The sequence below is a fragment of the Perlucidibaca piscinae DSM 21586 genome, assembly GCF_000420045.1.
Classification (GTDB): Bacteria; Pseudomonadota; Gammaproteobacteria; order Pseudomonadales; family Moraxellaceae; genus Perlucidibaca; species Perlucidibaca piscinae.
In genome coordinates, this window is record NZ_ATUE01000006.1 from 1 (window position 1) to 53,408 (window position 53,408).

At 64.9% G+C, this 53,408-nt stretch carries 63 protein-coding genes and 2 tRNA genes (1 of these 65 running past the window's edge); 26 read left to right on the forward strand and 39 right to left on the reverse strand.

The window, feature by feature from the left end:
• The 4 genes from F595_RS0103880 to F595_RS0103895 form a co-directional block, all read right to left on the reverse strand.
• Positions 1-234, reverse strand: a 234-nt coding sequence (locus tag F595_RS0103880) for a helix-turn-helix domain-containing protein (protein ID WP_022955561.1), incomplete at its 3' end; no start/stop codon positions are given.
• A gap of 270 nt (positions 235-504) precedes the next feature.
• Positions 505-1,767 (reverse strand): GAF domain-containing sensor histidine kinase, encoded by a 1,263-nt coding sequence (locus tag F595_RS0103885; RefSeq protein WP_022955562.1) that lies wholly within the window; start codon positions 1,765-1,767, stop codon positions 505-507.
• A gap of 114 nt (positions 1,768-1,881) precedes the next feature.
• Positions 1,882-2,106 carry a hypothetical protein gene (locus tag F595_RS0103890; protein WP_022955563.1) on the reverse strand — a complete coding sequence of 75 codons (225 nt, stop codon included), beginning with the start codon at positions 2,104-2,106 and terminating at the stop codon, positions 1,882-1,884.
• Between the two features lie 81 nt (positions 2,107-2,187).
• Positions 2,188-3,222, reverse strand: a complete 1,035-nt coding sequence (locus tag F595_RS0103895) for an NAD(P)/FAD-dependent oxidoreductase (protein WP_022955564.1) — start codon at positions 3,220-3,222, stop codon at positions 2,188-2,190.
• 117 nt (positions 3,223-3,339) lie between these two features.
• Here F595_RS0103895 and F595_RS0103900 point away from each other — a divergent pair, with 117 nt between their 5' ends.
• The gene (locus tag F595_RS0103900; RefSeq protein ID WP_022955565.1) at positions 3,340-4,329 is read left to right on the forward strand and encodes an alpha/beta fold hydrolase; all 990 of its coding nucleotides are present in this window, start codon (positions 3,340-3,342) and stop codon (positions 4,327-4,329) included.
• Positions 4,326-5,459, forward strand: a complete 1,134-nt coding sequence (locus F595_RS0103905; RefSeq protein ID WP_022955566.1) for a GNAT family N-acetyltransferase — start codon at positions 4,326-4,328, stop codon at positions 5,457-5,459. The genes F595_RS0103900 and F595_RS0103905 overlap by 4 nt, the downstream gene beginning before the upstream one ends.
• 26 nt (positions 5,460-5,485) lie before the next feature.
• Here F595_RS0103905 and F595_RS12635 read toward each other — a convergent pair whose 3' ends face one another.
• From F595_RS12635 to F595_RS0104035, 26 genes are all read right to left on the reverse strand, one after another.
• Positions 5,486-6,187, reverse strand: a complete 702-nt coding sequence (locus F595_RS12635; RefSeq protein ID WP_022955567.1) for a 4'-phosphopantetheinyl transferase family protein — start codon at positions 6,185-6,187, stop codon at positions 5,486-5,488.
• Between the two features lie 2 nt (positions 6,188-6,189).
• On the reverse strand, positions 6,190-6,630 hold the full coding sequence (locus F595_RS0103915; RefSeq protein WP_022955568.1) for a hypothetical protein: 441 nt from the start codon (positions 6,628-6,630) through the stop codon (positions 6,190-6,192).
• Between the two features lie 28 nt (positions 6,631-6,658).
• Entirely contained in the window at positions 6,659-7,069 is a 411-nt protein-coding gene (locus F595_RS14110) for a hypothetical protein (RefSeq protein WP_022955569.1), read from the reverse strand.
• A 33-nt stretch (positions 7,070-7,102) separates the two neighbouring features.
• Entirely contained in the window at positions 7,103-8,338 is a 1,236-nt protein-coding gene (locus tag F595_RS0103925) for a beta-ketoacyl-ACP synthase (protein ID WP_022955570.1), read from the reverse strand.
• The gene (locus F595_RS0103930) at positions 8,335-9,066 is read right to left on the reverse strand and encodes a 3-ketoacyl-ACP reductase FabG2 (protein WP_022955571.1); all 732 of its coding nucleotides are present in this window, start codon (positions 9,064-9,066) and stop codon (positions 8,335-8,337) included. Before F595_RS0103930 ends, F595_RS0103925 begins: the two co-directional genes overlap by 4 nt.
• Positions 9,067-9,076: 10 nt before the next feature.
• Entirely contained in the window at positions 9,077-9,526 is a 450-nt protein-coding gene (locus F595_RS0103935) for an ApeP family dehydratase (protein WP_022955572.1), read from the reverse strand.
• Entirely contained in the window at positions 9,523-10,707 is a 1,185-nt protein-coding gene (locus F595_RS0103940; RefSeq protein WP_022955573.1) for a beta-ketoacyl-ACP synthase, read from the reverse strand. The genes F595_RS0103935 and F595_RS0103940 overlap by 4 nt, the downstream gene beginning before the upstream one ends.
• Position 10,708: 1 nt before the next feature.
• On the reverse strand, positions 10,709-11,293 hold the full coding sequence (locus F595_RS0103945) for a DUF3261 domain-containing protein (RefSeq protein WP_022955574.1): 585 nt from the start codon (positions 11,291-11,293) through the stop codon (positions 10,709-10,711).
• Positions 11,278-12,516 carry an NAD(P)/FAD-dependent oxidoreductase gene (locus F595_RS0103950; RefSeq protein ID WP_407635947.1) on the reverse strand — a complete coding sequence of 413 codons (1,239 nt, stop codon included), beginning with the start codon at positions 12,514-12,516 and terminating at the stop codon, positions 11,278-11,280. Before F595_RS0103950 ends, F595_RS0103945 begins: the two co-directional genes overlap by 16 nt.
• Positions 12,517-12,529: 13 nt before the next feature.
• Positions 12,530-12,799, reverse strand: a complete 270-nt coding sequence (locus F595_RS0103955) for a hypothetical protein (protein ID WP_022955576.1) — start codon at positions 12,797-12,799, stop codon at positions 12,530-12,532.
• Positions 12,793-15,108, reverse strand: a complete 2,316-nt coding sequence (locus F595_RS0103960) for an MMPL family transporter (protein ID WP_022955577.1) — start codon at positions 15,106-15,108, stop codon at positions 12,793-12,795. The genes F595_RS0103955 and F595_RS0103960 overlap by 7 nt, the downstream gene beginning before the upstream one ends.
• Positions 15,101-15,709, reverse strand: a complete 609-nt coding sequence (locus F595_RS0103965) for a LolA family protein (protein WP_022955578.1) — start codon at positions 15,707-15,709, stop codon at positions 15,101-15,103. The genes F595_RS0103960 and F595_RS0103965 overlap by 8 nt, the downstream gene beginning before the upstream one ends.
• A gap of 8 nt (positions 15,710-15,717) precedes the next feature.
• Positions 15,718-16,134 (reverse strand): acyl-CoA thioesterase, encoded by a 417-nt coding sequence (locus tag F595_RS0103970; protein WP_022955579.1) that lies wholly within the window; start codon positions 16,132-16,134, stop codon positions 15,718-15,720.
• Positions 16,124-17,662, reverse strand: coding sequence for an HAL/PAL/TAL family ammonia-lyase (locus tag F595_RS0103975; RefSeq protein ID WP_022955580.1), 1,539 nt, complete (start codon positions 17,660-17,662; stop codon positions 16,124-16,126). Before F595_RS0103975 ends, F595_RS0103970 begins: the two co-directional genes overlap by 11 nt.
• Positions 17,652-18,599, reverse strand: coding sequence for an acyltransferase (locus F595_RS0103980; protein WP_022955581.1), 948 nt, complete (start codon positions 18,597-18,599; stop codon positions 17,652-17,654). The genes F595_RS0103975 and F595_RS0103980 overlap by 11 nt, the downstream gene beginning before the upstream one ends.
• 1 nt (position 18,600) lies before the next feature.
• Complete coding sequence (locus tag F595_RS0103985) at positions 18,601-19,353, reverse strand: glycosyltransferase family 2 protein (RefSeq protein WP_022955582.1); 753 nt, start codon at positions 19,351-19,353, stop codon at positions 18,601-18,603.
• Complete coding sequence (locus tag F595_RS0103990; protein WP_026913203.1) at positions 19,353-21,047, reverse strand: AMP-binding protein; 1,695 nt, start codon at positions 21,045-21,047, stop codon at positions 19,353-19,355. Before F595_RS0103990 ends, F595_RS0103985 begins: the two co-directional genes overlap by 1 nt.
• A complete protein-coding gene (locus F595_RS0103995) occupies positions 21,040-21,582 on the reverse strand; it encodes a COG4648 family protein (RefSeq protein WP_022955584.1) in 543 nt (180 codons plus the stop codon). Before F595_RS0103995 ends, F595_RS0103990 begins: the two co-directional genes overlap by 8 nt.
• 2 nt (positions 21,583-21,584) lie before the next feature.
• Positions 21,585-21,842 carry an acyl carrier protein gene (locus tag F595_RS0104000; protein ID WP_022955585.1) on the reverse strand — a complete coding sequence of 86 codons (258 nt, stop codon included), beginning with the start codon at positions 21,840-21,842 and terminating at the stop codon, positions 21,585-21,587.
• Positions 21,843-21,856: 14 nt separating this feature from the next.
• On the reverse strand, positions 21,857-22,117 hold the full coding sequence (locus F595_RS0104005) for a phosphopantetheine-binding protein (RefSeq protein ID WP_022955586.1): 261 nt from the start codon (positions 22,115-22,117) through the stop codon (positions 21,857-21,859).
• Positions 22,104-22,928, reverse strand: a complete 825-nt coding sequence (locus F595_RS0104010) for a lysophospholipid acyltransferase family protein (RefSeq protein WP_022955587.1) — start codon at positions 22,926-22,928, stop codon at positions 22,104-22,106. The genes F595_RS0104005 and F595_RS0104010 overlap by 14 nt, the downstream gene beginning before the upstream one ends.
• Complete coding sequence (locus tag F595_RS0104015) at positions 22,879-23,628, reverse strand: beta-ketoacyl synthase chain length factor (RefSeq protein WP_022955588.1); 750 nt, start codon at positions 23,626-23,628, stop codon at positions 22,879-22,881. The genes F595_RS0104010 and F595_RS0104015 overlap by 50 nt, the downstream gene beginning before the upstream one ends.
• 117 nt (positions 23,629-23,745) lie before the next feature.
• A complete protein-coding gene (locus F595_RS12645) occupies positions 23,746-24,189 on the reverse strand; it encodes an Sbal_3080 family lipoprotein (protein ID WP_040568159.1) in 444 nt (147 codons plus the stop codon).
• Positions 24,190-24,291: 102 nt separating this feature from the next.
• Complete coding sequence (locus F595_RS0104025) at positions 24,292-24,774, reverse strand: FKBP-type peptidyl-prolyl cis-trans isomerase (RefSeq protein WP_022955590.1); 483 nt, start codon at positions 24,772-24,774, stop codon at positions 24,292-24,294.
• 90 nt (positions 24,775-24,864) lie between these two features.
• The gene (locus F595_RS12650) at positions 24,865-26,781 is read right to left on the reverse strand and encodes an Lnb N-terminal periplasmic domain-containing protein (protein ID WP_022955591.1); all 1,917 of its coding nucleotides are present in this window, start codon (positions 26,779-26,781) and stop codon (positions 24,865-24,867) included.
• 77 nt (positions 26,782-26,858) lie between these two features.
• A complete protein-coding gene (locus tag F595_RS0104035) occupies positions 26,859-27,341 on the reverse strand; it encodes a DUF3015 family protein (protein ID WP_022955592.1) in 483 nt (160 codons plus the stop codon).
• Positions 27,342-27,528: 187 nt separating this feature from the next.
• Between F595_RS0104035 and htpG the strand changes: the two genes are divergently transcribed.
• From htpG to F595_RS0104055, 4 genes are all read left to right on the forward strand, one after another.
• Positions 27,529-29,430 carry a molecular chaperone HtpG gene (htpG, locus tag F595_RS0104040; RefSeq protein WP_022955593.1) on the forward strand — a complete coding sequence of 634 codons (1,902 nt, stop codon included), beginning with the start codon at positions 27,529-27,531 and terminating at the stop codon, positions 29,428-29,430.
• 183 nt (positions 29,431-29,613) lie between these two features.
• Positions 29,614-30,642 (forward strand): NAD(P)H-dependent glycerol-3-phosphate dehydrogenase, encoded by a 1,029-nt coding sequence (locus F595_RS0104045; protein WP_022955595.1) that lies wholly within the window; start codon positions 29,614-29,616, stop codon positions 30,640-30,642.
• Positions 30,643-30,644: 2 nt separating this feature from the next.
• A complete protein-coding gene (gene sixA, locus F595_RS12655; protein ID WP_022955596.1) occupies positions 30,645-31,166 on the forward strand; it encodes a phosphohistidine phosphatase SixA in 522 nt (173 codons plus the stop codon).
• A 45-nt stretch (positions 31,167-31,211) separates the two neighbouring features.
• Complete coding sequence (locus tag F595_RS0104055) at positions 31,212-31,508, forward strand: hypothetical protein (protein WP_022955597.1); 297 nt, start codon at positions 31,212-31,214, stop codon at positions 31,506-31,508.
• A gap of 122 nt (positions 31,509-31,630) precedes the next feature.
• Here the strand turns inward: F595_RS0104055 and F595_RS0104060 are convergent, their stop codons facing one another.
• Positions 31,631-32,407: a hypothetical protein gene (locus F595_RS0104060; protein WP_022955598.1), complete on the reverse strand. Its 777-nt coding sequence runs from the start codon at positions 32,405-32,407 to the stop codon at positions 31,631-31,633.
• A 152-nt stretch (positions 32,408-32,559) separates the two neighbouring features.
• Here F595_RS0104060 and F595_RS0104065 point away from each other — a divergent pair, with 152 nt between their 5' ends.
• The 5 genes from F595_RS0104065 to F595_RS0104085 all read left to right on the forward strand — a co-directional run bounded on the left by F595_RS0104065 (position 32,560) and on the right by F595_RS0104085 (position 35,783).
• Entirely contained in the window at positions 32,560-33,789 is a 1,230-nt protein-coding gene (locus tag F595_RS0104065; RefSeq protein WP_022955599.1) for a DUF445 domain-containing protein, read from the forward strand.
• Positions 33,790-33,820: 31 nt separating this feature from the next.
• Entirely contained in the window at positions 33,821-34,228 is a 408-nt protein-coding gene (locus F595_RS0104070) for a phasin family protein (protein ID WP_022955600.1), read from the forward strand.
• Between the two features lie 70 nt (positions 34,229-34,298).
• Positions 34,299-34,374, forward strand: a tRNA-Gly gene (locus F595_RS0104075).
• 221 nt (positions 34,375-34,595) lie between these two features.
• Complete coding sequence (locus tag F595_RS0104080) at positions 34,596-35,315, forward strand: tellurite resistance TerB family protein (protein ID WP_022955601.1); 720 nt, start codon at positions 34,596-34,598, stop codon at positions 35,313-35,315.
• A 54-nt stretch (positions 35,316-35,369) separates the two neighbouring features.
• Positions 35,370-35,783, forward strand: a complete 414-nt coding sequence (locus F595_RS0104085) for a DUF4149 domain-containing protein (protein WP_022955602.1) — start codon at positions 35,370-35,372, stop codon at positions 35,781-35,783.
• Positions 35,784-35,960: 177 nt separating this feature from the next.
• Here the strand turns inward: F595_RS0104085 and F595_RS0104090 are convergent, their stop codons facing one another.
• Together F595_RS0104090 and F595_RS12660 are read right to left on the reverse strand one after the other, a co-directional pair.
• A complete protein-coding gene (locus F595_RS0104090) occupies positions 35,961-36,983 on the reverse strand; it encodes a TerC family protein (protein WP_022955603.1) in 1,023 nt (340 codons plus the stop codon).
• 114 nt (positions 36,984-37,097) lie between these two features.
• Positions 37,098-37,955, reverse strand: coding sequence for an alpha/beta hydrolase (locus F595_RS12660; protein WP_022955604.1), 858 nt, complete (start codon positions 37,953-37,955; stop codon positions 37,098-37,100).
• A 169-nt stretch (positions 37,956-38,124) separates the two neighbouring features.
• Here F595_RS12660 and F595_RS0104100 point away from each other — a divergent pair, with 169 nt between their 5' ends.
• The 3 genes from F595_RS0104100 (at position 38,125) to F595_RS0104115 (ending at position 41,300) form a co-directional block, all read left to right on the forward strand.
• Positions 38,125-38,964, forward strand: coding sequence for an alpha/beta fold hydrolase (locus tag F595_RS0104100; protein ID WP_040568122.1), 840 nt, complete (start codon positions 38,125-38,127; stop codon positions 38,962-38,964).
• A 15-nt stretch (positions 38,965-38,979) separates the two neighbouring features.
• Positions 38,980-40,140: a zinc-binding dehydrogenase gene (locus F595_RS0104105; RefSeq protein ID WP_022956247.1), complete on the forward strand. Its 1,161-nt coding sequence runs from the start codon at positions 38,980-38,982 to the stop codon at positions 40,138-40,140.
• 392 nt (positions 40,141-40,532) lie between these two features.
• The gene (locus F595_RS0104115; RefSeq protein WP_022955605.1) at positions 40,533-41,300 is read left to right on the forward strand and encodes an alpha/beta hydrolase; all 768 of its coding nucleotides are present in this window, start codon (positions 40,533-40,535) and stop codon (positions 41,298-41,300) included.
• A gap of 78 nt (positions 41,301-41,378) precedes the next feature.
• On the opposite strand, the gene F595_RS0104120 is transcribed toward F595_RS0104115, so the two are convergent.
• Together F595_RS0104120 and F595_RS0104125 are read right to left on the reverse strand one after the other, a co-directional pair.
• Positions 41,379-42,659: an alkane 1-monooxygenase gene (locus F595_RS0104120; RefSeq protein WP_022955606.1), complete on the reverse strand. Its 1,281-nt coding sequence runs from the start codon at positions 42,657-42,659 to the stop codon at positions 41,379-41,381.
• Between the two features lie 21 nt (positions 42,660-42,680).
• Positions 42,681-43,331, reverse strand: coding sequence for a TetR/AcrR family transcriptional regulator (locus F595_RS0104125; RefSeq protein ID WP_022955607.1), 651 nt, complete (start codon positions 43,329-43,331; stop codon positions 42,681-42,683).
• Positions 43,332-43,439: 108 nt separating this feature from the next.
• Here F595_RS0104125 and F595_RS0104130 point away from each other — a divergent pair, with 108 nt between their 5' ends.
• From F595_RS0104130 to F595_RS0104155, 7 genes are all read left to right on the forward strand, one after another.
• Positions 43,440-44,489 carry an AraC family transcriptional regulator gene (locus tag F595_RS0104130; RefSeq protein WP_026913212.1) on the forward strand — a complete coding sequence of 350 codons (1,050 nt, stop codon included), beginning with the start codon at positions 43,440-43,442 and terminating at the stop codon, positions 44,487-44,489.
• A 96-nt stretch (positions 44,490-44,585) separates the two neighbouring features.
• Entirely contained in the window at positions 44,586-45,461 is an 876-nt protein-coding gene (gene dapA / locus F595_RS0104135) for a 4-hydroxy-tetrahydrodipicolinate synthase (protein WP_022955609.1), read from the forward strand.
• Positions 45,461-46,033, forward strand: a complete 573-nt coding sequence (bamC, locus tag F595_RS0104140) for an outer membrane protein assembly factor BamC (RefSeq protein WP_022955610.1) — start codon at positions 45,461-45,463, stop codon at positions 46,031-46,033. The genes dapA and bamC overlap by 1 nt, the downstream gene beginning before the upstream one ends.
• A 24-nt stretch (positions 46,034-46,057) precedes the next feature.
• Entirely contained in the window at positions 46,058-46,771 is a 714-nt protein-coding gene (gene purC / locus F595_RS0104145; protein ID WP_022955611.1) for a phosphoribosylaminoimidazolesuccinocarboxamide synthase, read from the forward strand.
• 90 nt (positions 46,772-46,861) lie between these two features.
• Positions 46,862-46,952 (forward strand) — tRNA-Ser (locus F595_RS0104150).
• 79 nt (positions 46,953-47,031) lie between these two features.
• Positions 47,032-47,388 (forward strand): DUF2789 domain-containing protein, encoded by a 357-nt coding sequence (locus F595_RS12665; RefSeq protein ID WP_322782713.1) that lies wholly within the window; start codon positions 47,032-47,034, stop codon positions 47,386-47,388.
• Positions 47,389-47,404: 16 nt separating this feature from the next.
• A complete protein-coding gene (locus F595_RS0104155) occupies positions 47,405-48,457 on the forward strand; it encodes a DUF6670 family protein (protein ID WP_040568169.1) in 1,053 nt (350 codons plus the stop codon).
• A gap of 43 nt (positions 48,458-48,500) precedes the next feature.
• Here F595_RS0104155 and vapC read toward each other — a convergent pair whose 3' ends face one another.
• Entirely contained in the window at positions 48,501-48,902 is a 402-nt protein-coding gene (gene vapC, locus F595_RS0104160) for a type II toxin-antitoxin system tRNA(fMet)-specific endonuclease VapC (protein ID WP_022955614.1), read from the reverse strand.
• A complete protein-coding gene (gene vapB, locus F595_RS0104165; protein WP_022955615.1) occupies positions 48,902-49,141 on the reverse strand; it encodes a type II toxin-antitoxin system VapB family antitoxin in 240 nt (79 codons plus the stop codon). The genes vapC and vapB overlap by 1 nt, the downstream gene beginning before the upstream one ends.
• 241 nt (positions 49,142-49,382) lie before the next feature.
• Here vapB and moaB point away from each other — a divergent pair, with 241 nt between their 5' ends.
• From moaB to F595_RS0104185, 4 genes are read left to right on the forward strand one after another with little or no spacing between them, the layout of a single operon-like run.
• Positions 49,383-49,925 (forward strand): molybdenum cofactor biosynthesis protein B, encoded by a 543-nt coding sequence (gene moaB, locus F595_RS0104170; RefSeq protein ID WP_022955616.1) that lies wholly within the window; start codon positions 49,383-49,385, stop codon positions 49,923-49,925.
• Positions 49,926-49,930: 5 nt separating this feature from the next.
• Positions 49,931-50,434 (forward strand): cyclic pyranopterin monophosphate synthase MoaC, encoded by a 504-nt coding sequence (gene moaC, locus F595_RS0104175; protein ID WP_022955617.1) that lies wholly within the window; start codon positions 49,931-49,933, stop codon positions 50,432-50,434.
• Between the two features lie 2 nt (positions 50,435-50,436).
• A complete protein-coding gene (locus F595_RS0104180) occupies positions 50,437-50,691 on the forward strand; it encodes a MoaD/ThiS family protein (RefSeq protein ID WP_026913214.1) in 255 nt (84 codons plus the stop codon).
• A gap of 4 nt (positions 50,692-50,695) precedes the next feature.
• Positions 50,696-51,169, forward strand: coding sequence for a molybdenum cofactor biosynthesis protein MoaE (locus tag F595_RS0104185; RefSeq protein ID WP_040568127.1), 474 nt, complete (start codon positions 50,696-50,698; stop codon positions 51,167-51,169).
• 18 nt (positions 51,170-51,187) lie between these two features.
• On the opposite strand, the gene moeA is transcribed toward F595_RS0104185, so the two are convergent.
• Entirely contained in the window at positions 51,188-52,414 is a 1,227-nt protein-coding gene (gene moeA, locus F595_RS0104190; RefSeq protein ID WP_026913216.1) for a molybdopterin molybdotransferase MoeA, read from the reverse strand.
• A gap of 38 nt (positions 52,415-52,452) precedes the next feature.
• Between moeA and mobA the strand changes: the two genes are divergently transcribed.
• Positions 52,453-53,061 (forward strand): molybdenum cofactor guanylyltransferase MobA, encoded by a 609-nt coding sequence (mobA, locus tag F595_RS0104195; RefSeq protein ID WP_022955619.1) that lies wholly within the window; start codon positions 52,453-52,455, stop codon positions 53,059-53,061.
• A 27-nt stretch (positions 53,062-53,088) separates the two neighbouring features.
• On the opposite strand, the gene moaA is transcribed toward mobA, so the two are convergent.
• Positions 53,089-53,408 carry the end of a GTP 3',8-cyclase MoaA gene (gene moaA / locus F595_RS0104200; protein WP_022955620.1) on the reverse strand. Its footprint extends 667 nt past the window's final position, so only the last 320 of its 987 coding nucleotides appear in the window; its start codon lies beyond the right edge, outside the window; it ends in the stop codon at positions 53,089-53,091.

The following is a 53,408-nucleotide window of genomic DNA, read 5'->3' on the forward strand; positions in this document are numbered from 1 at the left end:
CATCGGCAAAGGGTCTAACATGGCGGGCATCCGATAGGGTCTGGCGGTCAATCCACCCTGCCAGTCCTGTCGCCCATGCTTGCGCAACCAGACCAGAACCGTCGACCGCCCCTGGATACCGTAGCGCACCTGCGCCTGCTTGTAACTCAGTTCGCCTTTTTCAACCTGCTCGACAACGGCGAGTTTAAAAGCCAGCGAGTAATCCCCCTGCGTCCGCTTCACCTCAGCATTCATCGCACTCTCCTGAAAACAGCATGGAAAGTGTCAACCTTATTCAGGACGAGACACGGCGAATGAAGAAGCCCGCGCAAGCGGGCTTTTTCATGGGTGCAAGGGAAGGGCTGGTGGGAGGGTGCGCTGGAAAACCGTGCGAGGCATGGATGCCGAGCCCGAGCCCCCAGGGATGGGTTCACGACGGGTTTTCCGGCACACCCTCCCACCAGCCCTTCCCACCCCATGACGTCGTCTGTCCGGGGAGCGCGTGGCTTGCTCAGAGAATTGGCGTCAGTGCAGCGTGTCAGCCGGCAGCGTCAGACGGAACACCGAGCCTTCGCCGAGCAGGCTTTCGGCGCTGATGTCGCCGCCGTGGGCGCGCATGACCTGGCGGCAGAAGGCCAGGCCGAGGCCGGTTGACGTGCCCATGACGCGGCGCAGCTTGAGGTCGCTGAACTTGTCGAAGATGTGCGCGATCTGGTCGGCGGGTATGCCCAGGCCATTGTCGTGCACGCTCAGCTCCAGCTGGCCGTCTGCCCGTGTTGCGGCCTGCAGTGACACGCTGCCGCCATCCGGCGTGTGCTGGATGGCATTCGACAGCAGATTGATCAGCACCCGGCGTATCTTGTCGGCATCCAGGGAGACGCGGATATCCGCATCCGCAGCCTGACAGGACAGGCTGACGCCCGCCTTGGCCGCCAGTTGCGAGACCTGCTCGATGGCGTCCTGCATGAGCGGTTCCAGCGCGACGGGCATGCAGTTCAGCTGGAGCTGGCCCGCTTCGCACTTGCTGACGTCGAGAATCTCGTTGATCAGCTGCAGCAGGGAGTTGCCACCGCGCTGGGCAATTTCCAGGACCTGTTTCTGAGGGGCCTCCAGCGGTCCGACCTCGCTTACCAGACTGAGGCCGGCAAGCAATGAGCTGAGCGGATTGCGCAGATCATGCACCAGCATCTGCAGCATGTCGTCGCGTTGCAGCTCGGTGGTGCGCAGCTGGTTGTACTGGTCCAGCAGACGGCCGGAGAGCATGCGCAGCTCGATCTCCGACATCACGGTCGCTGCAAGATCGCCAAGGATGCGTATGTCCGACTCGTTCCAGCGTCTGGGTGCGCCGGACATGACGCAGAGCGTGCCCAGGGTCTGGCGATCCGCGGAGACCAGCGGGATGGCCAGGTAGGCGAGGGCGCCGGCTGTGACCAGGTCATAGTCGCAGATGCGCTCGTCAAGACGGGTATCGTTGATCACCAGCGGGTCGACGGTGTCGACGATGTACTTGCAGAAGGTCTGTTCGACCGGCTTGCGGCGCAAGCTGGCCAGCGGCTCGCTGAGGCCGACATGGCTCTTGATGAACAGGCTCTCGCCATCGACCAGCGTGATGGCCGACAGCGGTGCATCCAGCAGGGTGCTGGCGAGACGGGTGATTCGGTCGAAGGCGGCTTCCGGGGGCGTGCCGAGCATGCCGGTGGCATGCAGCGCGGCCAGCCGCTCGGGGGCCTTGAGTCGCGTGCAGCCGGAGGTGGGGCACGCCGGATTGGTGATTGCCAGTTCGTTCATCGCCACACCACAGGGCCGGTTCAGTCTTGCCGGATTGCTGCTCAATGCGGACAGTCTAATGGCCTGCAGTACAGGAATACGCTGATTTTTCTGAGTGCTTTTGTTGTGCGGATGTCACGCGCAGGCTGTTGTCATGATGCCCATGACCAGGTTCTGCAGAGCATGTCGTGGCGGGTGATCATGGCGGGAGCCTTCTCCCGCCATGTCGATGCGGTGCTTGTGACCGCGGATCTGCTGTTGCCGGTACTTGCGATCGGTATGCGGACCGGTTCCGGTTGATGGTGCGTGCTTGGCGACCAGATTGTTCTCGCGCCTGGCCGGGCGCATCTTCTTGACCATGACTCCCTCCTGATTCGGGACGGAAATAGTGCGACAACGATCGGGTGCTGACGACCGCTTTCCGGCTCAAGGTGTAACCAATCATTCCGTGCCGTGATCATGCGCCATGAGCATGGCCTCCGCCACCGCCCGGGCACTGGCCAGGGCATCGCCGGCGGTCGCGCCCAGGCAGCTGTCGCCGGCCACCCAGAGCCCGTGCTGGCCCGCCAGGAAGGGCCGACCCAGGGCCTGCCCGGTGACCGCGTAGCGCCAGCGGTGCAGGTGCGTGAACAGGCTGGCGGTCGAGCAGCCGAGGTGGCTGGCGGCCAGCATGAGCAGCTGCTCACGCACCGCGTCGGCATCGTGCTCGAGGTGTGCCGCTGACCAGTCAGCCGTGGCATGAATGGCATAACGCGGACTGCCGCCGGCACCCGGACGACGGTGCTCATGCACCACCAGGGCCAGGCCGCTGGCCGATGCCGGACGCTCGATGAATCCGGTGCCGGCTGTCGGTGCGGCGTCAGGTGGCGAGGCCGGCACCCAGAGCAGTGACCAGCAGGGCACCTGGGTCACTCCCTGCCAGTCATCCAGCAGGTCGGCCTGTTCAGCGGCAGTGCCGGCATCGGCCTGCAGGAGCGCGCGTCCCTGCACCGGTGGCGTGGTCAGCAGCACGCCATGGAACGGACCGATGGCCGCCTCCTGCTCGCGGCACAACAGCCACCAGCCGCTGACATCGCGCCACAGGCGCGTGACGGTGTGTTCGCAGCGCAGGTCCAGCGTACCTGACCAGGCGGCCGCCAGTGCATTCAGGCTGGGCAGCATGCTGAATCCATCCTGGTCGCCGGCCGCCAGCGCAGGCAGGGCGTGCAGTGGCTCCCACGCCAGATCCTTCGCGAGGCCCGCCGACCGGGTCGCACCCAGCACCTCGGCCAGCCAGTCCGGCGACGCGCTGCCGGTACTCAGCACCGGCGCGCCATGCGCCATCAGTCCCCAGTCGCTGCGACGCACGGCGAGGCGTCCCCCCGGACGGCGCGCCTTGTCGAACACGGTGACACGCGCTCCGGCGGCCTGCAGCTGACGGGCGGCATGAAGACCGCAGATGCCGGCACCGATCACGGCCCAGTGACGATTGCTCATGGTGTCGCACTGCCTCTTGCCTGAAAGCGTGGCAAGCTAGCGCTTTGCATCAACGCTGGCGATGCGACAAATGGTGCGGTGTCTGACGCAGGCGGATCGGAACAGGAAATGCGCGAGATGAGTCTGTGGATGTGGCTGGGCGCGGGGGTCACCGCGCTGGCGCTGGTGTTGCTGGCGTGGACCCTGGCGGGGCAGTGGCTGATTGCGCGCGCGCACCCGCCGGCGGGCCAGTTCATCACCGTTGATGGCGTGCGTCTGCACTACGTGGTGGCCGGCGAGGGACCTCCCGTGTTGCTGGTGCATGGCGCCAGCTCCAACCTGCAGGAGTTCACCAGCAGCCTGCTGCCCGAGCTCGCGCGTCGGCATCGCGTCATCGCCTTTGATCGTCCCGGCTTCGGCCACAGCCAGCGGCCATCAGGCCCTGGCTGGCTGGACCCGCGCCAGCAGGCCGAGCTGCTGCTCAAGGCTGGTGAGCAGCTGGGCATGCGCCAGCCCTTGCTGGTGGGGCACTCCTGGGGCGGCGCCGTGGTCATGGCGGCACTGGTGCACTTGCCCGAGCGCATCCGTGGTGGCGTGCTGCTGGGCGGCGTGGCCGGACACTGGGCCGGCCCGCTGAGCTGGACCTACAGCGTCGGCGACCTGCCGGTGCTGGGGCGTCTGTTCGCCTGGTTGCTGGTGTATCCGCTGGGGCAGTTCCTGGTCGAGCAGGGCAGTCAGGAGGTGCTGGCTCCGGATCCGCTGCCCAGCGGTCATGTCGAGCGCACCGCCGTCAAGCTGGCGCTGCGACCGTCGCAGTTTCTCGTCAACGTGCAGGACACGCTGCGTCTGAACGAGTTCATGCAGCTGCTCAGCCGCGACTATGACCGAATTCGCCAGCCGCTGCTGATCATCCATGGCGAGCGTGACGTGCTGGTTCCGTTCTGGAACCACGGCCGTCGCGTGCTGCCGGTGGTCCCGCACAGCGAGCTGGTGCTGCTGCCGGCCACCGGCCATGCCCCGCACCACACCCGCACCGATGAGGTGGCGGCGGCCATCGACCGCTTCAGCATGGCGCATGCGCCGCAGTCGGGCGACGACGACCTGCGCCAGGCCAGTCTGCGACCATGACGCTGCGTGTGCTGGGCTCGCTGGCGGATATCCCCGCCGAACGCTGGGATGCCTGGGTGCCGGACGACAACCCCTTCCTGCGGCACGGGTTCCTGAGCGCGCTCGAGGACAGCGGCAGTGTCGGTGCCGCGCGCGGCTGGCAGCCGGCACATGCGCTCTGGCAGGACGCTCGGGGTGAGCCGGTGGCGGCCATGCCGGGCTGGCTAAAGACCCATTCACGTGGCGAGTACGTGTTTGACCAGGGTTGGGCCGAGGCCGCCTGGCGCGCCGGCATCGATTACTACCCCAAGTGGCTGTCGGCGATTCCCTTCACGCCCATCACCGGGCCGCGCCTGCTGGGCGATGCCTCGGTCGCGGCGGACCTGCTGCAGGCGCTGACGGACTGTCCGGAGCTTGCCGGCGTGTCGGGCTGGCACATCAACTTCACGCCGCCGGATGACGACGCCCTGTTTGGCTATGATCCGGACTGGCTGCCGCGTCAGGATTGCCAGTATCACTGGCAAAACCCCGGCTACGCCAGCTTTGCGGACTTTCTTGCGGCGCTGCGTTCGGACCGGCGCAAGAAGATTCGTCAGGAGCGCCAGCGCCTGGCCGGCGAGGGCCTGGCGTTCGAGTGGCTGGGAGGCAGTGCAGTCAGCGACGTCTTGCTTGGTGATCTTTACGCCTGCTATGCCATGACCTACCGGGTGCGCGGCCAGCGTCCCTACCTCACGCCGACGTTCTTTCGCCTGCTCTGCGAGCGACTGGGCGATGTCGTGCAGTGGTTGTGCGTGCGCCGTGACGGGCAGGTGATCGCGATGGCCATGTTCCTGCGTGGCAGCCAGACGCTGTACGGGCGCTACTGGGGGGCACTGGAGGATGTGCCGCTACTGCATTTCGAGACCTGTCTGTACCGGGGCATCGAGTACGCCATCGCTCACGGCTTCACACGCTTCGACGCCGGTGCCCAGGGCGAACACAAGCTGGTGCGCGGGTTCTCGCCGGTACTCACGCGCTCCTGGCATCGCCTGCGGCATCCCGGCCTGCAGCGTGCGGTGGGCGACTTCCTGCAGCGCGAGCGGGCGGCGGTGGCGGACTATCGGGAGAGGGCGGAGGTGGCGTGTCCGTATCGGCGCGATGCGTCCGGTTGAGCTGAGCAGCTTCGCTCTGGCTGCCACTACCTCGGGCTGTTGGCGCCGGTGTCTATGATGCGGTGAAAGCGGATGTGGCTGCCGTTCAGTCCATCGTCCGTCAGCACTGGCGCAATGGTTGACGGCATGTCATCACATGCCAGCGCCAGCGCCACTTCGGCCTCCCTGAAGAGCCAGCTGCCAGCCTGTCCGGACGTGTCATTCGCGGTCACCGGCGTGGTCTTGAGCGTGGTCAGAAGACTGGGGCTCAGAGCGGCTGCATGCTGCTTGATCCAGGCCTCCTTGAGCGTCCAGATCTCAAGAAAGCGGAGTATGGCGTCTTCCTCCGTGAGGGTGTCGAGCTCCGCTGCCTCATCGCGATGGCAGGCGAGCTCCGCCAGATCGGCAATGATCCGTCCCGGTGTGTGTTGCTCGACGTCTATTCCGACGGGCCTGTCGGCAATCGCGCAGGCTACCCACGGACCGCTGTGAGCAACCGACAGGCAGATCCCCGGCGCGTTCAGAAGCCGGGGAGGGCCGTCAGGCTGGCGACGAATTTCCCAATGTGACGGGAGGCCACCGAGTGTTTTCGAGAGCAGATCGCGCAGGAGGTGGCGTCCGGCGAGGAATTGCAGGCGACGTTGTTCACGCGAGATGGCGCAGGCTTCCGCCCGGTCGCCAGGGACCGGGCAGCGCGCGATTTCGGCAAACTGTGCGGCCGTGAATCGCGACAACGTCAGCGTGAGCACACTCAGCGATTGATGACGGCGTAATCGCCCTTGAGCGTGGTGCCAACAACAAAGGCGCCGGCATGGCACTCATAGGTTGTGCTGCTGCGTGTTTCATTGCGCTTGTAGAAGCTGGTCATGTTGACGACCGCGTTGGCGCCGCGCTGCTTGGCCGAGTTCTGGAAGGCGATCAGTGCCGACAGGGCTGCCCAGCGACAGCCTTCTTCATCCGACTTGTTGAAGCCGTTGGTCTTCTTGTTCGAAATGTCGCTGCCCAGGGTGCGAGCGACTTTCGGCGTCTTCTGACCGGCCAGATAGAACTTCACGCTGCCGTCCAGCTTGCCGGTCGACTCGCCAAAGGCGATCACATCTGCCAAGGGAAGGTTGTGCGTGGTATCGCGAGCCTGTGCCAGCGGGCTGGCGGTCATGGCGAAAAGGGTCGTGAGCAGCAGAATCTTGCGCATGTGATTTTCTCGTTGGTGTGTTCAGGGGTCACGGGTTCTGAAGATAAAGCTGGCGGTAGATGTCCGCTTCCAGGCGACGCTGCCAGGCCAGCGCCTTGCGGTGGATGGAATCGTCATCCTGATCCAGATTGCGGCTGCCTGTGATGCGTGAGCTGAACTGCTTGTCATCGTATTGGATGGTCAGCTGCAGATAGTGCTGCCTGACACGAAGCCCCAGGATCTGCTTGCCCGGTTCGCGTGACTCCACGGCCCACATGCCGCCTGCCCAGGCAGAGCGGCGATTGGCATCGCGGATGGCCTGATCGATTGACGCCTCCACCTGTGCGGTGGACAGCCCGGCGCGAATCGCCATGGGCGGCGGATTTTCCAGGCGTGCCGAGGTGCAGCCCGCGAGTGCCAATGGCAGCAGAAACATGCACAGCAACAGTGATCGGATCATGCCATTCCTCCTTGAACGGTCCTGTCTGCCTATTCAGTCCGGCCAGCGCCGGAAGATCAGCGAGGTGTTGATGCCACCGAAGGCGAAGTTGTTGCTCATCACCACGTCGGTGTCCATGCTTCGTCCACTTCCGGTCAGATAGTCCAGATCTCCGCAGCGCGGGTCAAGGCTGGTCAGATTAAGCGTGGGTGCAAACCAGCCGGAACGCATCATCTCCACCGTCATCCAGGCTTCGAGCGCGCCGCAGGCACCCAGGGTGTGTCCCATGTAGCTCTTCAGCGAGCTGATGGCGATGCGCGCGCCGAAAATCTGGTGCGTGGCCTGGCTTTCGGCGACGTCGCCATGGTCGGTCGCGGTGCCATGCGCATTCACGTAGCGGATGTCGGCTGCCGCCAGATTGGCATCCTCGAGTGCAAGTTGCATGGCGATGGCCATGGTGTCGGCATTGGGCTGCGTGATGTGGCGACCATCGCTGTTGGTGCCGTAGCCTATGACTTCCGCCAGGATGTGCGCGCCTCGCGCGCGGGCATGCTCGAGTTCTTCCAGCACCAGGGTGCAGGCACCTTCGCCCAGCACCAGACCGTCACGCTCGCGGTCGAACGGACGCGGTGTCAGTTCCGGTGCCCGGTTGTGCCGGGTGCTGGTGGCGAACAGCGTGTCGAACACGGCCGCTTCGGTGACATCAAGCTCTTCGGCACCACCGGCCAGCATGACCACCTGCTTGCCGGCACGGATCATCTCGTAGGCGTAGCCTATGCCCTGGCTGCCCGAGGTGCAGGCGCTGGACGTGGTCACGATGCGTCCGGTCAGTCCGAAGAACACCCCGATGTTCACTGCCGCCGTGTGCGACATCATCTTGATGTAGGTGGTTGCCGTGATGCCTTCGGTGGTCTTGCTGTGCAGCATCCTGCCGAAGTCGCCAATGGCTTCGGGGGAGCCGGCCGACGAACCGTAGGAGATGCCGGTGCGGCCGCTGGTCAGGATGGGGTCGTTGAGCAGGCCGGCATTTTCCAGTGCCAGTTCGCTGGCACGGGTTGCCATCAGGGACACGCGTCCCATGCTGCGCGTGGATTTGCGGTTGTAGCGATCGGCTGGCAGGGTGAACTCGGCGGCGGGGGCGCCGACCCGGGTCAGCAGACCCGCGTAGTCTTCCCAGCCCGGCATGATGCGGACGGCATTGCGACCGCTGCGCAGGTGCGCCTCGACGGTCGGCCAGTCGTGGCCCAGCGGGCTGAGTGCTCCAACTCCGGTAATGACGACGCGTTTCATCCCACCATGCCTCCATTGACCGAGATCACCTGCCGCGTGATGTAGGCAGCATCTTCGTGCATCAGGAAGCTGACGGCAGCGGCCACTTCCTCGGGTTTGCCCATGCGTCGGGCCGGGATGATCTTCATGGCTTCTTCCAGCACGCGTTCGTCGACCATTTCGGTGTCGATGAGGCCGGGTGCGATGCAGTTGACAGTGATTTCGCGGCTGGCCAGTTCGACGGCCAGCGCCTTGGTGGCCCCGATGATGCCAGCCTTGGCGGCGCTGTAGTTGACCTGGCCACGGTTGCCCATGAGGCCGGAGACTGATGCCAGGGTGACGATGCGGCCGGGTTTTCGGCGCCGCACCAGCGGCATGGTCAGCGGGTTGAGAACATTGTAGAAGCTGTCCAGATTGGTGTGGATGACGGCATCCCAGTCTTCACCCGGCATGGCGGGAAAGGCGTTGTCTCGGGCGATGCCGGCATTGCAGACCACCCCGTAATAGCAGCCATGTGCCTCGACATCGGCGAGCAGGGCCTCTGCGGCGGCGGCACGGTCGGCGACATCAAACTGGAGTACACGGACGGCTCGACCCATGGCCCGTATCTGTTCGGCCACGGCGTCGGCTTCATCACGCCGGCTGCGGCAGTGCAGGACGATGTCGTGGCCGTCACGCGCCAGACGCAGGGCAATGGCGCGGCCTATGCCGCGACTGGAGCCGGTGATGAATATGGTGTGAGTCGTCATGCGGAATGGCTCATGGCGTGAGTGGAGTGGTGGGGGGCTCGAACACCGTCAGGGCAGCCTCGGCCAGGGGGGTGCCCTGGCAGCTGATCTGGCAGTCAAACTGGCCCAGCCCGTTGCCGGACTGGAAGCTGCAGCTGATCTCTATGCGCAGCACATCCCCGATGCGAAACCAGGGTTGACGGCTGTCATAGCGCCGGCTGCCGAGCAGGAAGCCGACCTTGGGCGGCAGTCCCTGTTGTCTGGCCTGCCAGCCGGCCCAGGCGGCAATCGCCTGAGCCATGTATTCGATGCCGACCCAGGCCGGCATGCCGTCAGCCTGGATGAAGCGGCTGTCGGCACGGATGGCGACTTCGGCAAGCAGACTGTTGTCGTCGGCTTCAATGGCGCGATCGAGCAGACACATGGGGTGGTCGTGCGGCACCAGTTCGCGGATCGGGCAGTCAATCGGCTGGCGAGTCATGGCTGCCCCAGGATCAGGCAGGCATTGCTGCCGCCGAATGCGAACGAGTTGCTCATGGCATGACGCAGGGGCCGGCCCAGGCGTTGTCCGGCGCTGACGGTCTGCAGGCAGGGCAGGTCGGGATCCTGCTCGCCATCCCACCAGTGCGGTGGCAGCAGCCCGTCCGGATTGTCCTGCAGGGCCAGCCAGCACAGTGCTGCCTCAAGGGCGCCGGCGCCTCCCAGCGCATGGCCGGTCAGCGGCTTGGTGGAGCTGACCGGCACGCCGGCAGGAAACAGGCGACTCACGGCGAGTGACTCCATGGCATCGTTCTGCCGGGTGGCGGTGCCATGCAGATTGAGGTAGTCGATGTCGGCAGAGGTCAGGCCGGCACGAGCCAGAGCCTGCTTCATGGCGGCCTCGGCACCGGCGCCATCCGGACGTGGCGCGGAAATGTGATGGCCATCGGAGGTTTCTCCCCAGCCGGCGAGGCGTATCCCGTCCGCTTCACGTGTCATCAGGAAGAGGGCGCCGCCTTCTCCGATATTGATGCCTCGGCGATTCCTGCTGAGTGGCTGGCAGCGCTCCGCACTGACGGATTCCAGGGCGCTGAAGCCGGCGATGGTGAACGCGCAGAGGGCATCCATCCCGCCAGTGATGACGGCGTCGGCCAGTCCGGTCTTGAGCAGCCTTGCCGCGCTGGCAAGCGCCTTGGCACTGGACGAGCAGGCCGTGGAAATCACCAGTGCCGGCCCGCCAATGTCCAGATGCTCCGACAGCATGACCGCTGGCGAGCCCATTTCCTGGCTGCTCAGATGGAACGAGGGCGGCAGCTGGCCGGTAGTCAGAAAGCCGGCAATCGCTGTCTCGCTGTCACCAATGCCGGAGGTGCTGGTGCCGAGCACCACGGCAACCCGGTCGCGGCCGTGGCGCGTGATGGCCGCGGCAACGGCAGGGCGGATCTGTGCCAGCGCGGTCAGCAGCAGGCGGTTGTTGCGACTGTGCTGCGTGGCCGGCAGGTCGTCGAGGCTGGCCAGCGGTTCCGGCGCGATGCCCAGGTGCAGTACCTGTCCCGGCATCAGCTGATGGTTTTCCGCCACCCCGCAGGGAGCTGATCCGAACAGCCGCGCCCGAACGGTCTCCTTGCTGTTGCCCAGCGCACAGACGATGCCCATGTCATTGAGATAGACCGAGGGGCTCATGTCACGGCTCCTGCACGACCGACTCGATACGCAGCCGGTAGCCTTCCAGATGATTGTCCAGCAGGGTCTGACCCTGCCATGCCGGGCTGCCGGCATAGTGCAGAACGACGGCCTCGCGACCCTCGAACCTGAGCGTGCGGCGGTTTTCCTGCTCTTCCAGCGTCCAGGAGGGCGGCAAGGCGGCCTGCACGGCAGCGGCCGGCCAGTAGGCCAGCTGGATGTCTCGCAGAATGCGCCTGGCATCGACACGAGGCAGCAACAGGCTGCCTTGTTCGGCACTCAGGGTACTGCCGTCCCAGTGCATCGTGAACACGCGGGTACCCATGGCGAAGGCAGCCAGCCGGACATCCTGGGCGTCAACCTCCAGCTGGGCATCCAGCGTCTGTCCGTTGACGATTCGGCGCAGCAGGGTATGCCGACTGCCTGCCAGGTGCAGCTGTTGTGCGAGACTGATGTCGCTGCCCAGGCTGGCCGGGCTCAGCGCCAGCGCGGGCACGACGGCAGGCTGGGCAGGTCCGGGCAGGCTGCTGCAGCCGGCTGCCAGCAACGTCAGGCCGATCAGTCCGGTGATCAGCCGGCTGCGCACAGCTGCTCCAGCGTCTTCAGGCGACGCGGTTCCGCGACATAGGGATTGTTCAGATCCCAGGCATAGCCGGCAAGAATCGCCGAGATCATGCGGCGAATGTCCGGCGATTGCCGTTCATGGAAGATCACGTCCTGGAAGCCGCCGGCGTACCAGCTTTCGACGAAGGAGCGGAAGGTGTCGACACCGCGCCGCAGGGGGTCGGCATAGTCGCGCTGCCAGTCAACCGCTTCGCCGGCATATTCGCGGGCAATCGCATCTGCAGCCAGTGTGGCTGACTTGACGGCAATGGTGACACCGCTGGAAAACACCGGATCCAGAAACTCGCCGGCATTGCCCAGCAGGGCATAGCCCTTGCCCCACAGTGACTTCACGTTGGCGGCATAGCCGGTGAGCTTGCGCACCGGCGTGTCCCACACCGCATTGGCGAGCAGGCCGGCAAGCGACGGGGTTTCCGCAACCAGGGCCTGCAGGCGCTCGGCTTCAGACCCCGGGTACTGCTCAAGGCGGGAGAGCTCGGCGACGACACCCAGCGAGCAGCGGCCGTTGGAGAACGGAATGGTCCAGAACCAGACATCCTGATAGGTCGGGTGCACGGTGATCAGGATCTTGTTGCGATCAAAGCTGCCAGGCACCGTACGGTCTTCGATGTGCGTGAAGAAGGCGCCACGCACCGGAAACTCGGACGGTGTTTCCAGATCCAGAAGCCGGGGTAGGGTGCGTCCGAAACCGCTGGCATCCAGCAGGAAGCGTGCGCTGACGCGATAGGTCTCACCTTCAGGCGAGATCACGTCCACTGCGGGCTGTTCACCGTCGACAGCCACGGCAATGACCTGATGCCGGTAGCGTATGTCGGCACCGGCCTTGGTCGCTGCCTGCGCCAGGACATGATCGAAGTCGGCACGCTGCACCTGGAACGTGGTACCCCAGCCGGGCGAGAACTTGTCCCGGAAGTCGAATGCGGTAGCGCGCGAGCCGCGCACGAAGGCGGCACCGTTCTTGTACTGGAAACCGGCCTCGATGACATCCTGCAGGAAGCCGGCTGCCTCGATGCAGGCCATGCTTTGCGGCAGCAGGCTTTCGCCGATGGAGAAGCGTGGAAACTGCTCCCGCTCCAGAATCATGACCTGGCGTCCCTGCTTGCGCAGCAGGCCGGCGGCCACCGAGCCGGACGGGCCGGCGCCGATGATGAGGATTTCCGTATGCTCGATGCGCATCTTGCCAATATCCCTTTGATGATCAGTGAAGCAGGTCGCCGGCACGCAGAATGCCGACGATTCCCACGAGAATCCAGAATGCGTTCAGTGTGGTGTAGGCGGTGTCACGACGCAGGATCGCGCACCAGGTCAGCAGCACGGCATCCACGGTGTTGAATACCCAGACGAACATAAACGGACTGGCCGGGCCCAGCCAGCTCACCAGACTGAAGCTGAAGATGCGCATCAGCACCCCGATCATTTCGAGGCTGCGCAGGTGGAGCAGAATGAAACTGTTGATGCTGTTCAGCATGATGACGATGTCCGTGAATACCGGAAGCAGGGCGTGAGAAACCAGATCAGCAGCTCGCCCAGCAGCATGGTGATGCCGAAGGCGCTGAGTGCCGGGGTGCTGGACAGGGCCAGCAGGCCGAAGGCCAGCATGGTGCTGATGCCGGCAAGGGCAACCGCCAGCCAGGCACTGCGGTCGTCGGGGTGTTCGAGCAGGAAGATGCCGTAATCGATGCCCATGCCGAGCAGCAGCACCAGCGCGAGCACATGGAACAGTTGCAGCGGCATGCCCAGCCATCCCAGCAGGGCCACCGTGAGCAGGCTGCCGAGCAGTGTCGGCAGCCAGGCACGCCATGCCGAGCGACCGAAGCGCAGGCAAAGCGCGCCCAGCACGGCGACATAGGCAGCGAGCAGCAGCCAGGTCATGCTGATCCGGTAGCGTCCCAGCAGATTCGAGTAGTCCCGGGTGCTGTCGATCCAGCGCACCCCGGTCAAACCGTTCGCCGTGTCTGCCAGGGTGGGTGTCAGTGCTGGCGTCACGCCGTGCAGCAGCACCACGCTGTAATGACGGTCAGCTATCCTGCCCAGCCATTGTCCGGGCACTACGGCCGCAGCCGGACCGCTTTGCCAGTCCTGCCAGGTCATCGGCGTCGTCGTCACGGCTGGCCGGGACAGTGTCTCTCCTGTGGCGTCGGCGACGCTGGCGAGTGCCGTTGCTTCAGCGTCCTGTACCAGCAGGGCATCCTCACGCTGGCGCTGCGCCGAGGGCAGCCAGTCGGAGACGGCGCGATAACCAGTCAGCCGGTTCGAGGCGATCAGCGTGTCCAGTCGTGTCTTGAGCTGCTCTTCGCGCATCAGAACCGTATCGGCGTCGGCTGCCTCGACAAGATAGAACTGGGCCGGACTGGGTACGCCAAGCAGGCGGCTCACGGCGAGCTGTTCCGCCATGAGTTCGGCGGGCGTGTTCTGCAGCTGCCTGAGGTCATCGCTGCTGCCCAGGCGGACAAGCCCGCCCGCAATCAGCACGGTCAGGGCGGCGGCCATCAGCAGGCCGCGCCGATCGGCCTGCCAGACTGGCCAGCGTGACAGGCTGTCGCCAACCCGGCGCGCGAAGCGGGTGTCTGGAAGCGGGCTGCGGTCCAGCCAGGGAAACCAGCACACCACCGTCAGGAAGGCTGCCGTCAGCCCGATCACCGAGAACACGGCAATCTGTCGCAGGCCGGGAAACGGGGCCAGACCCAGGGCGAGGTAGGCCAGTGCACTGGTCAGCAGCGCCAGGGTGAGTCCGGGCAGCAGCCGTCGCAGGACATGGTGTCTGTCGGTCACGGGCTGGCCCTGACGTGCCGCGAAGTAATGAAAGCCGTAGTCCTCGGCGACACCGACCAGGCTGGCGCCAAAGATGAGTGTGAGCAGATGCACCTGACCGAAAAGCATGCCGGTGACGCTGATGGCAGCTGCCGTGCCTATCACCAGTGACAGCGCCACCAGGGCGATGGGTTGCAGCGAGCGAAAGGTCAGCCAGACCAGCAGCAGGATGGCCAGCAGCGAGCCCAGACCGATGGTGCTGATTTCATGGCTGGCCTGCGTGGCAGCTGCTTCGGCATGCAAGGGGATGCCGGCGCTCAGCAGCTGGCTGTCGGGATTTCGGGCGGCCAGCTGCGTACGCGCCACGGCCAGTGTGTCCAGCAGCCTGCTGTCGCCGGTCACGGCAAATGGTGAGCCGGGCTGCACATAACGCAGCATGACCCACTCCCTGCCATCCGCCGAGAGCGCCAGCTCATTGTCACGCGGGCTGACCTTCATGTCGCTGGCACGTGCACTCCACCAGCCGGACCAGAGGCCTAGCGGATCATCCTGCCAGGAGGTCAGGCGTGTGCTGCTGCCCGGCTGATACAGCGCCATGAGCGCCGTCGCGCCCAGCTGCCCGGGTGATGCCTTGCTCAGCCAGGCACGTTGCTCCGCAGTCAGCAGGCCCTGCCGCCAAGGCTGGTAGAAGGCCAGCAAGGCGTCAGCCTGCCGGGTGTCTGCACGGGCTTCCTTCAGGTCAGGCAGGCGTTTCGCCAACAATTGCCTGACCTGTCCGGCTGCCTGCTGTGCCGCTGACCAGTCACGGGCACCGACAAGCAGCAGAATCTGGTTGCCGCTGCTGCCGGCAATGCGCTGGATGGCCTCGTGCACGGCCGGCTGATGCTCGTCTGCAGGCAGCAGCGCCATGATATTGGTGTCCAGTCGGCTGGCCTGCCAGAACTGCCACTGATGCACGCCGAGCAGCGCCACCATGAGCAGCCAGAGCAGGGGCAGCAGCCGTCTGCGGCGGACCGACTCACTCATCAAGCCATCCTGCCTCTTGGCGGCTGGCGGCGGGGCTGGTGCTCAGCCGGTCAAAGCGGATGTGGCTGCTGTCGCCATTGCGCTCAAGCATGGTCACGTCGCGCACATGGGCATCCCCGGACAACTCGATGCGCTGGATGATGCCAGCCAGACGAGCATCACGCGGGATCAGCCGGAGTTGCCAGGTCGCCGTGCCGGTCACCGTGCCCGTGATCTCGAAACGCTGCTGCAGGCTGTCCAGATTGCCCGACAGCAGGGCCATCAGGGTTTCGTTGAGTGCTCGCAAGCCGGGCTCCTTCTGGGCATCCAGCCGCTGCAGCGTCTGGTTGTTCTGGCGACTTGCCAGTGTGCGCGGCGTCAGGATCAGCGATGCTTCGAAGGGCGCGCGGGTGTGCCAGATGACGCCATGCCCCTGCCAGAAGAGAAAGTCGCCGCGCGAGCGCAGAGGGCGGCTGAAGCCTTTCACTACCTTGCGCTGCTCGAACTGGCCGCGGAGCAGTTCAGGTTGCTGCAGCCGCGTGCCGACATCCCGGACCAGGTCTGCCGCGTATGCAGGCAGGCTGCCAGCAACCAGCATCAGCAGCAGGACAAGGCTTCGCATCAGATGATTCATGGCGCTACGCCCAGTCGTTGCCACAGCACCGGAGGACAGACGTACTCCATCTGCCGGGTCTCGATGCTGACAGCCACCTGGATGGTGTAGGCCTTGTTGAGACGGCGCCCGGAAACGGCATCGCTGATGAGGTAGTCGATGCGCAGACGGTTTTCCCACTCCGTGATCTCGGCGCGAATTCGGATGCGCTGGCCGTAGCTCACCATACCCACGTATTTCAGGCGCATGTCGACGATGGGCCAGGCGTAGCCGGAGTCGCGCATCTGCGGGTAGTCATAGCCGAAGCGCGAGAGCAGGGCGCAACGGGCCAGTTCGAGATACTTGACGTAATGGCCGTGCCAGACGATGTCCATCGGATCGAGGTCGTGGAAGGCCGGTTCCAGTTCGATGGTATGACTGAGGTCAAGCGACATAGAGGCTCCAGCGCTGATGGCGGATATGTCCCAGCAGCGTGATCAGATCGCTGTCTAGGGCGCGATCTTCCTCGATCAGCGGAATCAGCGCCGAGAGATCGGCGTGCATGTTCGCGAGTGCAGGCGGCAGCACGACCGTGGAGTCTTCGCGCTGGCGCAGCGTCAGTCCCTGGCGTGCGGCAATCAGCATGGCTGCCAGCACCTGCTCGCTGAGCTCCAGCACGCGCAGGCAGTCACGCGCGGCGATGGTGCCCATGCTGACCTTGTCCTGGTTGTGGCATTCGGTCGAACGCGAAAACACCGATGCCGGCATGGTCAGCTTGAGTGCCTCTGCGGTCCATGCCGACACGCTGATCTGCAGGGCCTTGAGTCCGTGACTGATGGCCGCGCGCGGCCCCGTGGCGGCGGACAGATTGGCGGGCAGTCCGTGATTGAAGCGGGTATCGACCAGCAGGGCGAGCTGGCGGTCCAGCAGATCGGCGACATTGGCGACGGCGTTCTTCAGGCTGTCCATCGCGAAGGCGATATGTCCGCCATAGAAATGGCCGCCGTGCAGGACGCGTTCGCCGTCACCATCAATGATCGGGTTGTCATTGGCGCTGTTGAGCTCGTTCTCGATCAGCGTCCGGAAGAACGGCAGGGCATCTTCCAGGACGCCGATCACATGCGGTGCGCAGCGCAGCGAGTAACGATCCTGCAGGCGCTTTTCATTGCGCTGGGGCTGGTCACAGGCGAGGTCGGCGCGCAGGCGTGCCGCGATCTGCTGCATGCCGGGGTGCGGCTTGACCGCGAACAGCGCGGCATCGAAATGGTGAGCGTTGCCGGCACTGGCAAGCACGTTGATGGCGGTCAGCCGGGTTGCCAGACGACACAGGTAGTCGGCGCGCTGCCAGGCCAGGCAGGCCAGTCCGGTCATCACGGCGGTGCCGTTCATGATGGCCAGGCCTTCCTTGGGGCGCAGTCGCAGCGGTGCCATGCCCAGCTCGGCGAGCACGGCTGCTGCCGGACGACGCTCGCCATGGTGCCAGACATCACGCTCGCCGCAGAGCACGGCAGCGACATAGGAGAGTGGTGTCAGGTCTCCGCTGGCGCCGACCGAGCCCTCGGCGGGAATCAGCGGCAGGATGTCGTTTTCCAGCAGCAGCGCGAGCTGAGTCAGCAGGGCCTCGCTGACACCCGACATGCCTTGCGACAAGGAGCAGAGGCGGCTGGCCAGCACTGCCCGGGTTTCCTCCGGGGTCAGGAAGCGGCCGGCGCCACAGCCATGATAGGTGTAGAGATGGTGTGGCAGCTCGCCCACCAGCTCGGGGGGAATGACCACGGTGCAGGAGTCGCCATAGCCCGTGGTGACACCGTAGATGACCCCGTCCTCGGCCAGCAGCCGATCGAGAAAGTCGGCACCACGACGGATGCGCTCGCGAAATTCCGGTGCATTCGACAGCCGGGCGGTGCGTGCCTGCGAGGCCAGGGCGGTGATGTCCTCGATGACCAGGCGCTGGCCGTCGAAGCAGACCGGTTCAGCGGTCAAGGGGAGTGCTGTCATCGGTTTGGTCCCAGAAGGGGAAGAAGTTGAACCAGTCATAAGGCGAACGCTGCAGCAGCCGGGTCAGGGCGTCGGCATAGTCCTGCGCGTGCCGTGCCAGAACCGCGTCACGCTGGCCGCGTGGCAGCATGACCTGTTCGCTCAGACACTCGAAGTGGATGGTGTAGCCGCCATGCTCGTGGATGCAGCCCAGCAGGTAGAGAGGGCATTTCAGCAGGCTGGAAAACATGTAGGGACCGACCGGGAATGGAGCCGGGAAGCCCAGAAAGCCGGCCTGCACGGTCTTGCTTGCCGACACCGGTACACGATCGCCGGCGATGACGATGAATTCGCCGGCCTCGATCTTGGTGTTGAGCATCAGGGCGGTGGCCGGGCTGACATCGGTGACCTCGATCAGGGTCAGGTCGTTGTCCGGATTGAGGCGCTTGAGCAGGCGATTGAAGCGCTCGGCATGCCGGGTGTGCACGAGGATGTTCATGCGGATCTGTCCGCGCTGCTCGGCCATGGCGCGACAGAGCTCCAGGCAGCCGATATGTGCGGTCACGATGATGCCGCCACGACCTCGTCGTGCATCGTCATAGAATGCTTCGCGGCCCTCGGTGCGCACCTGTTGAAAGGCGTAGCGACCGGACACGGCCAGCAGCTTGTCGAGCAGGGTTTCGGCGAACAGCGCCATGTGGCGCACGCTGTCGCGCCAGTCGGGGTCATGCCCCAGTGCCCCGGTGCTGGCCTGAAGGCGCTGCAGGTACTGCAGGGAGGCAGCGCGTACGGCAGGCCGCAGCAGCCAGTGCACGAAAACCACGGGATACAGGCAGATCATGAAGGGCCAGCGGCCGAGCAGGCGATGTACCCAGTACAGGATCCAGATGCCGAAGATGAAGGTGCTTTCACCCATCTCGGCCCAGTGCTGGCGGGCTGCCATGTCAGGTCTCCCGCCGCATGCGGTCAGGCAGCTTGCGCCAGAGCAGCAGTGGCAGTCGCAGCAGCATCCCGAAGAACAGCAGGGCATGCATGCGTGAAATCAGCGCATTGTCGAGCAGGCCCTTGAAGTGGGATATGCCGTCTGCCGGGTAACGCACGCGGGTCGGCATCTGCACGATGCCGATGCCCTGCCAATGCAGTCTGACCATGATCTCGATGTCGAAATCCATGCGCCGCCCCAGTGACACCTGATCCAGCAGCGTCAGGGTGGCGGCCAGGGGATAGACCCTGAATCCGCACATCGAGTCACGGATGCTCAGGGACAGGGTGTTGATCCAGACCCAGACATGCGTCACGTAGCGCCCGTACAGACGTCCCTTGGGAATGCTGTCGTCATAGACCGGGCGCCCCGAGATCAGCATGTCCGGGTGCGCGCTCGCCAGTGCCAGCAGGGCGGGGATGTCGGTGCTGTCATGCTGACCATCGGCATCAATCTGCAGCGCATGGCTGTAGCCCAGACTGGCTGCCTGGCGCAGACCGGCCATGACGGCGCCGCCCTTGCCCAGGTTTTCCGGCAGGCGCACCAGGGTCAGCAGCGGATCGCTGGCGCTCAGCGTGTCCAGAACGGCGGCGCATCCCGGCTCGCTGCCATCGTCAACCAGGATGCAGGGCAGGCCCTGCTGGCGCACGGCCTGCACCACGGCACCCACTGCCTCGCCGTGGTTGTAGACCGGAATCACCGCGCAGCAGTTCATCAGGCATCTCCAAAGACAATGCGGCCGCTGGCATGAGCACCGTGCTCCGAGACAAAGCGGAACGTCAGCAGCTGGCGGGCCGGGTCGTGACCCAGGATCAGGGTCAGTGGCAGGTCCGGCGTGATCAGCTGCTGGAACTTGACCTGTTCAAGACGCATGAAGGCGGCTGACAGATCAAAAAGACGGCGGCCGTAATGGATGGCCCAGTCCAGCTGGGTCACGCCGGGCAGTACCGGCTGGCCGGGGAAATGCCCGGCGAAATGATCCGACCCGGCTGGCACCATCAGGCTCAGCCTGGCCTCGCCATCGGCATGCTGCAGCAGCACGGCCTCGGGCGGCGCGAATGTCTCCTGAAAGCAGGCGTTCAGCGCTGCCTGGGTGACCTTGCCCTGGGCATTCACCGGCAGCTGTTCGACATGGCGCCAACGCCGCGGCAGCGAAACCGGATCCAGGTGCCCGGCCAGCGCCTCGCGCAGCTGCGCGTTGACAACCTGTCGGCCTTGCCGGGACAGCAGCTCGCGGCCTGCCGGCGACAGCACGATGACGACGCCAAGGCCTGTGCGCGGACGTTCCAGCATGACCAGTCCGACCTCATGGACCAGTCCGGTGGCGAGCAGCAGCGCTTCGACAGCGGTCAGTGAAACGCGCTTTTCCTCGATCTTCACGATCTGGTCGGTACGCCCCTCCAGCACGATGCCGGCCGGGGTGTGGCGAGCACGGGTACGGGCATCCAGCCAGGTGCTGTCAGGAGCATGCTCGGAGCTGACGTGAAGCAGTCCGTCGCGGACCTCCAGTGTCACGCCGGGCAGCGGCTGCCAGCATGCGTTGTCATCGGCATGACGCTGGCGCCAGGCAATGCCACCTGTCTCCGAGCTGCCGAAGATCTCCCGCGGGGCCTGGCCGAGCAGGGTGCGACAGGCGTGAAGGGCCTCTACCGGCAGCGGTCCGCCTGAGCTGAACAGCATGAATGGCCGGGCTTCCGACCACGGCAGGTGGACAGGCAGTCGCTTCAGGTGTGCCGGGCTGGCGACCAGCACGGCAGAACATGAGCGCATGGCTGCCAGCATGTCTTCCGGATACGCGAGGCGCGTGCTGACAAAGGCATGGCCGCTGGCCAGCGGCCAGAGAATGCGGAACAGCAGACCGTAGATATGCTGGTGCGACACCGTGGCCAGCACGATGGCCGATGCCGGCAGCGCATGGTTGAAGCACCGGGCGAGATTGCCCGCCTCGCGAAACAGCTGGCCCAGACGCTTGCCGATGGCCTCAGGAGTGCCGGTGGAGCCTGACGTGAAAATGACCAGCTGCTCGGCATCAGGGTTGAGTGCCGACCAGGTCATCGGGGCATCAGTGCCTGCCGTGGCTGGTGCAGGCTTGAGGGCCTTCGGAAGGTCGCCAGCAAAGGCATCGACCTTGGCAGCCAGAGCCGTCAGCGTACCGGGCAGGCCGTCACCGGGCAGGAAGACGCATTTCCCGCTATGCCAGGCAGCGAACAGGGCGCTGGCGAACTCGAAGCTGTCCTCGCAATACAGCGCAATACGCTGTGCCGTGGTGGTGCGGAAGGTCTCCGCCCAGGCGCTGACGGCCAGCATGAAATCCCGGAAGTCGCGCGGGCCATCCGGGGTGAGCGCAACCGGGTGTGCCGCCGGGCGTCCCTGTGCCAGCAGCTGTTCGAGTGGCAACCTGTCAGTCATGGCCAGCCCCGGCGCGGACATGCTGGCGCACCAGCCATTCGGCGCCAAACAGCGCAGCCATCAGCAGATAGGCAATCAGGCCGTTGTAGAGCGCCCAGATTTCGGGGCTGCACCAGAGCGCGGTGATCAGTGCCATGCTGCCGTTGAAAACAAAGAAAACGCACCAGACCTGGGTGACGCGGCGGGTGTAGCGCACCCCGGATTCCGGAAGATCGGGCTCACGGAGGCGTGCGAGGCGCTCGATGGCTGATGGCGGAAAGCGCAGGCTGAGCAGAAAAAGCACGAGCAGGGTCGCATTGACCAGTACCGGGTAAAGCTGCAGCGGCAGCAGCTGGTTGCCAAACCAGGCCATGGCGGCCAGGCCGGTGGCGAGTGCGCTGACCAGCAGCCATATCCGGTTGCGCTGGCCAAGGGCGCGGGCAACCGCCAGCACCATCAGCAGCAGGGCGAGCTGGCGCGGCTCGGCATGCTGCATGCCGAGAAAGACCAGCAAGGGATAGGTCAGTGTCAGCACCGACACCATGGCCAGGCGCATGATCAGGCGCTGGCTGGCTCGGTCAGCAGCGTATGCAGGGCATCAACGACATCCTGCAGCGTTCTGACGGCCTTGAACGCCTCGGCGTTCAGGCGCGCACCGACCAGGGGCTTGAGCTTCACGATCATGTCGACGGCATCAATGCTGTCGATATCCAGATCCTCGTAAAGCCGTGCCTCCGGCGTGATGCGCTCAGGGCTGATTTCAAAGGTTTCCTTGAGGATCGCGGCGAGGCGATCGAAGATTTCCTGCTTGGTCATGACGATTCCAGTGTTCAGCGGGTGCGTTGTTCGGCGACCAGAGTGGCCAGGGCGCGAATGCTGGCGAAATGGCGCCGTGTTTCGGCAGAGTCGGCAGACAGCGTCAGGCCGTAGCGTTTCTGCAGCGCCAGACCAAGCTCGAGGGCATCGATCGAGTCCAGCGCCAGACCCTCGTTGAACAAGGGGGCTTCGGGGTCGATGTCATCGGGTGCGATGTCTTCGAGGTTCAGGGCTGACACAAGCAGCTCCTTGATCTCCAGTTCAAGTGCCTGCATGGGGTGAATGCTCCGTGGCAAAGTGTGTGTGCAGATGGTCGGTCAGGCGTCGTGCCGCGATGCCGGCTTCACCGCCGGCCGCCTCGATGAAGGGCTGCACCGGCAGGTCGTCCTCGACGGTGATGGTGAAGTGCATGCGTCGTGGCGGCACGTTCCACCACGGCAGCCCCTTGGTGAGGCTGCGTGGCTCGCAGCGAATGCGCACCAGGGTCATGTCGAGCTGCCCGCGAACGGCAATGTTGGCTGCGCCACGTTGCAGTTGCATGGGACCTGCGGCGGGTGTCCGTGTTCCTTCGGGGAAAATGATCAGGTTGCCCCCGGCACGTACCGAGGCGATGCAGTCACTGATCAGTCCCGCACCCGAGTCGTTGCAGATGTATCCGGTGGCCGTGACAGGGCCGCGCGTGAACGGATTGCGTGCCAGTCCGGCCTTGACCACGCAGTCCGCGTTGGGCACCAGCGATACCAGGAACACCACATCGAGCAGGGTCGGGTGATTGGCGAGAATCAGCAGGCCGTCACGCTGCAGGCGCTCAAGCCCGTGCACGTCATAACGGAGAATGCCCAGCAGCTTCATCCAGGCAATGAACAGGCGGAAGGCGTGATGAACGGTCAAACGTGCATAGCGTGACCGCCGCACCCGGTCGCGGATGCCGAGTTGCAGCACCGGAAACACCAGAATGCGCAGCAGCAGTCCGCCGATGCCGAAGGTTGAAAATGCAATGCCGGTGGCGATGATGCGCCAGCCACGATCCAGTGCCTCACGCATGCCGTTGCCACTGCCAGATGCGGCTGCCGGTGCAATGTTCATGCTGTGCGTCATTCGACAACAGGAAGCGCAATGCCGCCAGACCGCCAGGCAGGTCGGGGCGGCTGATGTTCATCTGCCGATCATTGTGGCGACAGCTCAGACTCAGGCCGGGACCATCCGCAGGCGCCGAACGAATACGGCAGGCCCAGGCATGGGCTGTCTGGCAGGTTTCCGGGAAGTCGTCGTAGGGTGGCTCGGCACGGTCTTCATAGCACACGATGAGCACGGCAGGCGTGCCATCGGCAAGCAGCCCCAGAGCCTCGACGAAGGCGGCTTCCACGCTGTCCGGGCCGGCAGCGACAGCGCTGTAGGATGCGGTGTCGCCACGCGCGATCGAGAACAGCGCCGCTATCGCGTTGTGCACGGAAAGGCTGAAGCTGGTGGGAGATGTGGATCCGCTGTCGGCCAGCTCGCGCAGCAGATCCAGCGAGCGGGTCAGGTCGCCATGTCGCGAGCAGAAGATGATGGTGGCATCGTCACGGTGGCAATCATAGGCGACATGCAGTGCCATGCGTCCCAGACGATCCAGGCGACGACGCATCATGGCCGGCATCTGTGTCAGCGCAGGCATGGTCTCGTCACAGACAGGCAGTACTTCAGGCCAGGGCTGCCAGGCATCCTTGCTGTTCAGGCCCGGGGCCCATGCCGACCAGTCGTCAATGACAAAGCGGCTGGGCGAGAGACATCCTGTCCTGATCATGTCCGTCTTGTTCTGGTCAACCTGAATAGGTCTTGTTGTTCGGCTTTGTACACTAGGCGGCTACTATACCGCCTGGCTTTGAACAGATACAGGGTGGCCGAGCGCAGAACTCACGGGTCAGGGCATTGCCCGGTACAAGTAGCCGGAGGGGTACAGTTCATTGACCAGCTCGGCGATCTTCTGATCAGCATCGATGAACTTGTTCATGTTGGCTGAGCCGCGCTTGGCGTCGTACCGGGCATTTCCATACACCTGCCCGTTCCTGTACACGGTGATATCCGCATACGCCATGTAGAGCGCGAGATCCCAGCGCCAGTTCGCGGTATACGTCGAGGTCAGCAGGCAGCTATCGAGTGCGCTTTGCGGAGGCAGCACCCTGATGACATAGTTCTTGCTTGATAGTGCGTCTTGATAGGCCCGCAGGAAACCGCCACGTACCTCATTGTTTTCAATGATGCAGATTTCGCGCGAAGCAACACTGGGAAGCGGTTGCACCTGCTGGTGAATTGCACACCCAGACAGTCCAACCAAGGCGCTGGCAGTCAAGATCAGTCGTTTCATCTTCATTCCCTTGCATGATGACATGGTGAGTGATCGTAGCCGGCTGCCCAGAAACAATAAAACCCGCCTGGGCGGGTTTATTGTGGTGCGACTGTTGCGCGCTCAGTGGTGGTGACCACCGACGCCGTGCACATGGCCGTGATCCAGCTCTTCCTGCGAGGCAGCGCGCACTTCCTTGACGGTGACGTCGAAGTGCAGGGTCTCGCCAGCCAGCGGGTGGTTGCCGTCGACGGTGATGGTGTCGCCATCAACGGCCGACACGGTGATGACCTGCATGCCGCCGCCGGTCTGGGCGTGGAACTGCATGCCGACTTCGATGTTGTCGACGCCCGAGAACATGTGACGCGGCACCTGTTCGACCAGGCTCGGGTTCTTGTCGCCGTAGCCTTCGGCCGGGGCGATGCTGACCTTCAGCGAGTCACCGGCGGTCTTGCCGGCCAGTGCCTTTTCCAGGCCCGGAATGATGTTCTGGTGGCCGTGCAGGTAGGCCAGGGGCTCGCCACCCTGGGAGCTGTCAATGACGTCACCGGCATCGTTGGTCAGGGTGTAGTCGATCAGGGCGACGCAATCTTGTGCGATTTGCATGAGGGCTCTCTCAGGGGACTCAGGGGGGGAGTATGGGGGCGGCCGGATGCCGAGGCCATATGGTAGCCGATTCCGGCGCCGAGGCGAAATTCAGAAGTAGCGCAGCCACTGAAGGCTGAGCACGTCATGACGCGTGTCGCGCCATTCGCGCTGCCATTCCAGGCGCAGGGCCTGGGCGCTGCCAGCCGGGCTCCAGTGCAGTCCGCTGCGCCAGAGGTGGGTCATGTCCTGCACGGGCCAGCGATACAGATGGCGACTTTCTGCCAGCCAGCGCAGGCGTTCGCCACCACCGATGCAGCCCAGGCGAGCGCCGGCACCGACCTCCCAGCCTCGGTCCAGCCCGCGACCGCCGCGTGCATCACTGTGCGACTGGGCGTGGCAGAGCGTGCTGCCGAGGCGCCGCGCCAGCCCGCCACCACCTTCGAACACGGCCATGCCGTGCGTGCGGTCATCGTCGGGGCGGTCGCCGAGCGCGCGGTCGGCACCCAGTCGCACTGACCAGGACAGCGGCTGGCGCAGGCCGTCGGCCGGGGCCAGCGAGTCGATGGCGACCACCGAGCCTTCCTGCAGGGTCAGGCGATCTGCACCGGCTCGCCAGGTCGAAGACAGGAAGTCGATGCGGGCGCCTTCGCGATAGCCGGCATTGGCATCCAGCCAGTCGTGGTAGGCCGGGCGGTAATGAATGAGTGCAGCGTCCTCGCTGCCGTCATGCAGCCAGCCCAGCCCCCAGCGCGCCGTATCATGCCCCTGCGACGGGTCCAGTGCCGGTCGTTGCAAGGTGACGCGCTGATCGCGTTCGGCGATGCGGCTGCGCTCGGTGAGCAGCTGGCGCAGGCGTGCAGGGGCATCGGCATCGGCCTTGCGGCTGACATGACGGCTGTAGAGATCGTCATAGGCGACCTCGTAGGCGCGTGCCGCCTGCACCGGGGTCAGCTGGTCGCGCACCGGGTCACGTGGCGCGGCGGCCAGGGTCACGGCGGCCCGGTTGGTGGCGCGGTCGTTGCGACTGACCGCGGCGGCGAGGCGGGTGCCGCTGGCCGGGCGCCAGGTGATGCGCTTGAGCAGGCCGGGCTGGGCTATGACCGCGCGCAAGGTGTCGCTGGGAATCACCGCGACCGGAAACCGGTTCTGCAGACGCAGACCGGGGCGGGCCATCTCGATCAGCCCGAGCAGGGCGTAGGAGCAGTTGCGGCTGAGAAAGAAGTAGGGGTCGGTGACTTCCTGCCATTCCCACTGCGTCAGCACCAGACGTCTGACCTCGTCCGGCGTGAAGTCGAGTTCGTATTCCCAGAGGTCGCGGCTTTCCCAGTCGTTGTATTCCTTGACCTTCTCGTAGTAAGGCAGCAGCGAGAATTTGCCGGGATAGCCTCCGGTCAGGCCCTTGACCGCGAACTCCAGGCCGTTGCTGGTCGCTGTCTGCGCCGAGTAGTTGATGGCATAGGCGAGCAGGCGGGTGTCGTCGGTCTGAGTGCGTGCATCCAGACGCAGGAGGGTGTGGCCGAACATTGACGACGGGTTGTTCAGGTAATCGCTGGCGAACACCAGGGTGACGGCAGCGGTGTCGAGTGCCTGCAGCCAGGTGTCCAGGTCCGGACAGGCCGGTTGCGGCCAGGCCGCAGCCTGCAGCGGCAGCTGACTGCGCAGCCACAGCACGCGGGCCGGAAAGTGGCATGCGGGATGGTCGTTCGGGGCCAGGTCGGTGGCGGGCTGGTTCAGGCGACTGACCAGTGCGCGCAGCTCGGCTGCGGCATCGCGTGCGCCATCGGGTGACAGAAAGAAGCCGGTTTGCGTTACCGGGCTCAGATAGCGGCCGTCATCAGGCGTGCGATCACGCAGCAGCTGATGCCAGTAAGGCTCTCGTGCCAGCGCGGTCAGCGCATCGGGCTCCTGAGCGGGCAGGGTGGCTTGCGCCCAGGCGCTGGCCAGCAGCAAGGTCATGGTCAGCGCAAAGCTGAGCCACAGCGGTTTTTCAGGGGAGTCGGTCGGGCGTCGGGAGCGGTGCGGCATGCAGTCGGTCAGGCGTCCGTGAGAAATCGTGTTAAGAGATCACGCCCTGCCGGGGCAGGGCGTGACGACAGCGACGATCAGGCCTTGGTGGTGTAGGCCGACAGGCGTTCGTCGCGGGCCATGACGGCATCCAGCGCATTCAGCACATCGCCGGCGGTGGCGTTGGCGGGCGCGAAGATTTCGCCGAAGTGGCTGCGGGTGGCCTGGAAGAACACCGGCTTGTCAGCCTCGGTGACGCCCATCAGGTCGGCGAGCACGTTCAAGGTTTCGCCCTGGCCGACCGACATGTCACGTGCCAGCTTCTCGATGTTGGAGCCGGTGAACATGCTCAGACGCACGCGCGAAGTGATGGTGCCGTTCTTCTGGCAGCCCAGGGTGCCGGTGGAGATGCCGAAGGTCTGGTTGCCCAGGGTGCCGTTGGTGGTGGCGGCAAGTACCTTGGGCAGCAGGCCCGACTGGCCGGCCCACAGGGCGGTGCCGAGACCGCAACCGACGTCCTGGTCGGCAAACGAGACGGTGCTGGCGCAGCTCAGCACGGCAACAGCAAGCAGCTTTTTCATTCTGTGTCCCTCATGTCTTGGAAGGTGCTTGGGCGATGCCGCAAGCATGACATCGAGTCTAGTCGCATTTTTGTCGGAAACGCAGCTGCCGCCGTCTGTTTTCTCGACAAACGGCACCCTTGAGTTTTCGCCATCCGGCACCACATCAGAAACACGTCCGTTTCCTGTCCACTTCCGGAGAACTGTCATGAGCACGGCCCCCGAGCACACTGCCCAGCGCGAGACCCTCGGCTTCCAGACCGAAGTGTCGAAACTGCTGCATCTGATGATCCACTCGCTGTACAGCAACCCCGAGATCTTCCTGCGCGAGCTGGTTTCGAACGCGTCCGATGCCGCCGACAAGCTGCGCTTTGAAGCACTGTCGGATGCCAGCCTGCTGGCCGACGAGCCGGAGCTGGGCATCTGGATCGAGATCGACAAGGACGCCGGCACGCTGACCCTGCGTGACAACGGCATCGGCATGAGCCGTGACGAGGTGGTGCGCAACCTCGGCACCATCGCGCGCTCCGGCACCGCCGAGTTCCTGCAGAAGCTGTCCGGCGACCAGAAGAAGGACAGCCAGCTCATCGGCCAGTTCGGCGTCGGCTTCTATTCCAGCTTCGTGGTCGCTGATCGCGTCTCGCTGGTGACCCGTCGCGCCGGCCTGCCGGCCGACCAGGCCGTGCGCTGGGAGTCCGAGGGTACCGGCGAGTTCACCGTCGAGACCGTCAGCGATGCCCGTCGCGGCACCGCCATCACCCTGCACCTGCGCGAGTCCGCCCGCGAGTTCGCCGACAGCTGGCGCGTGCGCAGCATCATCAGCAAGTACGCCGAGCACATCGAGCTGCCGGTGCATCTGCGCAAGCCGTCCGTGAAGGAGGGCGAGGTCGGTGAGTGGGAAGTCGTCAACCAGGCCAAGGCGCTGTGGACGCGCCCGCGCACCGAGCTCAGCGATGATGACTACCAGGGTTTCTACAAGCACATCGCCCATGCCATGGATGATGCCCTGGGCTGGAGCCACAACAAGGTCGAGGGCAAGCTCGAGTACACCTCGCTGCTCTATGTCCCGGGCCGTGCCCCGTTCGATCTCTACCAGCGCGAGGGCGTGCGCGGCCTCAAGCTCTACGTGCAGCGCGTGTTCATCATGGATGACGCCGAGCAGTTCCTGCCGCTGTACCTGCGTTTCATCAAGGGGGTGGTCGATTCCGCCGACCTGCCGCTGAACGTGTCGCGCGAGCTGCTGCAGTCGTCTGATGTGATCGACAGCATGAAGTCGGCGCTGACCAAGCGTGCCCTCGACATGATCGCCAAGCTCGCGGACGACCCGGACAAGTACGCCACCTTCTATGCCGCCTTCGGTCAGGTACTGAAGGAGGGCATTGGCGAGGACCATGCCAACCAGGAGCGTGTCGCCAAGCTGCTGCGCTTTGCCAGCACCGCCAACGACGGCACGCAGTCGGTATCGCTGGCGCAGTACGTCGAGCGCATGAAGCCGGGACAGGACACCATCTACTTCCTGACTGCCGACAACCATGCCAAGGCCAGCCAGAGTCCGCATCTGGAGGTGTTCCGCAAGAAGGGGGTCGAGGTGCTGCTGCTGGTCGACCGCATCGACGAGTGGATGATGAGTTACCTGTCGTCGTTTGACGGCAGGAAGTTCCAGCACGTCGGCAAGGGCGAGATCGACCTGTCGACGATCGAGGGCGGTGATGCCGACAGCGATCCGGTGCTGAGCGAGGAGCAGAGCAAGCAGGCCGAGTCGCTGGTTGCTCGTCTGAAGAAGAGCCTGGGTGAGCGCGTCAAGGATGTGCGCGTGACCACGCGCCTGAGCGAGTCGCCGACCTGCCTGGTGCTGGATGCCTTCGACATGGGCTTCCAGATGCGCCAGCTCATGGAAGCGGCCGGCCAGAAGCTGCCCGAGTCCAAGCCCATCCTCGAGATCAATCCGGTGCATCGCCTGGTCGAGCGCCTGGCGGCAGAGTCCGATGAGGCGCGTTTTGCCGATCTCGCCGAGGTGCTGCTGGATCAGGCCGCGCTTGCCGAGGGCGCCCAGCTGGAAGATCCGGCCGCCTACGTGCGTCGCGTGCAACGCCTGCTGCAGGCGCTCTGAGGCAGGGGCTTCAGCCGTCGCGAGGAATGACGTGACCGTGTGCCGGGAGCACCCTGTACCGGTCATGTCATCTTGCGTATCGTCCGACAGAATTCCTGTGCGACAGACCGCTCGTCAGTATAATCGAGCGATCTGTTACTCTCGGTGACCTGAAGGTCAGGCACCGTCTGCAAGGAATTGTTCATGCCCCAGTTCAAGGTCGCCGTGTTGGGCGGTGGCAGCTTCGGTACCGTGATTGCCAATCTGGCTGCCGGCAACGGTCACGACACCACGCTCTGGCTGCGCGATCCGCAGCAACTCGCCGACATGCGTGCCAGTCACGAGAATACCCGCTATCTGCCTGGCTTCACGCTCGAAGCCGGCCTCAAGTTCAGCGACGACCTGCAGGCCGTCGTTGGCGCTGCCGATGTCATTTTCGTGTCGATTCCCAGCAAGGCCTTCCGTGCGGTGCTGCAGGCGGCACGTCCGGCGTTCCGTCCCGAGCAGATGCTGATCAGCACCACCAAGGGCATCGAGACCGACAGCTTCGCGTTGATGAGCGAAATCCTCGTCGAGGAGTCGGGCCTGTCGCGCATCGGCGTGCTCAGCGGTCCCAACCTGGCCAAGGAGATCATGGCGCGGCAACTGGCCGGCACCGTCATCGCCAGCCATGACGAGGAGCTGCGCGACAGCGTGCATGCCGTGCTGTCGTCACCGTTCTTCCGGGTTTTCTCCAACACCGACGTCTATGGTGTCGAGCTTGGCGGGGCGCTCAAGAACATCTATGCCGTGGCCTCCGGCATGGCGGCGGCACATCAGCTCGGCGAGAACGCCCGTGCCATGCTGCTGACCCGCTCGCTGGCCGAAATGAGCCGTTTTGCCGTGCATCTCGGCGCCAATCCGCTGACCTTCCTGGGGCTGGCCGGGGTCGGTGATCTGGTGGCCACCTGTTCGTCGTCGCTGAGCCGCAACTACCAGGTGGGCTATGCCATCGGGCAGGGCCAGACCCTGGCCGAGATCGTCGAGGATCTGGAGCAGACCGCCGAGGGCATCAACACCATCCAGATGGTCAAGCACAAGTCCGACGAGCTGGGCATACGCATGCCGCTGGTCTGCGGTCTCTACGAGATCATTTTCAATGGTCGCTCGCTCTACGAGGTTGTGCAGGCGATGATGCTGTCGAGCCAGAGCAGCGACGTCGAGTTCGTGCTGCCCAAGCCGGGTGATGTCTGAGCATGAGAATCTATCTGGTACGCCATGCCGAGGCCCAGCCCGAAGCCAGCCAGGATTCGGCCCGCGAGCTGACGGCGCTGGGCTGGGAGCAGGCGCAGCAGAGCGCCGACTGGCTGTGCCAGCAGGTCTCCGGGTCGACGCGTATCCTGATGAGTCCGTATTGCCGTGCCCGCCAGACTGCCAACGTGATCAGCCAGAGCCTGGGCTGCGAGCGCATCGAGATGCTGGACGACCTGATTCCGGACGGCGATCCGCTGCGTGCCGAGCAGAGCATCAGCCTGCATGCCCGCGACGACGTCGAGGAGCTCATCGTGGTCAGCCACATGCCGTTGATCGCGTCCTTGCAGAGCTGGCTGGAAGAAAGCATTCTCACCACCGGCAAGGCATTCACGCTGGCCGAGGTGCGTGCCTTCGAGGCCAGCGTGCTGGCCCCGGGGCTCGCCACCCTGGTGGGCGGTTACATTCCCGGCGAAGATCCGCCGTGCCCGCGTGGTGACCTGCGTTCGCTGATCACGCGCCGCTGAGTCGTTTCACGCTCACATCGTCCTGTTGAATTCCGGAACCCGATCATGCTGATGTTGCAAATGCTGGGAACAGCCCTGCTGTCGAGTCTTTTCACCGTGTTCATGATGCGCTGGTGGCTGCGCCGCCAGGGTCAGCTGGTCTGGCAGCAGCAGATGGATGATCTGCACGAGTCGATTGCCCGTACCGTCGAGGTGCGCGTCAAGCGCGCGGTCATTGAGAGCCTGTCGGAAACCCGGTCGGAAGAGGAGCTGCGCGACAGCACCTGGCGTGCCGCCAAGTCGGGCGGGGAGCTGCTCAACGAGGGGTTGCAGAACCTGCTGGGTCGCCGCCGCCGCGACTGAGCCAGTGATGCAAAGAGGCCCCCGGCCTGCCGGGCTTTGCTTCCATCAGCAAAACCCGGCAGGCCGGGGGCCTCGTACATTGGCAGATTCGTCGCGGTGGCGGCGACTGCGCCCTGGCACTTCTAGCGTCGCCAGATGCGTGCCGCCACCAGACTCAAGGTCAGACCGATCCAGAGCAGGCGCTCCGTGGTCAGGGCGTCAAGGCGCTGGCCCAGGCTGTCGCCCGGCAGCAGCGCAAACGCCATCAGGGTCATCAGCGCCACCACCATGCCGAGGTCCCAGCGTCGCTGCGCCTGCCACAGCTCCTGCTGTTCGGCGAGGTTGATCTTCTGCTGCTCGACGCGCTCGCTCAGGGTTTTGAGCTGGGTCTGGATGTCTTTCATCATGCCCGGCAGGGGCAGCAGGTCGGCGATCCAGGTCGGGTCGTGGCCGCGGATCTTTTCCCAGATGTCGTGCAGGTTCATGTGGTCGTGCAGCCACTTCTGCGCCGAGGTGCGCAGGTTGAGCTGACGCGCCAGACGCACCAGCCAGCCGACCTGGTCAGCATCGCCCCAGACGTGGATGCGCGGCGAGTCATCGAGGCCGTTGCGGCCAGCCAGCACGGCCAGCAGCGACATCACCGTGCCGCTGATGCGGACCTTGGCCGGCCCCGGGCTGTGGTGCGAGAACTCCAGGCCTTCGCGCGTGCACAGCACATAGAACACCGAATTCGGGTCCGAGGTTTTCACGCGCACCACCAGGCCCTCGTTGGCCGCCACCTCGGCACGAGTCGGCGGGTCCAGGTCGATGACGCCATTGATCACCGTTTCGAGGGCACCTAGCCACAACTCCTGCATGAGGGCTGGGCGGGCGTCGAACGTTTCTTCTTCTGATTCGTAGTGCTCTTCGGCCATGGACATCAAGGGTCTCTGCGTGCAGTCATGTCATCACGACAAGGCAAACCGCATTCTAGCCTGCTCGCGCTCGACCACAAGGCGGTTTGGGTATACTCGTCGGATTTGCCGGCCACCCAGGCTGGTTGCTGACCGGGCCCGGGCCCGTATCCGGAGGCATGATCCGCATGCAGGACTGGTTGCCAGCATTCTTGTCGGGGCCGCAGGCCGGGCTGCTGCTGAGCCTGCCGCTGGTGGCTGCGCTGGTGGGCTGGTTCACCAACTGGATCGCCATCGAGATGACGTTCCGGCCCCTGCGCTACATGGGCTGGCGCTTCCTGCACCTGGGCTGGCAGGGCATCGTCCCGGCCAAGGCCGGCAAGATGGCCGGCCTCGTTGTCGATCACGCGCTCACCCGGCTGACCTCGCTCTCGGAGCTGTTCCGCGAGCTGCAGCCGGAGCTGCTGGCTGCGCACATCAGTGATCACCTCAATCGCGACATGGTGTCGCACATCGACGATGTCATGTATCGGCATCATCCGGTGTTCTGGGAGTCGTTGCCCTGGCTGGTCAAGCAGCGCATCCATGCCCGCATCCGGCGTCAGGTACCTGTCGTGGTCGACGGCATCGTCGACGAGCTGGCAGAAAACATCGAGGACCTGATTGATCTGCGCACCATGGTGGTCAGGCAGCTCAGTGCCAATCCGGCCCTGGTGGTGCGCGCCTTTCGCGAGGTCGGTGCCAGCGAGCTGCATTTCGTGGTGCGCTCCGGGCTCTGGTTCGGTCTGCTGTTCGGCTGTGTGCAACTGGCGGTCTGGCTGATCTGGCCCGAGCCCTGGCTGATTCCGATTGCCGGCCTGCTGGTGGGCTGGGTCACCAACTGGCTGGCACTCAACCTGGTGTTCCGTCCGCTGGAGCCCGTCCGGATCGGGCCGTTCCGTATCCAGGGCCTGTTTCTGCAGCACAAGGCGCAGGTCGCGCAGCGCTTTGCGGCGCTGGTGGCTGACGAGGTATTGACTCTGGACAATCTGCTGCAGGAAATCATGCAGGGGCCGCAGGCGGATCGCAGCCGTGCCATCATTCGCCGTCACCTCACGCCGGTGCTCGACAACAATCTGGTCCAGGCCGTGGTGCAGTTCGCGGTCGGGGCCGAGGGACAGGCGCAGCTGCGCCAGCAGGTGCTTGGCCACGTCATGTCCTTGTCACTGCATTCGCTGGCCGAGCCTCGCTTCCACCATGAGCGCTCGCGTATGATTGAGAATCTGCTGTACCGACGTATGCTTGTCATGAGCAACGCCGATTTCCAGAATGTGCTGCGTCCTGCCTTCAAGGAAGATGAGTGGATACTGATTGCACTCGGTGCTGCGCTTGGTGGCATGGCCGGTGTGCTGCAAATGCTTTTGGCCTGAGTGCAACAGGCCCTGTGTAGAGAGAAGACGCATGACCGATGACATCCGCAACGCCCGCAGCCGTTTGAAGATCGCCCCCGCCAAGGATCTGCGCAAGTACACGCAGCAGATCTGGCTGGCCGGTCTGGGCGCGTTCTCCCGTGCCGAGGAAGAGGGTGGCAAACTTTTTGACAACCTGGTCAAGGTCGGCGAGGAGCTGGAGAACAAGACGCGTGACCTGGCGGACAATGCCACCACCGATCTGCGTGACAAGGTCATCGAGAAGGCATCCGACACCCGCGAGAAGGTCGAGCGTGCCATTGATGACCGCCTGAGCAGCACCCTGACGCGTCTGGGTATTCCCAGCCAGCGCGAGTTCGAGGCCCTGAGCGAGCGCATGGATCGGCTTACCCAGGTCATCGAGCAACTGGCGCAGCAGCTGGAAAGTCAGCGCAAATAAGCACGGGCACGTTGACAGCTGTCGGGCGCCTCTCTATGATTCGCGCCCACGGTGGTGCAAACACGCCGATGCGGGAATAGCTCAGTTGGTAGAGCACGACCTTGCCAAGGTCGGGGTCGCGAGTTCGAGTCTCGTTTCCCGCTCCACATTTCGAAGCCCTTGATGCCTCACAGCTCAAGGGCTTTGTCGTTTCTGGCGCCTGAAAATCACGGTTTTCCCGCTATTTTCCGCCTGTCTCGCCCGCGGTCAACCAGCGCTTGTACATGTCGTTTTCTTGAGATGGGCTTTTAGACTAGCTCTGCAACCTGCTCAGGTTGCACGATGTCGTTAGCAAGACTTCCAGCCGACATGAATCAGGTGACCTTCAATGAATCCCAATGATCTGCTCGAACAGTTTCTGGGCGTGAAATCGTCAGACTCGACGCGTAAAACGCAGGCAAGCAACCCGTCGGCATCAGGCTCCCTCGATCTTGGCAGCTTCGGTGGCGGGGCGCTGGCAGGCGGCATTCTCGGCTTGCTGCTGGGAAACAAGAAGGCCCGAAAGATGGCCGGCGGTGTTGTCGGCTACGGCGGCGCCGCCGCTGCCGGTGCCATGGCTTACAAGGCTTACCAGAGCTGGCAGCAGGGCAGAGAGGTGGCTGCGGCGCCGGTGGTGACGGCTGAGGATATCGTGCAGGTTGACCACACCTTCCAGCCCGCCGCCATGAAAACCCGGAATGGACAACCGTTTCAGCTGGTCATGATCAATGCCATGATCGCAGCCGCAAAAGCGGATGGCCATGTCGATGCCGCAGAAATGAAGACGATCTTTGACCGGGTTGAAAAAATGTCGCTGGATGCCGAAAGCAAGGCATTCGTGTTTGATGCGTTGAGCCAGGCAACGGATATCGACGCACTCGTTTCCGCGGTCAATGGTGTCGAGCAGGCTGCAGAGGTCTATCTGGTGTCCAGATTAGCCGTGGACGTGGATCATCCTGCCGAGCGCATCTACCTGGATGTGCTGGCGAACAAGCTCAGTCTGCCGCGCGAGCTGGTGACACATCTTGATCATCAAGCCGACCATGCGCGCATTCAGCTGCGCGGGTGATCCGGCAGGCTTGCATGGTTAGACGGCACGCAGTCGGATTCCGGGAGCGGCATCATGTCGACCATCGTTGAGGTTTCTGAAGTCATTGCCGTACTGGCTACGGCATTGCTGTTCGGTGGCATGACCCTGTTTGCCGGAGGACTGGCCGCCTTCCTGTTTTCCGTGCTGCCCGTGGCGGAAGCGCGTCGCCTGATTCGTGCCGCGTTCCCCCCGTTCTACCTGCTGGTGATGGCAACGGCGGCCATTGCGGCGCTCGCTGCCATGCCCCTGTCGAGCATGGCGGCTGGCCTGTTGCTGACCATTGCCGTGACCACCTGGCCGACGCGCCAATTCCTGATGCCTGCCATCAACCATGCATCCGACACGGGTGCTAGTCAGCGCTTTCATCTGCTCCATGGTCTGTCCGTGATCATCACGCTTGGCCATATCGTGGTCAGTGGCTGGGTGTTGGTAACATTCGCCACCTGACATTGGCAGGGGGCATCGCGATCCCTGCTGTCCTGGTGCGCCTGGCTCAAGCGCGACGCGGCTTACACCGTGCTCAACGTGTTCTGGATATTGGTCGGGGTGGTCGGCATCTGGCGTGCCCTGCCGGCATCCTGATCAGGCAGCGCTGCTGCCACCGCCTGATCAGGGCGCTCTCGATCATTCCGGACGCGTCTCTTCCTTCTTCGCTGCGAACGGGTAGGCGCCGGTGGCCTTGCCGCGTGCCGGGATGGCCAGCGACAGCAGCATGGTCACGGCAAGGATGCTGGCGGTCACCGACAGCGACCAGACCACCGGGATCTTGTAGATGTCGATCAGCAGCATCTTGGTGCCGATGAACACCAGCACGATGGCCAGGCCGTAGCTGAGCAGGTGGAAGCGCTCGTGCACGCCGGCGAGCAGGAAGTACATGGCGCGCAGGCCGAGAATCGCGAACACGTTCGAGGTCAGCACGATGAAGGGGTCGGTGGTGATGGCGAAGATGGCTGGTATCGAGTCGACCGCGAACACCACATCGACGATGCCGATCAGCAGCACCACCACGGCCAGCGGTGTCAGAACGCGCATGCCCTGGTGCATCGTGAAGAACTTCTCGCCGTCGAAGTCGGGCGCGATGTGCACCTTGCGGCGCAGCCAGAGCAGGGCGGGGTTGTTGTCGAGATCCGGTTCCTGACCGGCTGCCCACCACATCTTGATGCCGGTGAACACCAGGAAGGCGCCGAACACGTAGAGGATCCAGTGGAAGGTGGCGATCAGCCAGGCGCCGACGAGGATCATCACCGCACGCAGCACCAGCGCGCCCAGCACGCCGATCATCAGCACGCGCTTCTGGTACTCCGCCGGCACCGCGAAATAGGTGAACAGCATCAGGAACACGAAGACGTTGTCGACGGCCAGCGCCTTCTCGATCAGGTAGCCGGTGATGAACTCGATGGCCTTGGTGTCGGCGACGGCCTTGACCGCGGCATCGTCACCGGTGCCGCCCAGCATCCACCACAGCCAGCCCACGAACACGAAGGACACAGCGACCCAGACCAGGGACCAGATGCCCGCTTCGCGCATGGACACCTTGTGCGCGCCTTGGCGGTTCAGGGCGAAGAAGTCGAGTATCAGCGCCACGACAACGAAGAGGGCGAAACAGGACCACATCAACGGGGTGCCGATGGTCGTCATGGTGTTCATTCCGGGTGGGTCTCCTGATCATTGATCGGTTGGTGGTTGCGCGCAAGTGCCATGCGGCATGGTCAGTGCCGGCAATCAGCACAGCATGGGCTTTCGGAGGACGCGCCTGGTCGGTCATTCGGCAGATGGCAGGGTCTGCCTTGCGACAGAGGGGGCTGGCGCCGCGAACTGCGACCTGAGGAAGGCGATGGCTTCGTCTGTCACCGCGCCGGGGAAGAGCGCGGCGGTGATGTGGCCCTTGAGCGGCAGCCAGCGCAGCGTTGCCGGCACCCCGGCCGCGTGCAGCGCCGCCTGCATGCGTTCGGCCTGCGTCGGTTCGACCAGGCGATCCAGGCGTCCATGATAAAGATAGAAGGGAGCGCTGGCGGAGGTGACCTGGGTCACCGGCGAGGCGTCTGCCCAGCGCGCCGGTTGCGCCGACAGCGAGTCACCCAGATAGGCGTTGACCATCGCCGAGTCCGGCCACAGACGCAGATCGGCGGGGATGCCGCCGGCGACCACGGCGCGCACCCGTGCCGCATCGGGATCGTCAGTCGGTCGGGTGCCGAGCAGGGCCGCCAGATGGGCCCCGGCCGAGTAGCCCCAGGCCGCGACGCGCTGTGCATCCAGACCGAGTGCCGGGCCTTCGCGGGTGAGCCAGCGCAATGCCTGCTGAAGGTCGTCCCGGGGGGCAGGATGCCGGCCCAGTTCACCCAGCCGGTAGCTGGCTGACAGGCAGGCCATGTCTGCCCTGACCAGCGCCTGACACAGCTGGGTGACGTAACTGTCCTGGCGGCTGCCGCTGCGCCAGCCACCGCCATGCACCATCAGCACCACCGGATGCGGTCCGGCTCCGGCTGGCCGGTACAGATCGGCCTGCAAGGCCGCAGGCCAGCCCGGCGGCGTGTAGGTGATGTCGCGCAGCACGCGCTCGGCGTGTGCCGGCAGGCACAGTGACGCAAGCAGCAAGGGCAGGGCATGGCGCATGGGCATGGGAAGACTCCTCGTCATGACCTCATCCTAGGGAGGCGGCACGCGGTCTGTCACGTGGACACGCACCACGCACCTGTCTGGCGTGCGCATGCTTCCGTCTGATCCTCGTCGTCGCGACAGACGGTTCTGCTAAGGTTCCAGCCAGTCTCGTCGCCACAGGAATCTCGTCATGGACACCACGCTCATCCCTCAGCAGATCGCCGTCGAACGTGCCAAGCTGACGGTCTGGACGGCTGGAAGCGGTCCGGCCGTGCTGCTGGTGCACGGCTTTCCCGATGATCATTCGGTATGGCGTCATCAGGTGCCGGCGCTGGTGCAGGCCGGCTACCGGGTGGTGGTGCCGGACATGCGTGGCTGTGGCGAGTCCTCGATGCCGCGACGCGTGTCGGACTACCGTCTTGCCTATCAGATCGAGGATCTGCAGACCGTGATCACGGCGCTGGGGCTGGATGAGGTGCATCTGGTCGGACACGACCTGGGGGCGGTGATCGCCTGGCAGTTCGCCATGGCGCATCCGGCCCTGGTGCGCTCCTATGCCGCGCTCTCGGTGGGGCATCCGCGCGCCTATGCCACTGATGGCATCAAGCAGAAGCTCATGGGCTGGTATGCCGCCGTGTTCCAGGTGCGTGGCCTCGGCGAGCTGCTGATGAGCGGTCGCGAGTGGGCGCTGGGGCGACGTCTGCTCGGCAATCACCCCGAGGTCGAGCACTGGGCCCGTCGCCTGAAGGCACCGGGGCGCCTGACCGCCGCCATCAACTTCTACCGCGCCAACATCGGTCCGCTGATGCTGCGCCGCGATTATCCACCGGTCACCATGCCGGTCATGGGGGTCTGGAGTGACGGTGATCGCTACCTGACCGAAAGCCAGATGACACGCAGCGAGGCCATGGTCAGTGGCGGATGGCGCTATCATCGCGTCCAGGGCGCCAGCCACTGGCTGCAGCTGGATCAGCCGGAGCAGGTCAATCGCCTGCTGCTGGATTTCATGGCCGCGCACCCGGTGCGTTGAGCAAGGAGAAAATTGATGAGAGCGGTGGTTTGCCAGAACGAGCACTTGCAGGTGCGCGAGATCGCGGATCCGGTTCCACAGAAGGGGCAGGTGCTGCTCAAGGTGCTGCGTTGCGGCATCTGCGGTTCCGACCTGCACTTGCGGCATCACTGTGACCACATGTCGGCGCTGTCGCTGCGCGTCGGCCTGCCGGGATTTCCCACCAGCAAGGACGCCATCGTCTTCGGTCACGAGTTCTGCGGCGAGATTCTCGAGCATGGCAAGGGCAGTCGCCGCAAGCTGCCGGTGGGGACGCGCGTCTGTGCCGTGCCCATGCTGCGTCGTGGCCAGGCCATTGACCTGATCGGCCTGTCGGCCACGTCGCACGGTGCCTATGCCGAGCGGGTGGTGGTCCAGGAGCCGTTGATGGAGGCGATTCCCAACGGCCTCAGCGATGACATGGCGGCACTGACCGAGCCCATGGCGGTGGCCCTGCATGCAGTGCGTCGCAGCGAGGTGCGCAAGTCCGACGTGGCCGTGGTCATCGGCTGCGGACCGGTCGGTCTGGGCGTCATCGCCATGCTCAAGGCACGCGGTGTGCGCACCATCATCGCCAGCGACTTCTCGCCCGGCCGGCGCGCGCTGGCGCAGCAGTGCGGTGCCACCGTGGTGATCAATCCGGCCGAGTCATCGCCGTTCACCAGCTGGGCCGAGTTCGGCCACATCGGCACCATGGCCGGCCTGCTTGAGCTGGGTGTGTCGACCCGCGAGAAGCTGGGCATGCTGCCGGTGCCGTGGTGGCATACCTGGCGCGTTGCCGAGAAGGCCGGCCTGGCGCCCAAGCGTCCGGTGATCTTCGAGTGCGTGGGCGTGCCCGGCGTGTTGCGCCAGCTCATGGACGGCGCGCCGCTGATGTCGCGCATCGTGGTGGTTGGGGTGTGCATGCAGGCTGACACCATCGAGCCTGCCATCGGCATCAACAAGGAGATCGAGCTGCGCTTCGTGCTTGGCTACTCGCCGCTGGAATATCGCGACGCGCTGCATCTGCTCGCTGAAGGCAAGGTCAATGCCGGCTGCCTGATCACCGGCACGGTGGGGCTGGATGGTGTCGAGCAGGCCTTTGCCGCGCTCGGCAATCCCGAGCGTCATGCCAAGATCCTGATCGATCCCTCGCGTTCGGGGCTGGCCGTTCTGTAACACGGCGCCGCCACCCCGTATCCGTGTGACGGGGTGGCGGCGACTGTGTAACCCGTCATGGCTTCTGTGCATTCCTGCGTAACGACTGTGACGGTTTGTCACCGGATTGTCTGACACCGGGTAACACGCCGTCACAACCTGCCAGCACAAACTGCACTGAAGCCTTGCTGCCTGCTGCCGTACTGTTCGCAATGAAAACAGGGCTTTAGGATGCTTTCCCATGCCGACAGGGTCGTACGTCTTTCATTACAGCTGCCTGGCGATCGCGGTCGCGATGATCAGCTTCACCCTGCTGACGGGCTGAGCAGACGCTCGACAGTGAGGCCGCTGCTCGGGTAGCGTCGACGACTTCCTGGCCACGCGGTGTGGCCGCCTGACACAGGGGAGTCGACATGACTGCACGTCCGCCCGTGGTGATGATTCACGGCATGTGGTCCCAGGGCCGCATCTGGGACACCTTCCGGACGCCGTTCGAGGCTGCCGGTCACGTGGTATACACCCCCACCTTGCGTCATCATGCCCCGGGCGCGCCGCATCCTGATCTGGGCACGACCAGCCTGCGTGACTACGTCAACGACCTTGCCGATTTCATCGCCACCTTGCCTGAGCTGCCTATCCTGGTGGGTCACTCCATGGGCGGCCTGCTGGCTCAGCTGCTGACAGCGCGTGGTCTGTCCCGCGCCACCGTGATGCTGGCGAGCGCGCCGGCGCGCGGCGTGTTTCCGATCCGGCCAGTGATGCTGCCGGGTACTGCCCGCATTTTCAGCACCCCCGGTTTCTGGAGGAAACCTCATCGCCTCACTGCGTGGGAGGCGCATTACGCGGTGTTCAACGTGCTCGATCGACAGGCATCCGATCTCGAGCATGCACGGCTGGTACATGAGTCCGGCAAGGCGGCGGCCGAGATCGTGTTCGCTGCGTTTCAGCCCCATGGGGCTGCCAGCGTGGATTTCCAGGCCAATCGGGTGCCGCTGCTGAGTCTGGCGGGAGGCCGGGATCGCATCGTGCCGGCCAGTGTCTGTCGTCGCAATGCCGCTCTCTATGGCGAGCGCTGCCACTTTCACGTGTATCCCGAGCAGGCGCATTTCCTGATCGGGGAGCCGGGCTGGGACAGGGTGGCTGCCGACACACTGGCATGGATCAGGGCGCACGGAATCTGACCGGGGCATGCCTTGCCGCCCATGAAAAAGCCCCGGATGAACCGGGGCTTTTCAGTCAGGCGGTTGAATCGCTGGCGGTCAGGCCTTCGATTCCTCACCCACGGTCAGCGCATCGGCCGCCACCATGTTGGGCAGCGACTCGGCCGGATCATCGGCGAGGACTGCCGGCCTGCCGAAGCGGGCGTAGATGGCCTCGCGGGCTTCCGGTTGCATGTTGATGCGGCTCAGATCGCCCTTGTAGTGGTCGACCACGCGCTGGTCCATCATGCCGAACCACCATGACGGGAAGTACGCCGGCAGCAGCATGGAGGCATAGCCGCCTGGCAGCTGCGGGGTGTTGTCGAAGTGACGCAGGGCCTGGAAGCTGCGGGTCGGGTGTGCATGGTGGTCGCTGTGACGCTGCAGCTGGTACAGGAACAGGTTGCTGACGATCTCGTTGCTGTTCCAGCTGTGTTCCGGACGGGTACGTTCGTACTTGCCCTTGGCATCCTTCTGACGCTTCAGGCCGTAGTGCTCGATGTAGTTGATGACTTCGAGCAGGGAGGCGCCGTAGGCAGCCTGTCCGACCAGGAACGGCACGGCGCGCGGGCCGCCGAACACGGTAAGGGCGCCAAACAGGCCGGCACTCATGGCCCAGCCCTGCAGCAGCTCGTTCTCCAGGCACCAGAAGCTCTTGCCCTTGCGCTCGAGACGACGCTTCTCGATCTCGTAGGCCGACTTGAAGCCGCCAATCACGGTGCGCGGCAGGAACTGCCAGAAGGTTTCGCCCATGCGGCTGCTGGCCGGATCTTCCGGGGTGGCCACGCGCTTATGGTGACCGAACGGGTGCTCGACGGCGAAGTGCGTGTAGCCGGTCGGGGCCAGGGCCAGCATCGAGAAGAAGCGGTCGGTGGCATCGTGCTTGTGCGACAGCTCGTGACCGGTGTTGATGGCCACGCCGTTGACGGCGCCGACGGTGAGGGTCAGGCCGACATAGTCCATCAGCGGCATGTCCTTGCGGCGGCCGGTGAGCCAGGTGGCCAGGGCGAGCGTGGCGTACTGGGCCGGGATGAATGCCTTGACGATCCACTGGTAGTACTTGTCGTTCTCGAGCTTCTCGATGACTTCTTCCGGCGGGTTGGTGGTGTCGGTACCGATCAGGCGGTCGAGTGCCGGAATGATGCCGTGCACGAGTGCCGGGCCGGCCCAGGACAGCGCGCGCAGCTTCTTGGGTGCCACCGCGTAGGCCGAGACGGCGGCGAGGCCGATCACCGGCAGCGCCGGGCTGAGCAGCCACAGGTAGCGCTTGGGATCCTTCCAGTTGGCACCCTGGCTTTGCGGGGCGGTGTTCAGGGTGGTGGTATCGACTTTCGCGTTCATGGAGAACCTCGAGGACGGGGGTCAGTTGGCTTCGCTGCTGGCGCGGGCCGCACGGGCCTGCCAGAGCGACAGGTAGTCCAGCACCATGACAGTCGCCTCGCGGCGGGTCTCGGCACTGATGTAATGCGTGTGGAAATAGCTGGCCTTGATGATGGCGAAGGCGATTTCCACGACATGCATGGCGATGTTCGGGCTGTCTGGCAGGTGGATCGGCGTGTCACGCTGTGCCAGCAGCTCGCGGAAGAAAATGGCGATCTGTTCGTTGCAGCGTTCGCGAGCCAGGTATTCGGCATGGCTGTAAGGGCCGCCGAGAATCAGGCGGGCCGCGGCCGGGTGATCCTTGTAGTAATCGCTGACTTCATCAATGAAGGCGGTCACCAGGGTGGCCACTTCGGCATTGCGCAGACGCTCGCCGACGGCGGTGATGCGCTCCATGATGCCGGTCAGGTGCAGGCCGGTCAGGTGCGCAAACAAGGCTTGCGAGGTCGGAAAGAACGGGTAGATGGCCGTGCGCGGCACATCGGCAGCCAGCGACAGACGCGGAATGGTGATGGTTTCGGGGTTGTCGGTGACCAGCAGCATCTCGGCAGCCGCCATCACGCGCTGCATGCGTTCACGCGAGCGTTTCTGGGCTGGCTCCCGCAGAGCGGGTGTCGACGAGATGTCGTTCATTGATGTTCTCATTGTCGGATGTCGCATTCTCAATTGGTGGTGTCGCTAAATCCTGTCACTTTCTGACATGATATTATCACTTTCTGACATCGTGACTGGTGAGTTGCCATGACGACTGAAGTGCCGGAACTTCCGGTTCGCTACTACGCCAAGTTATTCGATTTGCTCGACGCTGTGGGCTTCGATACCGAAACATTGCTCCAGAAGGCAGGAATTTCCCGACGGTTGTTGGCTAAGCCGGATGCCTGCCTGCGTCTGAGCCAGGTAGAGGCCTTCGTGGATGCCGCCGTGGCCATGGGCATACGCCATGACATCGCGCTCGATCTCGGCGCCATGATCAAGCTCAGCTCGCACAGCATGGTCGGCTACGCCATGCTCAGCAGCCCGACTGTCGACTATGCCCTGCGTACCGCATCGCGCTTCTTCCGCCTCATTCTGCCGTCGTTTCGCATGAGCTGTCGCCATGAGGACGACAGGCTGGTGCTGGAGTTCACGCCGGTGATGCCGATGAGCCGTCTGGTGATGACCTTCCATCTGGAAGCCATCGCCTCGGCCGTGCACCATGAGTTGCGCGAGATCCTGCGCAATGCCATGCCGCCGTATGAGCTCTATGCCTCCTATGCCATGCCGCCGCACGCCGCCCGCTATGCCGAGCTGATGCCGGGCGCGCGCTGCCATTTCGGCTGGACGGCGCGGCCGGGCCTGCGTCTGGTCTATCCGCTGGAGATCGCGCACTTCAGCCCCGAGCTGGCCGACACCGCCGCCTTGCGCATGGCCGAGAACCGCTGCCGAACGCTGGTGCGCAACGTGGTGTCCGATCGTCGCGTGTCGGCCTGGGTGCTGATGATGCTGCGCGAGGCCGCCGACAGCCTGCTCACCCTGGAGGAGCTGGCGCACACCCTGAACCTGTCCCCGCGCACGCTGGACCGCTACCTTGTGCAGGAAAACACCGGTTTCCGTGCCCTGCGAGCCCAGGTGCACCAGGAGCGTGCGCAGGCGCTGCTCGACAACCCGGTCCTGTCGATCACGCAGATCGCGCACGAGCTCGGCTATACCGATGCCTCCAACTTCAGCCGCGCCTACCAGCGCCTGACCGGGCAGACGCCCAGTGCCTGGCGTGCCGCACGTCTGGCCGGAGTGGGTGACGATCCGGTCTGACCGGCTCGGGCGGGGGATTGCCCTTGTGAGGGCCAGACAGGGCCAGTACCATTGGCGGCTTGATTTCCCTAGTCCGCTTACCGCGTGGAGAGCCGCATGATTCTTGGCAGCCTGGTGGCCCTGGCCACCCCGATGACCCCCGATGGTTCGGTGGATCAAGCGGCGCTGAAACAGCTGGTCGAGTGGCATGTCGAGCAGGGTACCCACGGCATCGTCGCGGTCGGCACCACCGGTGAGTCCGCCACGCTGGATGTTGACGAGCACCTGGGCGTGGTGCGCACGGTGATCGAGGTGGCCGCCGGGCGTCTGGCCGTGATCGCCGGCACCGGCGCCAACTCCACCCGCGAAGCCATCGAACTGACCGCTGCTGCCGCCAGCCTGGGCGCCGATGCCGCGCTGCTGGTGACGCCGTATTACAACAAGCCGACCCAGGAAGGCCTGTACCAGCATTACAAGGCCGTTGCCGAGGCAGTCGCGATTCCGCAGATCCTCTACAACGTGCCCGGCCGTACCGGTGTCGACATGCAGAACGCCACGGTCGCGCGTCTGGCCGGCGTGCCCAACATCGCCGGCATCAAGGACGCCACCGGCAACCTCGAGCGCGGCCAGGAGCTGATCAAGCTGGTGGGTGACCGCATGGCCGTCTATTCCGGTGACGATGCCACCGCCATCGAGCTCATCCTGCTCGGTGCCAAGGGCAACATCTCGGTCACCGCCAATGTCGCGCCCGCCATCATGGCGCAGGCCTGCGAAGCCGCCCTGGCCGGTGATGCCGAACGTGCCCGCGCGCTGACCGCGCGCTGCGCCGAGCTGCACGACGTGCTGTTCATCGAGTCCAACCCGATTCCGGTGAAGTGGGCGCTGGCCGAAATGGGTCGCATGGGCCTGGGCATCCGTCTGCCGCTGACCGTCCTTTCCGAGGCCGCCCGCCCGCGCGTGCGCGCCGCCCTGCAAGCTGCTGGAGTGCTGTGATGCGTCATTTGCTGGTAGTGGCTGTCGCCGCCGGGCTGGTGTCCGGATGTTCCTTCCTGCGGGACCGCAGCCTGGACTACGTCCATGCCGAGCCGGGTGCTCCGCTGGCCGTGCCCGAGGGCGTCAACACCCGTCCGATCAAGCCGCTGTACCCGATTCCGCCGCAGCGCCCGAACGATGCCCGCATCACCGAGCCGGTGCAGCCGCCGTTCCCGCCCAGCATGGAACAGGTTGCCGTGGCCGAGCTGCCGGCGCTGCCTAACGCGCCGGGCCGCTCGCCGGTCAAGCTCGGCACGGACGGCAACGGCGTGCCCGAGCTGCGCGTGGTCGGTCCGCGCGAGCGCGTCTGGGACGAGCTGGGGCGCGCGCTGGCCAATGCCGGCGTGATCATCAAGGATCGCAACCAGTCGCTGGGCATCGTCGATGTCAGCATCGACAACGAGGCCTACCAGGTCCGCATGGTGCGTGCCACCGAGGCCTTCGTCATCAACGTGCAGAAGGACGAGGACACGGTGGCGCCGGTGCGCGTCAGCCGCTCGCTGCTGCCCGCCCTGCAGGCCCGCTGGCCCTGATCAACGATTTCCGGAGAATCTGACATGAACAAGGGCGAACTGCTCTACACCGGCAAGGCCAAGTCGGTCTACGCCACCGACGACGCGGATCGCGTGGTCATCCTGTACCGCAACGATACCTCGGCCTTTGACGGCAAGAAGGTCGAGCAGCTCGATCGCAAGGGCATGGTCAACAACAAGTTCAATGCCTTCATCATGGACACGCTGGCGGCCGCCGGCATTCCCACCCACCATGAGAAGCTGCTCTCGGACACCGAATCGCTGGTCAAGCGCCTGCAGATGATTCCGGTCGAGTGCGTGGTGCGCAACTTTGCCGCCGGCAGCCTGGTGCGTCGCCTCGGCGTGGAAGAGGGCATCGCTCTGAACCCGCCGACCTTCGAGCTGTTCCTGAAGAACGATGCCCTCGGCGATCCCATGATCAACGACGCGCACGCCATCTCCTTCGGCTGGGCCACGGCCGAGCAGCTGGCCGAGATGAAGGCGCTGACGCTGAAGATCAACGACATCCTCAAGGACCTGTTCCTCAAGGGCGACATGCTGCTGGTCGACTTCAAGCTCGAGTTCGGCCTGTTCCACGGCAAGATCGTGCTCGGTGACGAGTTCTCGCCGGACGGCTGCCGCCTCTGGGACCGCGAAACCCGCAAGAAGCTCGACAAGGACCGCTTCCGTCAGGGTCTGGGTGGCGTGGTTGAGGCCTACGAGGAAGTCGCCGCCCGCCTGGGTGTGACGCTGGACTGATCCGCGACGCGCGACGGCTGCTTTTTTCGGCAACCGGCGTGCGCGGCTCTTGAGTTGAACGACGCGAAACGTTTATATTTCGCGACCGCTGGAGAGGTGGCAGAGTGGTTGAATGCACCGGACTCGAAATCCGGCATACGGTTCGCCCGTATCGAGGGTTCGAATCCCTCCTTCTCCGCCAGCATTGACGAAAAGGCCCTGACGCAAGTCAGGGCCTTTTTGTTTGGGCGCGCGCGTCATGGCCTGCCCGTCCGTCTGCCATGGCATCGACAGCAGAAATGGGTGTTGCGGCGCAGGTGCTGATGCGCGACGCTCATGTCAGTGTGTGCACACTTCATGAACCGGGTATCGCGGAGACGGACATGGAAAAAAACCATCATCTGCTGAGTGAACTCTTCCTTCAGCTCGGTCTGCCAGCCGGACCGGAGCAGATCAATGCCTTTGTGGCGGCGCATAGTCCGTTGCCGCATGGCACCTCGCTGTCCGAGGCGACTTTCTGGAACACGGCGCAGGCCGCCTTCCTGCGCGAAGCGCTGGAGCAGGATTCGGACTGGGTCGAGGCGGTTGACCAGCTCAACGAGGCCTTGCGGCAGGCACCTTTGCCAAACCTGGAGTGAGCAAGGAGATATGAGCATGTCTGGCATGCGTGGCAGGGTCAGCCTGAGCAGCGTGTTTGCGCGGCTTGATGGAGCCGGTCGCGAGAACGGCAAGCCGTTCCGGCACCCCGGCATGCTGCTGCCGCATGTCGACTCGCGGCGGATTGGCTGGACCCATTACGGCGTGATGATTCCCGATCTGCCGGCACCGCACCGGTTCTTCTCGATCATGTCGGTGATCGGTACGCCGGGCGCGCGAGCCTTCGACACCGATCACGCACTGGTCGACTCCCCGCGTTGCAATGCCACCGTGGTCAGCGGCACGGCAGCCACCCATCCCGGGCATTTCGGCAGTTATTCGATTGCTCGCGACTGCGATTTCTCCGCCGACGGCAGCCGCATCCGCTTCGGGCGGGAGGTCGAGATCACCGGGAGCTACCCTGACTACCGTGTGCAGGCGCACTGGGGCGACTTCGCGCTCGACATCGTGCTGACCTGCAGTGACCACGTGTCGTGGTTCGTGCACAACCCGATCTACAAGCACCTCAGCCTGTACGCCAGCTATCAGGGCAGCGTGCGTCATGGTGATCAGCGCCAGGATATTGCCGGTGCCTGCACCTTCGAGTACGCGTGCTGTCCCAGTCCCTATCTGCTGCGTGACCGGCCACTGCCGTTCGCGGCCAAGCTGCCGCTGGATTTCTTCACCTACCAGATCATCAATCTCGACGATGGCCAGCAACTGCTGATGGTGCACGCCACGGTGCTGTCACGTCCGCTGCTGACGGCGGTCTATCTGCGCTCGGCCAGCGACCCGGGTCGTGCCCTGCACGATGTCGACTTCGAGGTCCTGTCCTGCCAGTCCGCTCCGGCGATCGCACCCGATGGTGTCGCCATGTCGCTGCCTGAGGTGATGCGCTGGACTGCGCGTGACGGCGGTCGGGTCGTGCTTGATCTGACGGCCACCGTCGACACCGCAATGACCTACGGTCTGGGTTCAGGCTACGTCGGCGGCTATCACTACGACGGCAGACACAACGGTCGTGCAATCAGCGGCCGGGGCTATGTCGAGTATATCGACCGGCGCGGGTGAGAGGGCGTTGCCCGGGCTGGCAAGGCCTGCAGGGTGGGTCGTGTCAGGTTGCCCAGTTCTCCAGTCGCAGCCCGTCGATGCGCTCGAATTCACGCAGGTTGTTGGTTACCAGAACCAGTCCCTCGCTGCGGGCATGCCCGGCGATATGCAGGTCATTGACACCGATGGGCGTGCCTTTGCGCTCCAGATCGGCGCGGATGTCGCCATAGTGAGCGGCTGCTTTCGCAGTGTAGTCGAGCACCACCAGACGCGATGAGAAGTCTTCCACCACGGCCAGGCTGTGTTCACGGCGCTGGCTTTTCTCGGCGCCATGCAGAAGCTCGGCGAGAGTCACGCTGCTGATCGCCATTCTTCCGGCATGCCGATTGAAGACATCGAGCATGGCCGCCGGTCTGCGCTTGATCACATAGATCGCGATATTGGTGTCGAGCAGGTATTTCAGCATCAGAGCGACTCGCGCTCGGACTGATGCTGGCTTGCGCGCACGTTGAGAAAGTCCTTGCTGACCGTCTCGGTAGCCTGAAAGAAGCTGTCCCAGGCCGATTCGGCAGGTGTCAGGATGCGCTCACAGCCATGCACGCGCACGATGACCTTGCGCACGCCGCTGGGAAAGCGGGTATCGGCAGGCAGACGCACGGACTGGGTACGGTTGTTCTCGAACACTGAGCCGGTATGACTGGTCATGGCGGATGACTCCTGTGTCAGCTATATACAATTAGTATATAGCATGGTTGTGCTGGCAGCGCGTGATGGCTCCAGAGATATGGTGCAGATAGCTGATGATCGCCATGTCAGTGGTCGGGACGTGTGGCAGTACCCACCGCCTGCCAATGAAATAACGATCGTTATATGTCTTCGCCGGAGGCACAATAAGGGCCTGTCTTCCTCGCCGTCGCGCGTTCATTCCCTGCCAGGAGCTCTTGCCGTGTCCCATGCCCACGCCGATTCCGTTGCCGCCTCTCTCTCGGTGGCCGTGCTGACCATCTCCGACACCCGCGAGCTGGCCAACGACACCTCGGGCAACTACCTGGTGCAGGCGCTGGAGCAGGATGGCCACGTGGTGCATGACCGTCGCATCGTGAAGGACGACATCTACGCCATCCGTGCGGCGGTGTCGGCCTGGATCGCCGATCCGCAGGTGGCAGTGGTGCTGACCACCGGCGGTACCGGCTTTGCCGGCCGCGACAGCACGCCGGAGGCAGTGTCGGTGCTGTTCGACAAGACCATCGACGGCTTCGGCGAGCTTTTCCGCCGCGTCTCGCATGACGAGATCGGCACCAGCACCATCCAGTCGCGGGCCGTGGCCGGTCTCGCCAACCGCACCCTGATCTGCTGCCTGCCGGGCTCCACCGGCGCCTGCCGCACCGGCTGGGAACAGATCATCCGCGCCCAGCTCGACAGCCGCACCCGGCCGTGCAACTTCGTCGCCAACCTGAAGCAGAGCGCGCTCTGCGCCACGCGCGGCTGATCGCCATGGGCGAGCGCCTGACCCACCTCGACGACCAAGGCCGAGCCGCCATGGTCGACGTCACCGACAAGCCCGACACCGACCGCGAGGCGGTGGCCGAGTGCCTGGTGCGCATGCGCCCCGAGACCCTGGCCATGATCGTGTCGGGCAGCCATGCCAAGGGCGACGTGCTGGCGGTGGCGCGCATCGCCGGCATCCAGGCCGCCAAGCGTACCGCCGAGCTGATTCCGCTCTGCCACCCGCTGTTGCTGACCTCGGTCAAGGTCGAGCTGGCGGCGCTGGATGCCACCAGTCTGCGCATCGTCTGCCGTTGCCGCGTGCAGGGGCCGACCGGGGTGGAGATGGAAGCGCTGACCGGTGCCTCGGTGGCGGCGCTGACCATCTACGACATGTGCAAGGCGGTGGATCGCGGCATGGAGATCACCGGACTGCGCCTGCTCGAGAAGCGTGGCGGCAAGTCCGGCGAGTTTCGTCACGAGGCCGCTGCGAGCGCAGGCGGGGAGGGCTGACCGTGACCGTGACCGTGCTCTATTTCGCGCGCTTTCGCGAGCAGCTGGGTCGTGATCAGGATACGCTGGCGCTGGAGGGTGTCGATACCGTGATGGCCTTGCGTCAGCACCTGGCGGCGCGTGGTGCTGCCTATGCCGACGTCTTCGCCGGGTCCGGCCCGGTGCTGGCGGCGGTCAACGAGGTCATGGCCCATGCCGGCACGCCGCTGCGTGATGGCGATGTGGTGGCCTTCTTTCCCATGCTGACCGGGGGCTGAGGTCATGTCGGTCGATACCCGCATCAGCAGCGACGCGCTGCCGGTCCAGCTGGCCAGCGACTGGCTGCACGCCAGTGCCGGCGCGAGCGGGGCGGTGGTGCTGTTCAGCGGGCTGGTGCGAGACGAGCGCGGCGATGTCAGCCTGCTTGCGCTGGAGCATTATCCCGGCATGAGCGAACGCGTGCTGGCCGAGCTGGCGCAGCAGGTCATGGCGGTCTGGCCGCTGCAGCGGGTGCTGGCCTGGCATCGCGTCGGCGCGATGGCGCCGGGCGAGGTCATCGTGCTGGTGGGCGTGGCCTCGGCGCACCGCGAAGCCGCTTTCGAGGCCGCCAGCTGCCTGATGGATCTGGTCAAGACCCGCGTGCCGCTGTGGAAGCGCGTGCAAGGCGCCGGCGGCATGCAGTGGGTGGATGCCCGCGACAAGGATCTGGCGGCGGCGGCGCGCTGGGCGGACCGGTTTCCACTGCCGGGGCAGTAGGCGACGGCCTCCCGCTGCTCAGAACGGCTGTACGCGCACCGACTCGCCCGTGTCCATGCGTCCCTGATCCTGGTCCAGCACCAGGTAGCAGTTGGCACGACTCAGACTGGTCAGCAATCCGGAGCCCTGTCCGGCCAGCGGCATCACCTCGAACGCGCCATCGTCGCGCTGGCTCAGCACGCCGCGCTGGTATTCGGCGCGTCCCGGCTTTTTCCGGACCGGTGCGAGCAGGCGTGCCGACACCGTCCACGCCGGCTGCCAGCGCGTGCCCTGCAAGGCGCGCAGGGCCGGCATGGCCAGCTGCTCCAGCGTCACCAGCGCCGATACCGGGTTGCCGGGCAGGCCGAAGAACAGGCTGTTCGGCAGGGTGCCGAAGGCAAAGGGCTTGCCGGGCTTGATGGCGATCTTCCAGACCCGGATGTCACCCAGCTCACCCACCACCTGGCGCACCAGATCAGCATCACCCACCGACACGCCGCCGCTGGTGATGACCGCGTCAGCCAGCCGGTCGGCGTCGGCAAAGCGGCTGCGCAGGGCGTCGAGCTCATCCTGCACATGACCCAGATCCAGCACCTCGAAGCCGGCCTGCAGCAAGGCGGCCTGCAGCATGACGCGGTTGCTGTCATGAATCTGGCCCGGTGCCAGCGGCTGTCCCGGCGGCACCAGCTCGTCGCCGGTCGAGAGCAGGGCGATGCGCAGGCGCGGACGCACGCTCACCGAGGCGATGCCCTGCGAGGCCAGCAGGCCGATGTCGGCTGGCGTGAGCTGGCGGCCGGCAGGCAGCAGCGCGTCGCCGGCGCCTATGTCCTCGCCACGGCTGCGGATGTTCTCGCCCGGCGAGAGCGCGCGGCCCAGGCGGATGTGCGTGCTGTCTGCCGGTTCACGCAGGATGTCCTCCTGCATGATCACCGCGCTGGCACCAGCCGGGACCACCGCACCGGTGAGGATGCGCAGGCTTTCGCCGGGCTGCAGGGTACCGGTCCAGGGGTGGCCGGCGGCACTGCTGCCGACCAGATGCAGCGGGGCGTCGCTGGCGAGGTCGTCGGCGTGCACGGCGTAGCCGTCCATGGCCGAGTTGTCGGCCGGCGGCGAATCCATGCGCGCATTGAGCGCGTCAGCCAGCACGCGGCCGACAGCCTGGGCCAGCGAGACGGTTTCGCTGCCCGCCAGGGGCACCACGGTGTTCAGCAGACGTTCGCGGCAGGTTGCCACGGTCAGCATGCCCGGCTCATCATGACAGGCCATGATCACCTCCGGTCAGGGCTGTCAGGATGTCATTGCTCATGTTGAATTCCTCGTCTCTGGTGCCGCCTTCTGACTGGCAGCTGCTGATTCTGGCCGGTGGCCGTGGCGAGCGCATGGGGGGCGTCGACAAGGGCCTGCTGGCGTTCCAGGGCAGGCCCATGGTGTGCCATCTGCGTGATCGCTTTGCGCCACCGCGCTTGCGCATCAGTGCCAACCGGCATGACGAGGACTATGCCCGTCTGGGCCTGGGCACCGTGCCGGATCACCGCGACAGCTTCTGCGGCCCGCTGGCCGGTCTCGAAAGCCTGCTGGCGGCGACCATGGCCGCGGATGACGGTGCCGCGACCGTGCCGGCAGTGCTGATTCCCTGCGACATGCCGTGGCTGCCCGCTGATCTGTCTGCGCGTCTGCTGGCGGCGCTGAGTGGCGAAGATACCATTGCCGTGGCCCATGATGGCGAGCGCCTGCAGCCCCTGTGCATGGCGCTGCATCCGGCGCGCTGGCGTGACGACCTCGGGCGCTACCTCGATCAGGGGCGGCGCAGCGTGTTCGGCTGGCTCGATGACAAGCCGCTGCAGGTCTGCACCTGGGATGATCCCGCAGCCTTCCGCAACCTCAACACGCCCGAGGACTGGGGCTCGGCCTGAGCGGCGCTGCGGGCGGCGCCAGTGGCTTCAGCCGCCGGTCATGTTCATGAAGCGCACGACCTGCGGTGGCTCGTCGAGCGTGAACTGGTGCCGTTCGGGCTTGGCCGGCAGGGCGGCGCGGATCGCCGCCATCAGCGCTTCGCGATCGCCAGGCCGGCCGCGCAGCAAGGCACGCAGGTCGGTGCCTTCCTCGTGGCCCAGGCAGAGCAGCAGACGGCCGCTGGCGGTGACGCGCACGCGGTTGCAGCTGGCGCAGAAGTTGTTGCTGTGCGGCGAGATCACGCCGATGCGGCTGTCGCTGTCGGCCATGCGGTAATAGCGTGCCGGTCCGCCGCTGTTCTCCAGGC

What these genes read in the sequence shown, in the direction of transcription:
- F595_RS0103885 (WP_022955562.1), bottom strand. Translation starts at nt 1,767, where the DNA reads ATGAACGAACTGGCAATCACCAATCCGGCGTGCCCCACCTCCGGCTGC.
- F595_RS0103890 (WP_022955563.1), bottom strand. Translation starts at nt 2,106, where the DNA reads ATGGTCAAGAAGATGCGCCCGGCCAGGCGCGAGAACAATCTGGTCGCC.
- F595_RS0103895 (WP_022955564.1), bottom strand. Translation starts at nt 3,222, where the DNA reads ATGAGCAATCGTCACTGGGCCGTGATCGGTGCCGGCATCTGCGGTCTT.
- F595_RS0103900 (WP_022955565.1), top strand. Translation starts at nt 3,340, where the DNA reads ATGAGTCTGTGGATGTGGCTGGGCGCGGGGGTCACCGCGCTGGCGCTG.
- F595_RS0103905 (WP_022955566.1), top strand. Translation starts at nt 4,326, where the DNA reads ATGACGCTGCGTGTGCTGGGCTCGCTGGCGGATATCCCCGCCGAACGC.
- F595_RS0103915 (WP_022955568.1), bottom strand. Translation starts at nt 6,630, where the DNA reads ATGCGCAAGATTCTGCTGCTCACGACCCTTTTCGCCATGACCGCCAGC.
- F595_RS14110 (WP_022955569.1), bottom strand. Translation starts at nt 7,069, where the DNA reads ATGATCCGATCACTGTTGCTGTGCATGTTTCTGCTGCCATTGGCACTC.
- F595_RS0103925 (WP_022955570.1), bottom strand. Translation starts at nt 8,338, where the DNA reads ATGAAACGCGTCGTCATTACCGGAGTTGGAGCACTCAGCCCGCTGGGC.
- F595_RS0103930 (WP_022955571.1), bottom strand. Translation starts at nt 9,066, where the DNA reads ATGACGACTCACACCATATTCATCACCGGCTCCAGTCGCGGCATAGGC.
- F595_RS0103935 (WP_022955572.1), bottom strand. Translation starts at nt 9,526, where the DNA reads ATGACTCGCCAGCCGATTGACTGCCCGATCCGCGAACTGGTGCCGCAC.
- F595_RS0103940 (WP_022955573.1), bottom strand. Translation starts at nt 10,707, where the DNA reads ATGAGCCCCTCGGTCTATCTCAATGACATGGGCATCGTCTGTGCGCTG.
- F595_RS0103955 (WP_022955576.1), bottom strand. Translation starts at nt 12,799, where the DNA reads ATGCTGAACAGCATCAACAGTTTCATTCTGCTCCACCTGCGCAGCCTC.
- F595_RS0103960 (WP_022955577.1), bottom strand. Translation starts at nt 15,108, where the DNA reads ATGAGTGAGTCGGTCCGCCGCAGACGGCTGCTGCCCCTGCTCTGGCTG.
- F595_RS0103965 (WP_022955578.1), bottom strand. Translation starts at nt 15,709, where the DNA reads ATGCGAAGCCTTGTCCTGCTGCTGATGCTGGTTGCTGGCAGCCTGCCT.
- F595_RS0103970 (WP_022955579.1), bottom strand. Translation starts at nt 16,134, where the DNA reads ATGTCGCTTGACCTCAGTCATACCATCGAACTGGAACCGGCCTTCCAC.
- F595_RS0103980 (WP_022955581.1), bottom strand. Translation starts at nt 18,599, where the DNA reads ATGGCAGCCCGCCAGCACTGGGCCGAGATGGGTGAAAGCACCTTCATC.
- F595_RS0103985 (WP_022955582.1), bottom strand. Translation starts at nt 19,353, where the DNA reads ATGAACTGCTGCGCGGTGATTCCGGTCTACAACCACGGCGAGGCAGTG.
- F595_RS0103990 (WP_026913203.1), bottom strand. Translation starts at nt 21,047, where the DNA reads ATGACTGACAGGTTGCCACTCGAACAGCTGCTGGCACAGGGACGCCCG.
- F595_RS0103995 (WP_022955584.1), bottom strand. Translation starts at nt 21,582, where the DNA reads ATGCGCCTGGCCATGGTGTCGGTGCTGACACTGACCTATCCCTTGCTG.
- F595_RS0104000 (WP_022955585.1), bottom strand. Translation starts at nt 21,842, where the DNA reads ATGACCAAGCAGGAAATCTTCGATCGCCTCGCCGCGATCCTCAAGGAA.
- F595_RS0104005 (WP_022955586.1), bottom strand. Translation starts at nt 22,117, where the DNA reads ATGCAGGCACTTGAACTGGAGATCAAGGAGCTGCTTGTGTCAGCCCTG.
- F595_RS0104010 (WP_022955587.1), bottom strand. Translation starts at nt 22,928, where the DNA reads ATGAACATTGCACCGGCAGCCGCATCTGGCAGTGGCAACGGCATGCGT.
- F595_RS0104015 (WP_022955588.1), bottom strand. Translation starts at nt 23,628, where the DNA reads ATGATCAGGACAGGATGTCTCTCGCCCAGCCGCTTTGTCATTGACGAC.
- F595_RS12645 (WP_040568159.1), bottom strand. Translation starts at nt 24,189, where the DNA reads ATGAAACGACTGATCTTGACTGCCAGCGCCTTGGTTGGACTGTCTGGG.
- F595_RS0104025 (WP_022955590.1), bottom strand. Translation starts at nt 24,774, where the DNA reads ATGCAAATCGCACAAGATTGCGTCGCCCTGATCGACTACACCCTGACC.
- F595_RS12650 (WP_022955591.1), bottom strand. Translation starts at nt 26,781, where the DNA reads ATGCCGCACCGCTCCCGACGCCCGACCGACTCCCCTGAAAAACCGCTG.
- F595_RS0104035 (WP_022955592.1), bottom strand. Translation starts at nt 27,341, where the DNA reads ATGAAAAAGCTGCTTGCTGTTGCCGTGCTGAGCTGCGCCAGCACCGTC.
- htpG (WP_022955593.1), top strand. Translation starts at nt 27,529, where the DNA reads ATGAGCACGGCCCCCGAGCACACTGCCCAGCGCGAGACCCTCGGCTTC.
- F595_RS0104045 (WP_022955595.1), top strand. Translation starts at nt 29,614, where the DNA reads ATGCCCCAGTTCAAGGTCGCCGTGTTGGGCGGTGGCAGCTTCGGTACC.
- sixA (WP_022955596.1), top strand. Translation starts at nt 30,645, where the DNA reads ATGAGAATCTATCTGGTACGCCATGCCGAGGCCCAGCCCGAAGCCAGC.
- F595_RS0104055 (WP_022955597.1), top strand. Translation starts at nt 31,212, where the DNA reads ATGCTGATGTTGCAAATGCTGGGAACAGCCCTGCTGTCGAGTCTTTTC.
- F595_RS0104060 (WP_022955598.1), bottom strand. Translation starts at nt 32,407, where the DNA reads ATGTCCATGGCCGAAGAGCACTACGAATCAGAAGAAGAAACGTTCGAC.
- F595_RS0104065 (WP_022955599.1), top strand. Translation starts at nt 32,560, where the DNA reads ATGATCCGCATGCAGGACTGGTTGCCAGCATTCTTGTCGGGGCCGCAG.
- F595_RS0104070 (WP_022955600.1), top strand. Translation starts at nt 33,821, where the DNA reads ATGACCGATGACATCCGCAACGCCCGCAGCCGTTTGAAGATCGCCCCC.
- F595_RS0104080 (WP_022955601.1), top strand. Translation starts at nt 34,596, where the DNA reads ATGAATCCCAATGATCTGCTCGAACAGTTTCTGGGCGTGAAATCGTCA.
- F595_RS0104085 (WP_022955602.1), top strand. Translation starts at nt 35,370, where the DNA reads ATGTCGACCATCGTTGAGGTTTCTGAAGTCATTGCCGTACTGGCTACG.
- F595_RS0104090 (WP_022955603.1), bottom strand. Translation starts at nt 36,983, where the DNA reads ATGAACACCATGACGACCATCGGCACCCCGTTGATGTGGTCCTGTTTC.
- F595_RS12660 (WP_022955604.1), bottom strand. Translation starts at nt 37,955, where the DNA reads ATGCCCATGCGCCATGCCCTGCCCTTGCTGCTTGCGTCACTGTGCCTG.
- F595_RS0104100 (WP_040568122.1), top strand. Translation starts at nt 38,125, where the DNA reads ATGGACACCACGCTCATCCCTCAGCAGATCGCCGTCGAACGTGCCAAG.
- F595_RS0104105 (WP_022956247.1), top strand. Translation starts at nt 38,980, where the DNA reads ATGAGAGCGGTGGTTTGCCAGAACGAGCACTTGCAGGTGCGCGAGATC.
- F595_RS0104115 (WP_022955605.1), top strand. Translation starts at nt 40,533, where the DNA reads ATGACTGCACGTCCGCCCGTGGTGATGATTCACGGCATGTGGTCCCAG.
- F595_RS0104120 (WP_022955606.1), bottom strand. Translation starts at nt 42,659, where the DNA reads ATGAACGCGAAAGTCGATACCACCACCCTGAACACCGCCCCGCAAAGC.
- F595_RS0104125 (WP_022955607.1), bottom strand. Translation starts at nt 43,331, where the DNA reads ATGAACGACATCTCGTCGACACCCGCTCTGCGGGAGCCAGCCCAGAAA.
- F595_RS0104130 (WP_026913212.1), top strand. Translation starts at nt 43,440, where the DNA reads ATGACGACTGAAGTGCCGGAACTTCCGGTTCGCTACTACGCCAAGTTA.
- dapA (WP_022955609.1), top strand. Translation starts at nt 44,586, where the DNA reads ATGATTCTTGGCAGCCTGGTGGCCCTGGCCACCCCGATGACCCCCGAT.
- bamC (WP_022955610.1), top strand. Translation starts at nt 45,461, where the DNA reads ATGCGTCATTTGCTGGTAGTGGCTGTCGCCGCCGGGCTGGTGTCCGGA.
- purC (WP_022955611.1), top strand. Translation starts at nt 46,058, where the DNA reads ATGAACAAGGGCGAACTGCTCTACACCGGCAAGGCCAAGTCGGTCTAC.
- F595_RS12665 (WP_322782713.1), top strand. Translation starts at nt 47,032, where the DNA reads ATGGCATCGACAGCAGAAATGGGTGTTGCGGCGCAGGTGCTGATGCGC.
- F595_RS0104155 (WP_040568169.1), top strand. Translation starts at nt 47,405, where the DNA reads ATGTCTGGCATGCGTGGCAGGGTCAGCCTGAGCAGCGTGTTTGCGCGG.
- vapC (WP_022955614.1), bottom strand. Translation starts at nt 48,902, where the DNA reads ATGCTGAAATACCTGCTCGACACCAATATCGCGATCTATGTGATCAAG.
- vapB (WP_022955615.1), bottom strand. Translation starts at nt 49,141, where the DNA reads ATGACCAGTCATACCGGCTCAGTGTTCGAGAACAACCGTACCCAGTCC.
- moaC (WP_022955617.1), top strand. Translation starts at nt 49,931, where the DNA reads ATGGGCGAGCGCCTGACCCACCTCGACGACCAAGGCCGAGCCGCCATG.
- F595_RS0104185 (WP_040568127.1), top strand. Translation starts at nt 50,696, where the DNA reads ATGTCGGTCGATACCCGCATCAGCAGCGACGCGCTGCCGGTCCAGCTG.
- moeA (WP_026913216.1), bottom strand. Translation starts at nt 52,414, where the DNA reads ATGGCCTGTCATGATGAGCCGGGCATGCTGACCGTGGCAACCTGCCGC.
- mobA (WP_022955619.1), top strand. Translation starts at nt 52,453, where the DNA reads ATGTTGAATTCCTCGTCTCTGGTGCCGCCTTCTGACTGGCAGCTGCTG.